51 protein-coding genes, 1 rRNA gene and 2 riboswitches (1 of these 54 running past the window's edge) are annotated in these 47,755 nt (G+C 32.4%); of the genes, 42 read left to right on the forward strand and 10 right to left on the reverse strand.

Annotated elements, in window-relative coordinates; all coding sequences use genetic code 11:
* Positions 1 to 833 carry the 5' portion of a nicotinate phosphoribosyltransferase gene (locus ACCQ40_RS02895; RefSeq protein WP_410032547.1) on the reverse strand. 613 nt of this gene lie to the left of the window's left edge, so 833 of the gene's 1,446 nt are visible here — the first part of the coding sequence; the start codon lies at positions 831 to 833; the stop codon falls past the left edge of the window.
* A 185-nt stretch (positions 834 to 1,018) separates the two neighbouring features.
* On the opposite strand from ACCQ40_RS02895, the gene ACCQ40_RS02900 reads away from it, so the two are divergent.
* The 3 genes from ACCQ40_RS02900 to ACCQ40_RS02910 all read left to right on the forward strand — a co-directional run bounded on the left by ACCQ40_RS02900 (position 1,019) and on the right by ACCQ40_RS02910 (position 4,083).
* On the forward strand, positions 1,019 to 1,669 hold the full coding sequence (locus tag ACCQ40_RS02900; RefSeq protein WP_394019139.1) for an HAD family hydrolase: 651 nt from the start codon (positions 1,019 to 1,021) through the stop codon (positions 1,667 to 1,669).
* A gap of 115 nt (positions 1,670 to 1,784) precedes the next feature.
* Positions 1,785 to 2,486 (forward strand): ABC transporter ATP-binding protein, encoded by a 702-nt coding sequence (locus ACCQ40_RS02905; RefSeq protein WP_410032548.1) that lies wholly within the window; start codon positions 1,785 to 1,787, stop codon positions 2,484 to 2,486.
* Position 2,487: 1 nt separating this feature from the next.
* Complete coding sequence (locus ACCQ40_RS02910) at positions 2,488 to 4,083, forward strand: hypothetical protein (protein WP_410032550.1); 1,596 nt, start codon at positions 2,488 to 2,490, stop codon at positions 4,081 to 4,083.
* Between the two features lie 47 nt (positions 4,084 to 4,130).
* On the opposite strand, the gene ACCQ40_RS02915 is transcribed toward ACCQ40_RS02910, so the two are convergent.
* Entirely contained in the window at positions 4,131 to 4,481 is a 351-nt protein-coding gene (locus ACCQ40_RS02915) for an SdpI family protein (RefSeq protein WP_394010987.1), read from the reverse strand.
* A 102-nt stretch (positions 4,482 to 4,583) separates the two neighbouring features.
* Between ACCQ40_RS02915 and ACCQ40_RS02920 the strand changes: the two genes are divergently transcribed.
* The 5 genes from ACCQ40_RS02920 (at position 4,584) to ACCQ40_RS02940 (ending at position 8,970) form a co-directional block, all read left to right on the forward strand.
* Positions 4,584 to 5,744 (forward strand): glycosyltransferase, encoded by a 1,161-nt coding sequence (locus tag ACCQ40_RS02920; protein WP_394019133.1) that lies wholly within the window; start codon positions 4,584 to 4,586, stop codon positions 5,742 to 5,744.
* Positions 5,713 to 6,714 carry an LTA glycolipid anchor biosynthesis glycosyltransferase, IagA/BgsA family gene (locus ACCQ40_RS02925; RefSeq protein ID WP_410032552.1) on the forward strand — a complete coding sequence of 334 codons (1,002 nt, stop codon included), beginning with the start codon at positions 5,713 to 5,715 and terminating at the stop codon, positions 6,712 to 6,714. Before ACCQ40_RS02920 ends, ACCQ40_RS02925 begins: the two co-directional genes overlap by 32 nt.
* Positions 6,711 to 7,403, forward strand: coding sequence for a hypothetical protein (locus ACCQ40_RS02930; protein ID WP_410032553.1), 693 nt, complete (start codon positions 6,711 to 6,713; stop codon positions 7,401 to 7,403). Before ACCQ40_RS02925 ends, ACCQ40_RS02930 begins: the two co-directional genes overlap by 4 nt.
* A 156-nt stretch (positions 7,404 to 7,559) precedes the next feature.
* Positions 7,560 to 7,916 carry a DUF2089 domain-containing protein gene (locus tag ACCQ40_RS02935; RefSeq protein WP_306490166.1) on the forward strand — a complete coding sequence of 119 codons (357 nt, stop codon included), beginning with the start codon at positions 7,560 to 7,562 and terminating at the stop codon, positions 7,914 to 7,916.
* On the forward strand, positions 7,909 to 8,970 hold the full coding sequence (locus tag ACCQ40_RS02940) for a DUF4097 family beta strand repeat-containing protein (RefSeq protein ID WP_410032554.1): 1,062 nt from the start codon (positions 7,909 to 7,911) through the stop codon (positions 8,968 to 8,970). Before ACCQ40_RS02935 ends, ACCQ40_RS02940 begins: the two co-directional genes overlap by 8 nt.
* A 48-nt stretch (positions 8,971 to 9,018) precedes the next feature.
* On the opposite strand, the gene ACCQ40_RS02945 is transcribed toward ACCQ40_RS02940, so the two are convergent.
* Both ACCQ40_RS02945 and ACCQ40_RS02950 read right to left on the reverse strand, forming a co-directional pair.
* A complete protein-coding gene (locus ACCQ40_RS02945) occupies positions 9,019 to 9,531 on the reverse strand; it encodes an ECF transporter S component (protein ID WP_394010992.1) in 513 nt (170 codons plus the stop codon).
* Entirely contained in the window at positions 9,528 to 9,944 is a 417-nt protein-coding gene (locus tag ACCQ40_RS02950; protein ID WP_394019123.1) for a DUF1893 domain-containing protein, read from the reverse strand. Before ACCQ40_RS02950 ends, ACCQ40_RS02945 begins: the two co-directional genes overlap by 4 nt.
* 497 nt (positions 9,945 to 10,441) lie before the next feature.
* Here ACCQ40_RS02950 and ACCQ40_RS02955 point away from each other — a divergent pair, with 497 nt between their 5' ends.
* The 22 genes from ACCQ40_RS02955 (at position 10,442) to ACCQ40_RS03060 (ending at position 28,585) form a co-directional block, all read left to right on the forward strand.
* The gene (locus ACCQ40_RS02955; protein WP_410032555.1) at positions 10,442 to 11,560 is read left to right on the forward strand and encodes an EpsG family protein; all 1,119 of its coding nucleotides are present in this window, start codon (positions 10,442 to 10,444) and stop codon (positions 11,558 to 11,560) included.
* 8 nt (positions 11,561 to 11,568) lie between these two features.
* Positions 11,569 to 12,588 carry a YveK family protein gene (locus ACCQ40_RS02960; protein WP_410032556.1) on the forward strand — a complete coding sequence of 340 codons (1,020 nt, stop codon included), beginning with the start codon at positions 11,569 to 11,571 and terminating at the stop codon, positions 12,586 to 12,588.
* A 359-nt stretch (positions 12,589 to 12,947) separates the two neighbouring features.
* Positions 12,948 to 13,035: riboswitch (TPP riboswitch) on the forward strand.
* 27 nt (positions 13,036 to 13,062) lie between these two features.
* Positions 13,063 to 13,623 (forward strand): energy-coupled thiamine transporter ThiT, encoded by a 561-nt coding sequence (gene thiT / locus ACCQ40_RS02965; protein WP_410032557.1) that lies wholly within the window; start codon positions 13,063 to 13,065, stop codon positions 13,621 to 13,623.
* Between the two features lie 139 nt (positions 13,624 to 13,762).
* Entirely contained in the window at positions 13,763 to 14,128 is a 366-nt protein-coding gene (locus ACCQ40_RS02970; RefSeq protein ID WP_394010998.1) for a GntR family transcriptional regulator, read from the forward strand.
* A complete protein-coding gene (locus tag ACCQ40_RS02975) occupies positions 14,121 to 14,804 on the forward strand; it encodes an ABC transporter ATP-binding protein (RefSeq protein WP_410032558.1) in 684 nt (227 codons plus the stop codon). Before ACCQ40_RS02970 ends, ACCQ40_RS02975 begins: the two co-directional genes overlap by 8 nt.
* Entirely contained in the window at positions 14,804 to 15,592 is a 789-nt protein-coding gene (locus ACCQ40_RS02980) for a hypothetical protein (RefSeq protein ID WP_410032559.1), read from the forward strand. The genes ACCQ40_RS02975 and ACCQ40_RS02980 overlap by 1 nt, the downstream gene beginning before the upstream one ends.
* 98 nt (positions 15,593 to 15,690) lie before the next feature.
* Positions 15,691 to 16,596, forward strand: a complete 906-nt coding sequence (locus ACCQ40_RS02985) for a diacylglycerol/lipid kinase family protein (RefSeq protein ID WP_394011002.1) — start codon at positions 15,691 to 15,693, stop codon at positions 16,594 to 16,596.
* A 79-nt stretch (positions 16,597 to 16,675) separates the two neighbouring features.
* Entirely contained in the window at positions 16,676 to 17,155 is a 480-nt protein-coding gene (locus ACCQ40_RS02990) for a CarD family transcriptional regulator (RefSeq protein WP_394011003.1), read from the forward strand.
* A gap of 17 nt (positions 17,156 to 17,172) precedes the next feature.
* Positions 17,173 to 18,273: a PIN/TRAM domain-containing protein gene (locus ACCQ40_RS02995; RefSeq protein WP_394011004.1), complete on the forward strand. Its 1,101-nt coding sequence runs from the start codon at positions 17,173 to 17,175 to the stop codon at positions 18,271 to 18,273.
* Positions 18,274 to 19,014 carry a 2-C-methyl-D-erythritol 4-phosphate cytidylyltransferase gene (ispD, locus tag ACCQ40_RS03000; RefSeq protein ID WP_394011005.1) on the forward strand — a complete coding sequence of 247 codons (741 nt, stop codon included), beginning with the start codon at positions 18,274 to 18,276 and terminating at the stop codon, positions 19,012 to 19,014.
* Positions 18,992 to 19,465 (forward strand): 2-C-methyl-D-erythritol 2,4-cyclodiphosphate synthase, encoded by a 474-nt coding sequence (gene ispF, locus ACCQ40_RS03005; RefSeq protein ID WP_410032561.1) that lies wholly within the window; start codon positions 18,992 to 18,994, stop codon positions 19,463 to 19,465. The genes ispD and ispF overlap by 23 nt, the downstream gene beginning before the upstream one ends.
* Positions 19,465 to 20,634 (forward strand): methionine adenosyltransferase, encoded by a 1,170-nt coding sequence (metK, locus tag ACCQ40_RS03010; protein ID WP_394011007.1) that lies wholly within the window; start codon positions 19,465 to 19,467, stop codon positions 20,632 to 20,634. The genes ispF and metK overlap by 1 nt, the downstream gene beginning before the upstream one ends.
* An 8-nt stretch (positions 20,635 to 20,642) precedes the next feature.
* Positions 20,643 to 21,692, forward strand: a complete 1,050-nt coding sequence (gene mreB, locus ACCQ40_RS03015; protein WP_394011008.1) for a rod shape-determining protein — start codon at positions 20,643 to 20,645, stop codon at positions 21,690 to 21,692.
* Entirely contained in the window at positions 21,692 to 22,381 is a 690-nt protein-coding gene (gene gpmA / locus ACCQ40_RS03020) for a 2,3-diphosphoglycerate-dependent phosphoglycerate mutase (RefSeq protein ID WP_394011009.1), read from the forward strand. The genes mreB and gpmA overlap by 1 nt, the downstream gene beginning before the upstream one ends.
* A 153-nt stretch (positions 22,382 to 22,534) precedes the next feature.
* Positions 22,535 to 23,197, forward strand: a complete 663-nt coding sequence (locus tag ACCQ40_RS03025; protein ID WP_394011010.1) for a winged helix-turn-helix domain-containing protein — start codon at positions 22,535 to 22,537, stop codon at positions 23,195 to 23,197.
* Between the two features lie 230 nt (positions 23,198 to 23,427).
* A riboswitch (FMN riboswitch) is annotated at positions 23,428 to 23,547 on the forward strand.
* A 61-nt stretch (positions 23,548 to 23,608) separates the two neighbouring features.
* The gene (locus ACCQ40_RS03030; protein ID WP_394011011.1) at positions 23,609 to 24,205 is read left to right on the forward strand and encodes an ECF transporter S component; all 597 of its coding nucleotides are present in this window, start codon (positions 23,609 to 23,611) and stop codon (positions 24,203 to 24,205) included.
* Positions 24,206 to 24,278: 73 nt separating this feature from the next.
* A complete protein-coding gene (gene tsaE / locus ACCQ40_RS03035; protein ID WP_394011012.1) occupies positions 24,279 to 24,725 on the forward strand; it encodes a tRNA (adenosine(37)-N6)-threonylcarbamoyltransferase complex ATPase subunit type 1 TsaE in 447 nt (148 codons plus the stop codon).
* On the forward strand, positions 24,706 to 25,377 hold the full coding sequence (gene tsaB / locus ACCQ40_RS03040; protein ID WP_394011014.1) for a tRNA (adenosine(37)-N6)-threonylcarbamoyltransferase complex dimerization subunit type 1 TsaB: 672 nt from the start codon (positions 24,706 to 24,708) through the stop codon (positions 25,375 to 25,377). The genes tsaE and tsaB overlap by 20 nt, the downstream gene beginning before the upstream one ends.
* A 1-nt stretch (position 25,378) precedes the next feature.
* Positions 25,379 to 25,813: a ribosomal protein S18-alanine N-acetyltransferase gene (gene rimI, locus ACCQ40_RS03045; RefSeq protein ID WP_394011016.1), complete on the forward strand. Its 435-nt coding sequence runs from the start codon at positions 25,379 to 25,381 to the stop codon at positions 25,811 to 25,813.
* Positions 25,813 to 26,823 (forward strand): tRNA (adenosine(37)-N6)-threonylcarbamoyltransferase complex transferase subunit TsaD, encoded by a 1,011-nt coding sequence (tsaD, locus tag ACCQ40_RS03050; RefSeq protein WP_410032562.1) that lies wholly within the window; start codon positions 25,813 to 25,815, stop codon positions 26,821 to 26,823. The genes rimI and tsaD overlap by 1 nt, the downstream gene beginning before the upstream one ends.
* Before the next feature lie 15 nt (positions 26,824 to 26,838).
* Positions 26,839 to 27,192: a hypothetical protein gene (locus tag ACCQ40_RS03055; RefSeq protein ID WP_410032563.1), complete on the forward strand. Its 354-nt coding sequence runs from the start codon at positions 26,839 to 26,841 to the stop codon at positions 27,190 to 27,192.
* Positions 27,182 to 28,585, forward strand: a complete 1,404-nt coding sequence (locus tag ACCQ40_RS03060) for a S41 family peptidase (RefSeq protein ID WP_410032564.1) — start codon at positions 27,182 to 27,184, stop codon at positions 28,583 to 28,585. Before ACCQ40_RS03055 ends, ACCQ40_RS03060 begins: the two co-directional genes overlap by 11 nt.
* A 91-nt stretch (positions 28,586 to 28,676) precedes the next feature.
* Here the strand turns inward: ACCQ40_RS03060 and ACCQ40_RS03065 are convergent, their stop codons facing one another.
* The 6 genes from ACCQ40_RS03065 to ACCQ40_RS03090 form a co-directional block, all read right to left on the reverse strand.
* Entirely contained in the window at positions 28,677 to 28,961 is a 285-nt protein-coding gene (locus ACCQ40_RS03065; protein WP_394011020.1) for a hypothetical protein, read from the reverse strand.
* Positions 28,962 to 29,252: 291 nt separating this feature from the next.
* Positions 29,253 to 30,677: a hypothetical protein gene (locus tag ACCQ40_RS03070; protein WP_410032565.1), complete on the reverse strand. Its 1,425-nt coding sequence runs from the start codon at positions 30,675 to 30,677 to the stop codon at positions 29,253 to 29,255.
* Positions 30,678 to 30,774: 97 nt separating this feature from the next.
* Positions 30,775 to 31,035 carry a kinase to dihydroxyacetone kinase gene (locus ACCQ40_RS03075; protein WP_410032566.1) on the reverse strand — a complete coding sequence of 87 codons (261 nt, stop codon included), beginning with the start codon at positions 31,033 to 31,035 and terminating at the stop codon, positions 30,775 to 30,777.
* Positions 31,036 to 31,043: 8 nt separating this feature from the next.
* On the reverse strand, positions 31,044 to 32,165 hold the full coding sequence (locus ACCQ40_RS03080) for a toxic anion resistance protein (RefSeq protein ID WP_410032567.1): 1,122 nt from the start codon (positions 32,163 to 32,165) through the stop codon (positions 31,044 to 31,046).
* Positions 32,162 to 33,259, reverse strand: coding sequence for a 5-bromo-4-chloroindolyl phosphate hydrolysis family protein (locus tag ACCQ40_RS03085; protein ID WP_410032568.1), 1,098 nt, complete (start codon positions 33,257 to 33,259; stop codon positions 32,162 to 32,164). Before ACCQ40_RS03085 ends, ACCQ40_RS03080 begins: the two co-directional genes overlap by 4 nt.
* Positions 33,260 to 33,332: 73 nt before the next feature.
* Positions 33,333 to 36,182, reverse strand: a complete 2,850-nt coding sequence (locus tag ACCQ40_RS03090; RefSeq protein ID WP_410032569.1) for an insulinase family protein — start codon at positions 36,180 to 36,182, stop codon at positions 33,333 to 33,335.
* An 86-nt stretch (positions 36,183 to 36,268) separates the two neighbouring features.
* On the opposite strand from ACCQ40_RS03090, the gene ACCQ40_RS03095 reads away from it, so the two are divergent.
* The 12 genes from ACCQ40_RS03095 to ACCQ40_RS03150 form a co-directional block, all read left to right on the forward strand.
* Positions 36,269 to 36,829 carry a hypothetical protein gene (locus ACCQ40_RS03095; RefSeq protein ID WP_394019073.1) on the forward strand — a complete coding sequence of 187 codons (561 nt, stop codon included), beginning with the start codon at positions 36,269 to 36,271 and terminating at the stop codon, positions 36,827 to 36,829.
* A gap of 15 nt (positions 36,830 to 36,844) precedes the next feature.
* The gene (locus tag ACCQ40_RS03100; protein ID WP_410032570.1) at positions 36,845 to 37,837 is read left to right on the forward strand and encodes a Gfo/Idh/MocA family protein; all 993 of its coding nucleotides are present in this window, start codon (positions 36,845 to 36,847) and stop codon (positions 37,835 to 37,837) included.
* A 76-nt stretch (positions 37,838 to 37,913) separates the two neighbouring features.
* Positions 37,914 to 38,930 (forward strand): PTS sugar transporter subunit IIB, encoded by a 1,017-nt coding sequence (locus ACCQ40_RS03105; protein ID WP_394019069.1) that lies wholly within the window; start codon positions 37,914 to 37,916, stop codon positions 38,928 to 38,930.
* An 8-nt stretch (positions 38,931 to 38,938) separates the two neighbouring features.
* Positions 38,939 to 39,754, forward strand: a complete 816-nt coding sequence (locus tag ACCQ40_RS03110) for a PTS mannose/fructose/sorbose transporter subunit IIC (protein ID WP_394019067.1) — start codon at positions 38,939 to 38,941, stop codon at positions 39,752 to 39,754.
* An 11-nt stretch (positions 39,755 to 39,765) separates the two neighbouring features.
* A complete protein-coding gene (locus tag ACCQ40_RS03115; protein ID WP_410032571.1) occupies positions 39,766 to 40,812 on the forward strand; it encodes a PTS system mannose/fructose/sorbose family transporter subunit IID in 1,047 nt (348 codons plus the stop codon).
* Complete coding sequence (locus ACCQ40_RS03120) at positions 40,812 to 41,168, forward strand: DUF956 family protein (RefSeq protein ID WP_410032572.1); 357 nt, start codon at positions 40,812 to 40,814, stop codon at positions 41,166 to 41,168. Before ACCQ40_RS03115 ends, ACCQ40_RS03120 begins: the two co-directional genes overlap by 1 nt.
* 180 nt (positions 41,169 to 41,348) lie before the next feature.
* Entirely contained in the window at positions 41,349 to 43,406 is a 2,058-nt protein-coding gene (fusA, locus tag ACCQ40_RS03125) for an elongation factor G (protein ID WP_410032573.1), read from the forward strand.
* A 17-nt stretch (positions 43,407 to 43,423) separates the two neighbouring features.
* Positions 43,424 to 45,418, forward strand: a complete 1,995-nt coding sequence (locus tag ACCQ40_RS03130; protein WP_410032574.1) for an alpha-amylase family glycosyl hydrolase — start codon at positions 43,424 to 43,426, stop codon at positions 45,416 to 45,418.
* Complete coding sequence (locus tag ACCQ40_RS03135) at positions 45,415 to 45,897, forward strand: SGNH/GDSL hydrolase family protein (RefSeq protein ID WP_410032575.1); 483 nt, start codon at positions 45,415 to 45,417, stop codon at positions 45,895 to 45,897. The genes ACCQ40_RS03130 and ACCQ40_RS03135 overlap by 4 nt, the downstream gene beginning before the upstream one ends.
* A gap of 91 nt (positions 45,898 to 45,988) precedes the next feature.
* The gene (locus ACCQ40_RS03140) at positions 45,989 to 46,840 is read left to right on the forward strand and encodes a mechanosensitive ion channel family protein (RefSeq protein ID WP_410032576.1); all 852 of its coding nucleotides are present in this window, start codon (positions 45,989 to 45,991) and stop codon (positions 46,838 to 46,840) included.
* Positions 46,827 to 47,054: a DUF951 domain-containing protein gene (locus tag ACCQ40_RS03145; protein ID WP_410032577.1), complete on the forward strand. Its 228-nt coding sequence runs from the start codon at positions 46,827 to 46,829 to the stop codon at positions 47,052 to 47,054. The genes ACCQ40_RS03140 and ACCQ40_RS03145 overlap by 14 nt, the downstream gene beginning before the upstream one ends.
* Before the next feature lie 568 nt (positions 47,055 to 47,622).
* A 16S ribosomal RNA gene (locus tag ACCQ40_RS03150) occupies positions 47,623 to 47,755 on the forward strand; the annotation flags it as partial.

The raw sequence follows: 47,755 nt of genomic DNA on the forward strand, positions 1-47,755 counted from the left end.
AGGATTTTTCTTACTTCTTTTGATAAGTAGGCAAGGTCTCCAGAGTCTATTCTTACGCCACCAGTAATTCCTTTTGGCTCTAAAACTTCCTTAAATACTCTCATAGCATTTGGTAATCCGCTATTAATAGTATCGTAGGTATCGATTAAAAGTGTGCAGTTTTCTGGATATGTTTCTGCATAAATTTTAAAGGCTTCATACTCACTATCAAAAGCTTGAATCCAAGCGTGAGCCATAGTACCAGATGGTTTAAAGCCGTAAGTTTGTGCAGAAAGTGTATTACTTGATACTGGAGCACCAGCTATAAATGCTGCTCTAGCACCTGTTAAAGATGCATCTGCTCCTTGGGCACGGCGGGCACCAAATTCCATTACTAGCCTATCGCCAGCTGCTTTTACAATTCTACTTGTCTTTGTAGCGATCAATGAGTTAAAGTTCATTGATAAAAGTAAGTAAGTTTCTATAATAGAACATTGAATAATAGGAGCTCTTACAGTGATAATTGGCTCATTTGGAAACATAACTGATCCTTCAGGAAAGGCCCACACGTCTCCCGTAAATTTAAAGTCGCGTAAATATTCTAAAAAGTCCTCAGAAAAATTTCCCACTTCTTTTAAATAAGTTATATCTTCATCTGTAAAGTGGAGATTTTCTATAAAGTCAATAACATCATTAAGTCCAGCAAAGATAGAATATCCGCCTTCATCTGGATTTGACCTATAAAACGCATCAAAAACTGCTATAGTGTCTTTCATACCATGGTTAAAATAGGCATTTGCCATGGTAAATTCGTAAAAATCACTGAGCATAGATAAATTTCTAATATTACTCATAAAACCCTCTTTTCAATTTCTTTTCTTACTCCATTGTATATACAATGGGACAAAATTGCAATCATTTGCAAAATATTCTTACCTATAATTATGCCCGTTTTTAGGTATTTTATGCAAATTTATATTAAATTTTTATTTTAGGGTAAAGGTTAAGTAAGAGAATAAGTATAAGAAAGGCAGGTAAAATGTATATATTTGATATAGATGGTACGCTTTTAAATACTATCGATTCCATAAGTTTTCACCTTAATGAAACTTTAAAAAAGTATGAGCTGGGAGCCATTCCTAGAGAAAAAGTACTAGAGTTTGTAGGTAATGGTCCTAGGGTTTTGATAGGTAAAACTTTGGATTATGTAGGCTTCAGTGGAGATGAGATTTTAAAAGAAGAAATTTATAATAGGTACAATGAAGCCTATGATAATGATCCCCTCTATCTAACTAAGCCCTTTGAAGGAATCAAAAAAGCCCTAGATACTTTAAAAGAAAATGGAGAAATTATAGCAGCCTTTTCCAACAAACCTGATGAAACTAGCAACAGAGTTTTAAAATCAATTTTTGGAGAAAAATATTTTGATTATATCTTAGGATACAGAGAAGACTATAAAAGAAAGCCATCACCAGAAGGCATTATGATAATTGCAAATCATTTTGATGTTCCTTTTTCAGATATTTTATACTTTGGGGATAGCGAAGTAGATATGAAATGCGGGAGAAATGCAAGTATTTTTACAGTCGGTTGCTCTTGGGGTTTTAGGAAAAGAGAAGTACTAGAAAAAGAAAATCCTGATGTGATTATTGATAGTCCTAGGGAGATAACAAGCATAAAAAGAATATAGTTTAAAGGAACTTATTATTTATATTTTATATAATATTAAAAAATATCAATTACGCTAGTTAATCTTAACCTTCTTTGATATCCTTATGGGGAAATATAAAGGCGAGGAGTAAAAGATGCAACTAGTTATAGAAAATTTATCAAAAAAGTTTGAAGAAAAGAGTGTCTTAACTGACTTAGACGCCACTTTTGACCAAGGGATTATCTATGCTCTTTTGGGAAGAAATGGTGCAGGAAAGACTACTCTTTTTTCTTTAATTGCAAAAGAACTTAAAAAAGATAGCGGGGAAGTTTATTTACTAGAAAATGGTGAAAAAATAAACCTTGAAAGTAAGGATGTATTTTTCATGCTAGCTGAGCCTGAGCTACCAAGATTTCTAACAGCCAGAGAATTTATAAAATTTTTTATAGATGTAAATAAGGAAAGAATAGTAGACCTCCATGACCCTGACTATTATTTTGACCTAGTAAAATTTGATGAAGAAGATAAGGACAGGTTAATCCAAGGATACTCTACAGGTATGAGAAATAAAATTCAGATGATGATGTTTCTTATCTTAAAACCAAGGGTAATTTTAATGGATGAACCGTTAAATTCTCTTGATGTAGTAGTGCAAAAAGAAATGAAAGATCTAATAAAATCTATAAAATATGACCACATTATAATTTTTTCAACTCACATTTTGGACTTAGCAAAAGACATATCAGATGAGATAGTTTTATTACATAAGGGTCAGATAGAAGAAGTGGATAGGGAAATTAAAAATAATCCAGACTTTGAAGATAAGATTATAACTCTTTTACAAACGGAGGCCTAGGATGGATTATTATAAGAAATATAGGATTATAGAAAATACTAGGCTTGCTAGTGATATCAATTACATCATCCATTTTTTTCATAAATTACCTTTACTTGGTAAATATACGGGAGATAAGTATAAAGGTTATGGCTTTAAAAAATTTGTTTTTGCCCTAGGACCTATATTTAGTATTATTGGACAAATTTTCAAAAGTATATTTTCATTTTTTATAGCTTTAGTTTGGACAGGTGCCTTTTTATGGCTAGTGCAAATGACCTGGAAATTTCCAGAAAATATGTTCACAGAGTTTTTTGAATTGGGAAGATCAAATTTAGCATTTTTAAGTTTTTATTTGAGTATTTCAATGCTAGCAAATGATGTCGTTGGTAATAAGGCAGAAATCCACAAGCTAAATAGGCAGTACAGGATGCTAGCTAAGGAAAGCGGACTTATTCATGCAGTATTTAATCCTCTTAGGATAGGGGTTGGAAGGGCTGTTGCCTTTACAATATTTTTTGGATCTAAAAATAGTTTTTTAATAAGCCTTAGCCTTGCCTTTGTAAGAATTATTTCAAATGCCATAACACTCAAATTTTCACAAAATAAAGAAAAAATATATGCAGATAAGTGGTGGGTAAATTTAGGCCTATTTATCATACTTTTTGCTATACTTATGAGATTTAAAAGTTTTGATACAAATGTTTTATTGATATTTTTTGTACTTAGTCTTAGCATTTCTATTTTTGCTATCAAATACCTTTTAAATTTTGATGACTATGGCAAGTTATTAGAAGTGGCTAGAACAGAAGATTTAGATAGAAATTTGGATTTTGAACAAATTGCCAATGATAGTTTAGCTCTAAAGGATAGTGATGTAGATACTAGTGCAGCTAAAAATGCCCATGGCTATAATCTTTTAAATAAACTATTTTTTGCAAGGCATAAGAGGTTACTTATAAAACCTATTTATAAAAAGGATGGCATTTTATTTGCTCTTGTCTTAGTAGCTTTACTTACAGTTAAATTTGTTTATAAAGATTTTGATAGTAACTTTGGCGTAAATAACATTATCATATATACCTTGCCAATATTTGCTAGCATCTTATTTAATAATTCTAATGTTAATAGAGCCTTTTTCCTAAACTGTGATAGACCCTTACTTCAATATAGCTTTTATAAGGAAAAAGAAGCAGTATCTACTATGTATAAGCTAAGGTATAAGTCCTTGCTTAAAATAAATATTTTTGGACTTTTAGTAGGACTTATTTACCTAGGCTTAGCATATTTATTATTTGAAAGTTTTGACCTTAAAATGTTAGCTGTGGGTGGGATATTTATTTTTGTAACTTATTTATTTTATGTAGCCTACAACATAGCTATATACTATCTATTTCAACCCTTTAACCACGAAGCGGCCATGGTTGGTTATATATACCAGTTTTGGGTTTCATTATTAGGTTATTTAAATATTTTTATCCCTCTAATTATGGCAAAGGTAGATAAGGATCCGCTCTTTATCCTTGAAATAATAAGTATAATCTTATTTGTTTTAGTAATAATATTTCATATTCTAGTAAAAGTTCTAGGTAAAAACACTTTTAAAATAAAAAAATAAGACGGCAAATTTGCTGTCTTATTTTTTACACTCTGTGATTTTTGTAATCATTCATCTTTAAGATTAAACTTTTTGCGCATTCTTAACTTTACTATAAAAAATAAAAGTAAAAGGAAAAGTATGGCTAATATAATTATTAATCCTGTCATATAAGATCTTTTTAGTTCTAGGTATAGGCAGATTGGATAAATAATTGCAAATAAAATAATACCTAGAATAATTGAAAGGTTGCCGGCAAATTTGTTGCCATATTCCCAAGTTTCCTTATTGTAACAAACTTCCCATAAGTGAAAGCCTACCCTCATTTCTGGGTAGCCACTATGAAAGTGCTTAAAAAATATGCCGATATAAATGCTAAATATAAAAAGCATAATGTCAGTTGCTATTAGGGGTCCCATATTTCACCTCGTTTTCTTATTTAACTATACTAAGATATCGAGATTATTAAAGATAAATTGTAAAAATGATTTTTAGCTAATATAGTAATAGCAGAGGAATTTATGAAAATACTTATAACAAGTGACTGGTATTATCCTGTTGTAAATGGGGTGGTGCGTTCAGTCCTAAATTTAAAAGAATATTTAGAAAGCCAGGGCCATGAGGTAAGAGTTCTTACACTTTCAAACACTATTTCTAGTTATCAAACCGAGGGAGTGTATTACATAGGATCTCTATCTGCAAAGAAAATCTATCCGCAAGCTCGTATAACAAATATTTTGGCAAAGACCCACCTTAGAAATATTAGAAAATGGGAGCCGGATATTATCCATAGCCAGTGCGAATTTTCTACCTTTGTTATGGCAAAAACTTTATCAAAAATTTTAAATATCCCCCTAGTCCATACCTACCACACTGTGTATGAAGATTACACCCATTATTTTATAAGAAATAAGAGTGCTGGAGTTAAAATTGTAGCTACCTTTAGCAAAAACTTTTCTGATATGTGCGATTATATAATTGCTCCAACAGAAAAAACTGCTGATATCTTGGAGTCTTATAAGATAAAAAGAGAAAAAATTGCAGTTATTCCAACAGGAGTTCATATAGCAGACTTATATAATGAGGATTTACGAACTGAGCTAGACCTGCCTAAGGATAAAAAGATATTACTGTACTTAGGTCGTTTGGGAGAGGAGAAAAATATCGAAGAGATTATTGACTTCCACCATAGGCTAGCAGATAGCAATATAGAATTATTTATAGTTGGGGGCGGCCCATATTATGATAAACTGGTTTCATATAATGAAAAAGAAAAAGCAAAGGCAAACTTTGTAGGCATGGTAGATCCAAGTGAGGTAAATAAATATTACCAGGCAGCAGACATTTTTACCACATCATCAACATCAGAAACCCAAGGGCTTACTTATTATGAAGCACTTTCAAATGGTTTAGTGGCTGTTTGTCGCGATGATAACTCGCTAGATGGAGTTTTAGAAAATGGCTTTAACGGTTTTAGATTTAATAATTTTGAGGAATTTAAGACCTATATTTATAAAATATTAGACAATCCAGAGTATCAAAAAGAATTAGAAGAAAATGCTAGAGAATATGCCCTAGAAAACTTTTCTGTGGAAAGTTTTGGATCTAAGTGCGAAAATCTCTATAGCAAAGCAATAAATGAGTATGCCTATGAAAGTCCTTTTATATACAAAAGATTATGAAACAGTTAAAGAAAGTGGAGTAGGTAAGGCCATTGATCACCAAATCAAGGCCTTATCTCTTGTGGGTTGCGATTTTACCCTAGATGAGAGAGAAGATTTTGATATTGTTCATATCAATACAGTTTTTCCAAAATCAGTCGCCTTTGCTGATAAGGCAAAAAGAGCGGGCAAAAAAGTTGTCTACCACGGACACTCCACCAAAGAAGACTTTAAAAATTCCTTTGCTTTTTCAAATCAATTAGCACCGGCCTTTAAAAAATGGTTAGAGCATTGCTATAACAAGGGAGATTTAATTCTAACACCGACAGAATATTCTAAAAAAATCCTAGAAACCTATAAGCTAAAACCAGAAATAGAAGTAGTTTCAAATGGGATTGACCTAGATTTTTGGCAAGAAAAACCAAATGATAGGGCAAATTTTTATGAAAAGTATGGCCTAGATAAAAATAAAAAATCAATTATTTCTGTAGGCCTGCCTATAAAAAGAAAGGGCATAGATAACTTTGTTTACCTAGCAGAAAAAATGCCTGAGTACGAATTTGTCTGGTTTGGAAAGTTAAATCCTGCAGTAATGCCTGCCGATATAAGAAAATTAATTGACAAGGCTCCTAAAAATTTACATTTTCCAGGATATATATCAAGCGAAGGAGTAAGGGAAGCCTATAGCGGGTCAGATTTATATGTTTTTTTAACCCGTGAGGAAACTGAAGGCATTGTTCTTTTAGAAGCCCTAGCTACTAAGGCAGATATTTTAATTAGAGATATAGAAATTTTTGAAGATGGCTATGTAGATGGAGTAAATATTTATAAGGGTAAGACAAATGAAAATTTTGAAAGAAAAATAAAGGGCATATTAGAAGATGATTTGCCTTCTCTAAAAGAAGAAGGCTACAAAAAAGCTAATGAAAAATCTATAGTAAACACCGGTAAGCGCCTAGTAGAATGTTATGAAAAGGTAATGAAACTATGAGATCAATATTAAAATTTTTGGGATTAACTATAATTACCATCCTAATACCAGCTTTGTTTATGGGACTTGCTACCATACTCGGTTTTAAGGACATAGGAGTATTAATTGCACAAATGCTAGTAATTTTGGTCTTTGTATTTATCTTTACCAATCTTTTAAAATACCAAAGAAAATATGAGGTGGAAACTGAAAAGCTTTTGGCTAATATTAATGATGTAGAAAAATTAAGAACTCTAAGAGAAAATCGCAGGACCTACAAATCAAAGGCAGCCATTACAAGTAAAATTTTAAGAAAAAATTACAGTGATGATGAAGCAAGGACTCTATTAAAATATGCCACCACCAATGAAGATATGGACCATTATTATGCGGCTATTATTGATCAGGCAGATAAAAATGATAGGGAAATACTAAGAAAGAAACGAGATGATTTTGAAAAACGCTATGGTAAAAAGCAATTGATTTTTCCAGATTTTAACGAAAATTTAAAAACTGCTTTAAAATGGATGGCCTTTTTCTTTATATCAGCCTTTTTATATAATTTCCTACCACCAAGATTGATAAAAAATGATGCAACCATGGCAGCGTTTTTACTATTGGGTATGTTATTTTTAGCAGTAGTGATGGTAAATACCATTCTTTGGATAGTCCGTACTTTAAAATCTTATTGGGCCAAGGACTACTTATAAGACTTGTTTATGCAAGTCTTTTTTATTTGCTGAAAATAAAATTAGCATAAAATGAAATTGATAAATTGATAAAAACAATAAAAAATATTAAATTTATTAAAATTGACTTTACAAATATTAAATACATAGTATACTATTATCAAAAGGAGGCTAGCAATGATTAATAAATGTCCAAACTGTGGTGACGAGATGATCATCACTTCATATAGATGCAATAATTGTTATACAGAAGTAAGTGGTGAGTTTGAAATAGATAACTTTGCCAGATTAGATAAAGAAGATAAAGAATTTATAGAATTATTTTTACAAAAAAGAGGTTCTATCAAGGATGTAGGTGAAGAAATAGGCATTTCCTACCCAACTGTTAGAAATAGAATAGATAAATTAGTAGCAAAACTAGGTGGTAAAATTGATAAAAAAGAAAGCCGTCTAGATATCCTTAATATGCTTGATAACGGCGAAATCACAGCTGACCAAGCCCGTGAATTATTGGAGGAATTAAAAGATGAATGATGAAAAACAATTTATTTTAGAAATGCTTAAAGAAGGCAAAATAACTGTTGAAGAAGCAAATGACTTATTAAATGCTATTGGCAATAAAAAAAGCCGCAATGAAAATGACTTTATGGCAAAAATCAACCAATCCATTGAAAGTGTCATCAAAAAAACAACAGATGCCTTTGAATCAATTTCTAATATAGACTTAGATAATATAGATATTAACCAATACAATATCAAAGGACAAGTCAATACTCACAAAGAAATGAGAATTGATGATGAAATAAATGCAATAAATATTAATATACCAAGTGGTAAAGTTTTAATTGAAAGAGCAAATGACTCTGCAATCACCCTAAACCAAGATATTTGGTCTAAAAAAAGCGAATTAAATGACTATATCAATATTGAAGTAAACGAAGATAGTTTAAATATTTCTGTTAATGAAACTTACCAAAATATAGAAGCAACATCAATTATAAGACTTGCCCTAGGCAAAAATTTATACAAAAGTTTAAATATCAACTTAGTAAATGGAAACATTGAAATAGAAGATGTAGACTTTAGCGAAAATACAATCGACTCTGTAAATGCAAAAATAAATGTAATCAATTCCCAAGGTAATATCGATATCCAAAATACAAATGGAAAAGTAGATATTAAAAATACCCATGGTGATTTAGTAGTAGATAATGTAAATGGATCAGTATATCTTGCAAATATCAGTGGAGATAGGGCAGAAATTGATGCAGTAAGCGGTAATATCAGGGTAGATGGCCTAGATACTAAAAATCTAGATGCAGATACTCATTCTGGAAATATTAGAATTTATAACATCAAAGATGCAGAAAAAATCAATCTTAACACAGGTTTTGGAAATATAGTAATCGATAGCGAATCCTATAATGGAAATATCAAAGCAGAAGTTTTAAGCCAAGGGCTAAACTTAAGCGATAAATTTAAAAACAAAATGCAAAAAGAAAAAGGATATGAAGTTTCTACTAGCCTAGATAATGAAAATATAGAAATCTTTGCAGCAGCTGACTTTGGTAGAATTAACCTTAGATAAAAATTTCTAAATAAAAAAGCACCCTAGGGTGCTTTTTGTTTTTATAAATTAACTATTTTTAACCTCTGTTGGCATCCATTTATATAATAGTGGTACCAAAACAAGGATCATTATTATACCAGGGATACCCTTTACAAAGGAAGATCCTATATAGGTTAGGATATTTATTTTTTCCATATTAAACATGTTAAACACTATATACGCTGCTATACCCGCTACAATCCTACCTATAACCATAGCTCCTATCAATGGAACAAAAACATTTTTTGGATATTTTTCGTATAAGAGTCCAGCAAAAAATCCATAAGCGGCAAGCTCAAATACCATTATTGGCACCATAGGAACCATTGGAGGCATGCCTGTTAAAAGGCTAGATAAGATTGGTGTTAAAATTCCTATTATCAAACCTGAAATAGGTCCTAGGGTAAGTGCTCCTAAAAAAATTGGCACATGCATTGGTAAAAGGACTTGACCAGGTAGGCCTAAAAAGTGAAATATCATTGGAAATAATATTCCTAGTGCCAAAAAGGCAGCAGTATATACTAATTTTTTTGTATTCATTTATTAAATTTCTCCTTAATTTTTGCTAACAACTCATCAGCGTTGGTACTAGCTAGGGCAAGTTCTTCCATAGGGCACCTACCTGTATTATCCCTATTTCTTATTTCTTTTACTTTAGTTTTATAAGTATATTTGATATTTGTATCATCAAGAATACTAATAGCATTTTCTGATATAAGATCAGTATAAAGTTCTTTTATACCAGCTTCTATAAGTAAAAGAGCGGCAGCCTTGCCTATAACTTTATCTGCAACACTTGCCTCGTTTAGGAGGCTTTTGTCATTATTATACAAATCTAATATAGGAATCAAGCCATTTTTATTAGATGTATTAACTACTTTATTTTCCTTAACTACAACAATAGAATAACTATTTTCTAAAAGTGTAGTTTTTGCTAAATCTAAATTATTCATATAATAATTTTAACATAAGAACAAGTTAAGTTAAAGCTTAGTAAGATTTTGATAAAAATTTTTAAATAAAAAAGCACCCTAAGGTGCTTATAAGTTATACATAAATAAACAGCCAACTGGGTAGGTTGACTGTTAAGCTCTCACGGATGGTTTGCATAGTTTATGCTAAGAAGAGTTTTTGTGAGAGAAGTACAAAGGTTTGAGGGTTAGGTCCTTTGTACCGGTAGGTAAACAGTTGATGCAAATTTATATTATTAAGGAAGAGTACGCATATTGCGATGAAAATTAATCTGTCAGCTAAAACTGTTTCCTTGCTTTATATATTAGTGCATAATTGTTTAGATATTATAAGGGAATTGTAAAATTGATGTTAAATTTAGTGAATTTTAATAAATTATTTTAATTATTTATAAAAACTTTCCTAAATATTTTCCTAAATTTAATTATACAAATTTTAAATATCTGCTATAATAAACCTAGAAAAATAAGGGGAAGATATGGGTTTTGCTTTATTTACACTTAGCCAAATAAGTTTATTTTTAATTAACAACTTCATAAAATTTAAGGATGATAAGAAGAAAAATCTAGCTGCAGGGCTTATGTTTTTTATTATGTTTGCCTTTGCTGCTTTTCGTGGATCTGGAGATGCCGACTACTATAACTACCTGTGGTTTGCTAAGGACATAGGAACTGATTTTACAAAAGTTTTAAACTTTTCATATCCGGTAGAATTTGCCTTTAGATTATTTTCTTATCTTATAAATATTTTTGGCCTATCAAGGCAGTGGATAATTGTTCTTATGAATGCCCTATCCATTATCCCTGTAGCCTACATAAGTATTAAAAAAAGTAAAAATCCTTTTTTATCTGCTATTATATTTTTGCCAATCTTTATTCAATTTGATATGCAAACTGCAAGGACGGCAACGGCAGTGGGATTAGGCCTTGTAGCAATAGCTAGTTTTAGTGAAAAAAAGTTTTTTAAAAGCCTATTATTTTTTATATTTGCCATGACCTTTCATAGGGCAAGCGTGATACTTTTACCATTTTTATTTTTTATGGTCTTTGATATGGGTAGGATTTTTAAAATTTTAACTGCAGGAGCTGCCCTCATTGCATCAGTTTTTTCAAGTTTGATGTTTAAAATCCTTGCTCAAATATTATCAGCTATAGGACTAGGTCGTATGGCAACTAAGGTTTTAAATTACACCTTTACTGGTCAATTTGCAGGAGCTATGAAATTTTATGATCCTAGGATAATATTTGCCCTAGCCTTATTCATAACTAGCCTTATGTACTTTAAAAAGAAAGAATTTAATAAATTTTCGATAGAAGAAGTCAGCATCAAGGCTATATGGTTTAGCCTAGTAGTACTTTTAGTTTTTAGATCATCAACTGCAATAGCCTTTAGGTTTTCAACATTTTTTACAATTTTGGAAATTATTTACATACCTTTGGTATTAGATAAGATAAAAAATATTGATAAACTCGGTGGTTTTTTAATAGGTTTATCGGTTGTAGTTTTTCTAGTGCCCTACGCCATATTTTTAATGGCCAAGGCCCCAAGCTATGACTTTTTCTTTACAAATTTAAATGCCATTCACTCATTACAATAGGAGAAATTATGTTAACAACACAACAAATTAGACAAGCAATAAAAAGAAATAAGTGGTTAATAATCTTGCCAGCCCTTTTAATTGGTTTTCTAGCTTTTTTTACTCAAAATGTTTTGCCGGGTAACTATGAAGCTGAAACTGCATTAATTGTAACTAGCAATGATGATGAGCCCATTACCTACAACAAATTAATATTAAATGAAAAACTAGCCAATATTTACTCCCAATTTTTAGAATCTGAAGACTTGTTTGAAACTGTAAGTGAAAAAATAGATCCAGATTGGGATAGCAAAGAAGTTTCTAAAAACTTTGCCTATGAGGTAAATCCTCAGGGCGGAGTAATCAGCTTAACTTACAAAGATTCTAATGAAGATCGTGCTGGAGATACTTTAAAATTAATTGCAGAAGAGTTTAGAGCCTATGCTAGGAACTATTTACACATGGAAAATATCGACTATCTACAAAATGTAGTTGTAAATGAGGCTTCTAAAGTGCGTGGAATTATTTTTGCAGTTATTGGATTAATTGTAGGAGCACTACTAGGAATACTATTTACTATCTTAAAAGAACTTTTATCAGATAGGATTCAAGATGCAAATGATATACGTGAATTAGGTTATGAAGTCTTAGCTGATTTAAGCGATGAAAAAGCAGCTGAGCTTAGCAAAGTAAAAAGAAAAATAAAAACAAATTCACCAAATGCAGTCGTTGGCCTAAGTAATTTAGGAAAAAATAAGGCACAAGATAATATTTCAAATGATTTAGCGAAACTATTAGAAGGAGCAGAGCTAAAGGTAGAAGATGAAAAAATAATTGGGCAAGAGTTAGTAAGTTTAAAAGCGGCTTATCCATACATTTTAATCAATGAAACAAGTTTATCTAAATCTAAAGCCATAGACTTAGCAGACTATGAGGATTATAAAATTATTTTGGTAGGTAAAAATTCATTTAAAATAGATTTGAAAAATGAAATCAATGAACTAGAAAGACTAGGAATAAAAGTTTTAGGGGTGATTTATTATAGATAAATTTTTAATAATAATTTGCCTTTTAACTTTAACTTCTTGCAATAAAGAAGAATCTTATAAAGCTCAAAATATAGAAATATATCAAAATCAAAAGCAAAGTCAAGCTGATGATAGTCCGCAAATAGGTGGCCTCTACGAGTTAAAATCGGATGCAGAAATTTATGCAGATACTAATCAAGAAAGTGCATTTGATACTCTAGAAGCCTCTTCTATTGTAAAGATATTGGGAGAAAGCGAAAACGGTTTTGTAAGAGTTGATTATAATGGAGATACTTTCTACATTAAAACTCATTATTTAAAAGAAATATAGGGCATGTAGCCCTTTTTTCTTTGCAAAATTTTATTTATGTAATATAATAAATATGCACTAGGGGTGCCTTATGGCTGAGAATATACCCTTAACCTGGCCAAGGTAATGCTTGCGGAGGAAAGTGTCTAAACCTCTTTGAGTATGTGCAATAGGAGGTATTTTTTATGCAAAATAATCAGACAAGATCAACTTGGACAACCAAGATGCTTGTGGAAGGCGCATTAGCAATCGCCCTATCATTTGTTCTAGCAAGACTTAGACTTTTTCAAATGCCACAAGGTGGGGAAATCACACCTGGACAAATGATTCCACTAATTATATTTTCACTTAGATATGGAGCTGGTAAAGGATTTTTAATCGGTGCAGTATACGGCATCATCGATATGATGTTTGGGGGATATGTAATCCATCCAATCCAAGCAATCCTTGATTATCCAATGCCATATGGATTAATTGGTCTATCAGGACTTTACTCAGAGGAATTTAAAAGAACCCACCAATTTGGACCAATCTTAAAAGGAACGCTTATTGCAATTATTGCAAGATTTATCACTCACGTATTATCAGGTGTAGTATTCTTCTCATCATATGCTCCAGAAGGACAAGGAGCGCTAGAATATTCATTAGTTTATAATGCATCATACCTAGCAGTAGAATACGCAATTGCCTTAGTAATACTATTCTTATTAAAGAATTTCTTAACACGAGATTTACCAAAAATGTAAGTGAAATAAAAATTAGCAACCCTAATGGGTTGCTTTTTTTTATGACTAAAATTAATTATCACTTGCAAAATAAAATATAGCTGATATAATATTATTGTACTAAGATAGTAATACAATAATACAGATTACGGAGGAGCAGATGGAATTTGATGCATCAAGACCTATTTATCTGCAACTTCTAGATGAATTTAAGGTAAAAATATCAACTGGCGAATGGGAGCCTGGAGCAAAAATAGATTCTGTAAGAAACTTAGCTAGCCTTTATGAAGTAAATCCAAATACTGTTCAAAAAGCTCTAGTGGAGCTAGAAAGAGCAGGACTTACAGAAACTAGGAGGACTGCAGGCAGATTTGTAACAGATGATAGAAACTTAATTTCAAATCTAGAAGACAATTCATTTTATAAAATCGCAGATGATTTTATAAGTAGAGCAGAAAACTTAAATTTAGAAAAAGAAGAAGCAATTAACCAATTAAAAATATATTGGGAGGAGAAAAATGATTGATATAAAAAATCTAACTATGGTTTATAACGGCAAGGCAGCCTTGGATAATATAAATTTAAATATAGAAGATGGGCAAATAGTAGGACTCGTTGGAGAAAACGGATCTGGTAAGACAACCTTACTTAGAATCCTTGCAGGCATTGAAAGAAATTATATGGGCTCAGTAAAAATAAATGGAAAAAAGCCAGGTGGACGCACAAATAGTACAGTTTCCTACCAGCCAGACCACTTGCCTTTAGATAAAAGAACAAAAATAGATAATGTAGTAGCCCTATATGAGAAATTCTATGAAGATTTTAATAGCAAGAAATTTTATGATTTACTAGAAAGTTTTGGTATTTCATCAGATTTGAAACTAAATGAATGTTCAAAGGGGATGCGTGAGAAAATACAAATTGCCCTAACCCTTAGCAGAAAATCAAAAGTTTATCTTTTAGATGAGCCAATTAGTGGGGTAGATCCAAAGTCAAGAAAAATGGTGATAAATACAATTATAGAAAATTTTGACTATGATGGCATACTTTTAATCTCAACTCATTTAATAGCTGAAATTGAAAAAGTGCTTGATAGGGCAATATTTGTAAAAAATGGACAAATTATCGTAGATGAAACCGTTGATGATATTAGATTAAACCACCAAATGGGTGTGGAAGATTACTTTACGGAGGTTATGTAATGGGAAAATTATTTGTACAAATTTTTAAGGAAGATTTTAAATCTATGGTATTGTGGCTATTTTTACCCCTTGCCTCAGCTTTAATATTTATGCAGCTCTTATCAGCGTTTCCAGGTGGACCAATATTATCAATTGCCATGGGCTTTTCAATGACCCTACTTATAATAGGACCATTTTTATCTCTCGCTATAGCAGCTAAGAATGACAACGAAAGATTTTATGGCAACCGTGCTGGATTTTACTCAGCCCTTCCTTTATCAACTAATGCTATAACTGGAGCAAGAATAATTAATTATATCCTCCTAGGAATTGTAATAGTTTTATCAGGAATGATAAACTTTATAATATTAAACCTTGCTAGCGCACCGGGCTTAAGTTTATCTGAAATTTTTACAAGCTTATCTAATTTGGTAGAACAAATAGGTGGGGCTAAATTTGCTATGGCTCTCCTAAGCTTATTTAGTTTTGGAGTATATATTGTAAGTGCAATAATGCTTGCAAATACTTTTGGATCATCTAATGTCTTTGGTAAAAAATCAAAATTTGGACCTATAATTGTATTCTTAATTATATTTTTTGGACTTGGTATGATAGGAGCGAAATTTCAATCAACAGCCCTTGCTGATTACCTTTACCAAAGTTTTGATGTTGGAAGTGCAGAAGTAGAAGTAGCTTATAGTTCAACAGCTAGACTAATGCTTATACCATTTATTATAAATATACTCATAAGCCTAGGTTTTTATGGACTAACATACTATTTCCACGATAAAAAATTATCAGTAGACTAGTAATTAAGGTAAAAGAGGCAGTTATACTGTCTCTTTTTTATTTACAAAAATTCTATAAAGTGTATATTTTTCTTAACTAAAGAAATAAAGGAGACGCCATGAAAGATGCACTTTTTATCTATAATCCAAATAGTGGTCAAAAAATAATAAATGAATATCTGCCTTGGATAGTTGATTACCTTAGCGAAAGAGGATATCTGACAAGTATATATGCAACCCAAAGAGCGAAAGATGCATCATATATTGTAAGAAAACTGGGCCATCGTTTTGATGAAATTTTTGTAAGTGGTGGGGATGGAACTTTAGATGAAGTAATAGCTGCAGTTTGCAAATCAAAAATTGATCCTCTTATAGGCTATATACCAACAGGGTCTACGAATGATTTTTCAAGGTCTTTAAATATTCCCCAAGATGTAGAAAAAGCTACCAAGGTTGCTACTCGTGGTTACCAAAAACATATAGATATAGGAAAACTTGATGATAAGTATTTTGTCTATGTAGCAGCTTTTGGGACTATAGCAGAAGTTTCTTACAGCACAGGTCAAGATGTAAAAAATATTTTTGGACGTTCTGCTTACATTTTTGAAGGTTTAAAGCAAACTTTACCTCTAGTTAACATCCCAACATATAAAATGGAAGTGGAGGTAGATGGAGAAACCATTGCTGGAGAATTTATTCACTTTATGGTTACAAATTCTGTTTCTGTAGGTGGTTTTGTAGGGATAACTGGAGAAAATGTTGGTCTTTCTGATGGTATATTTGAGTTAACCATGGTAAAACGCCCTCAATCCTTAGCGGATATAAACAAAATAATTTTTGGTCTTACAAATAGGAAAGAAAATGATATGCTCATTTTGCGCCAAGGCAACGAATTTAGAGTAAAAACCGATCAAAAAGTAGCCTGGGCCCTTGATGGAGAATATGGTGGTTCGACGACTCTTGCCAATATAAGAGTTTTAAGAGAAAAAATAAAAATGCGAACTGGTTTGAGGGATAAAATTTAAAAATTAAAGTGAGATTTTAACAATATTTACTAAAAGGCTCAAATTTGATATAATAATAATGAGAACCTAGGAGGTAAAAATGTTTAAAATCGGCGATAAAATCGTATATCCCAACCATGGGGCGGGTATTATAGATTCTATTGAAAAAAAGGAATTTTTAGGTAAAGAAAAAGATTACTACATACTAAAAATGCCAATTGGTTCTATGGATATTTCCATTCCAATGTCAAATATTGACAAGATGAATATAAGAGATGTCATCAGCAAGGAAGAAGGAGATGAAGTTATTGAAATTCTTGACCAAGATCCTACTGAGATGTCAAACAACTGGAATGTGAGATATAGAGAAAATCAAGAAATTATTAAAACAGGCGATATATTCGAAATTGCAAAGATGGTAAGAAATCTTTCTATTTTGGATAAAGAAAAAGGTTTATCAACCACAGAAAAGAAATTGTTAAACAGAGCAAGAAGAATCATGGCTAGTGAGCTAGTTATGGCAGGTTCTCTCAATAAAGACGAAGCTGAGCAAATGATAGATGAGTCTATAGGACTCTAAAAAATCAAGGAGTGTTGATGAAAAGAATTTTTGAAATTCTTATAACACTAATTGGGGTAGTACTTGGCATAGTAATTTTAAATGTAGTCAATGCCGCAAGTTCCTTTGTTGAAACTAGCGGCATTATATTTATAATTGCTAATGCTGTTGCAGGCCTTATTGGTGGTATAATTTTTTATTTAATTTTTGCATCCTTTAAAGATAGGTTTATGGATAGCATTACCAATCTTGAGGGGCAAATGACGTCTATACCGGCTAGTAATCTAATTGTTGGAACAGTTGGTATTATACTTGGTATTTTAATTGCAACTTTAATTTCAAGACCTTTAACCAGTCTACAATTACCTTATGTAGGCAATTCAATTTTTGTGCTATTATCTATTTTATTATATCTTGGTTTAGGTTTTTTAGGTTGGAGAGTGGCAACTAAAAACAGTGATGATTTTGTAAATTTATTTAAGCCTAATAAAGAAAATAAAGACTTAAAATCTACTTTTAAACTTGATAGGAGCAAAAATCCTGCAAGTCCCAAAATTCTTGATACATCAGTAATTATTGATGGTAGAATAGTAGATATTATAGAAACTGATTTTATAGAAGGTGAGCTAATCATTTCAGAATTTGTGTTAGAGGAGCTCCAACATATAGCAGATAGTCCAGATGATCTAAAACGCGAACGAGGACGTCGTGGACTTGATATAGTAAGTGAGATTAAAAAATCTGATAAGATAAATTTAAAAATTACAGATCAAGATTATCCAAATATTAAAGAAGTAGATAGCAAATTGTTAAAACTTGCCCTAGATATGGGCGGTAAAGTTTTTACAAATGATTATAACCTAAACAAGGTTGCAGATGTTCAAGGCATTCCAGTTTTAAATATAAACGACCTTGCCAATGCCCTAAAACCTGTGGTAATTCCAGGAGAGCATATGAGAATAGATGTAATAAAAGAAGGTAAGGGCAAAAACCAGGGTGTAGGATATCTTGACGATGGTACAATGGTAGTAGTAGAAGATGGGGATAAATTTATCGACCAAACAATAAATGCTGTTGTAACCAGTGTTTTACAAACTTCTGCAGGACGTATGATATTTGTAAGAAGCGAAGAGGAATAAATGTTTGATGGCAAATTTTTATCAGCTATAATCACATCCGCAGGCTCAGGCAGGCGTATGAATAGCGATATTAACAAACCGTTTTTAAATATCGATGATAAAAAGATTATAGAGCGTACTTTAGAAACAGTAACGGGCATAGAAGAATTTGATGAGATTATCTTAGTAATTAGAAAAGAAGATGAAGATATAATCAAATCAATACTTAAAAATGATATTTTTTCTAATAAGGTCAGATATGTCTTTGGAAGTAGTACTAGAGAGCTATCGACATTTGAAGGGCTAAAAGCCTTAAATAAAAAATCACAATTGGTCTTAACCCACGATGGGGTAAGACCTTTTGCAAGTAGAGAGCTTTTTTATAAGACTTTAGAAGAGCTAAAAAACTACAAGGCGGTAATAACTGCTACAAAAACAAAAGACACTGTAAAAATTTTGGATGATAATATGCTTGTAGATTTTACACCAAATAGGGCCTTTGTCTATAATGTGCAAACACCTCAAGCTTTTGATAAAAAAACTATCTTTACTATGTATGAAAAATATATAGATAGTGAGTTTAAGATAACTGATGATAGTCAGCTATTTGAGTTTTTTGATAGAGAAACTCCTGTAAAAGTAGTTGAAGGAGAGTATTCAAATATAAAAATTACAACCAATGAGGATATTCTCTTTGCCAGAGCTTATATAAAAAGCAGAAAAGAAAATGAGGAAATTAATGAAAATAGGCATAGGCTATGATGTTCATAGGCTAGTAGAAAATAGAGATTTAATCCTAGGTGGGATTAAGTTTGACTATGAAAAAGGACTTTTAGGTCATTCAGATGCAGATGTTTTAACCCATGCGATTATGGACTCAATTTTAGGAGCTTTGGCTCTTGCTGATATTGGAAAATTATTTCCTGATACAGATCCAAAGTATAAGGGCATTTCTTCTATAAAACTGCTTAACCATGTGGTAGGTCTTATGGAAGAAAATGGCTATAAGATAGGCAATCTTGATACAGTTATCATCTGTGAGATGCCAAAAATAAATCCAAGAAGAGATGAAATTAAAAATTTATTAGCAGAGCATTTAAAAACTAGTCCAGCAAATGTTTCAATCAAGGCATCAACCAGCGAAGGTCTTGGTTTTACTGGAGAGGGTTTAGGAATAGAAGCTCGTGCTGTTGTAATATTAGAGGAGAAATAATGCGTAAATTTATAACAAGTGAGTCAGTAACAGAAGGCCACCCAGATAAGGTTTGTGATAGAATTTCTGATTCTATTTTAGATGAATGTTTAAAACAAGATAAAAACTCCAGAGTAGCTTGTGAGACAGTAACTTCAACAGGTTTAGTCTTAGTTGTTGGAGAAATTTCTACAACTGCCTATGCTCCAGTTGAGCAAATTGTTCGCCAAACTATCAAAGAAATTGGCTATGATGATCCAAATATTGGTTTTGATTATTCAAATGTAGCTGTTCTTACATCTCTTATTGAACAATCATCAGATATCGCCCAAGGGGTAAACAGTGCCCAAGAATTCAAATCAACAAATGATAAATACGACCAAATAGGTGCAGGAGACCAAGGAATTATTTTTGGTTATGCAGATAATGAAACTGAAGAATATTTACCAGTTTCTATAAACTATGCCCACAAGCTTGCTCAAAGACTTACAGATGTTCGTAAAAATAAAGTGCTTGATTATCTACGACCAGATGGTAAAACTCAAGTAACTGTAGAATACGATGATGATAAACTAGTACGTATTGATAATATCGTAATTTCTGCCCAACACACAGAAGATGTGTCACTTGAAAAAATTAGAGAAGATATTATAAACGAAGTTATTAATAAAGTAATAGACCCATCATTAATTGATGAAAATACAAGAATTTATGTAAATCCAACTGGTAAATTTGTAATAGGTGGACCAAAAGGTGATAGTGGTCTTACTGGTAGAAAAATAATTGTAGATACATACGGTGGTTATTCAAAATCAGGTGGTGGAGCATTTTCGGGTAAAGACCCTACAAAAGTAGATAGATCAGCAGCTTATATGGCAAGATATGCAGCTAAAAATATGGTTGCAGCAGGACTTGCTGATAGACTTGAGATAGGTATTTCCTATGCAATCGGTGTAGCTCACCCACTTTCCATATATGTAGATAGCTTTGGTACAGGAAAATATGATGATGAAAGACTTTTAGAAATTGTTGAAGAAAACTTTGACTTTAGACCACAAGCTATAATTGATAACCTAGACTTACTAAGACCAATTTATAAAAATACATCAAGCTATGGTCATTTTGGTAGAACAAATCCAGATTTTACTTGGGAAGCGCTTGATAAGGTAGATAAGCTTAAAAAATATTAGGAGAAAAAATGGCAAGGATTAGAAGAAGTGTAGCTATAGACCTTGGTACAGCCAAAGTCTTAGTTTTTGTAAATAACAAGGGAGTAGTCCTTAGTGAGCCATCAGTAATTGCCGTTGATGTCTTAAAAGATGAAATACTTGCTGTTGGAGATGAAGCAAAAAAATTAGTAGGTAGAACTCCAGGAAATGTAAAAGCTGTTATGCCTCTAAAAGATGGGGTCATAGCAGATTTCCCATCTACAGAGCGCATGCTAAAATATTTTTTAAATAAGTCTATAAATAAAGCTTTATTAAAACCAGATTTACTAATTTGTGTACCTAGCAGGGCGACCCAAGTAGAAAAAAGAGCAGTTTTACAGGCTAGCGAAAATGCTGGAGCTCACAGAACATATTTAATCGAAGAGCCATTAGCAGCAGCCATTGGCGCTGGAGTTGATATAACAGATGCTGGCGGAGAATTAATAATTGATATTGGTGGTGGAACTACTGATATTGCAGTGATTTCTATGGGACAAATCATAGCAAGCTCATCAGTACCAGTTGCAGGTCTTACTTTTGATACAGCAATAAAAGACTATATTAGAAAAAGATATGGTTTACTTATTGGGGATAATAAGGCTGAAGAGATTAAAATTGCAGCCGGAAATACAGAGTTTGATGGATCTATAGAAGTTACAGGACGTGAAGTGGCCACTGGTCTTCCACAAAAAGTTTTCGTACCTGTGGGTGAAATAGAGCTTGCAATCAAACCATATGTTGATTTGATAGTAGATGGGGTAAAAAAAGTATTAGAGGTAACCCCTCCAGAGCTTGCTGCAGATATTTTCGAAAAACAAATTATTTTAACAGGTGGTGGGGCCTACACTCTAGGTCTAAGACAGAGACTGTCAGAAAAATTTCAAATAGAAGTAAATATAGCAGAAAATGCAGAGCAGTGCGTAATAATAGGCACAGGTCGAGCACTAACTTGGCTTGATGAATTAGATCAAAGCGCAGACGACTCTGTAAAAGCTAAACAGAAAGAGTTAGAAAATAATGAAAAACTAAGGAGAAGATAATGACAAAAACTTTAGTAATGGTTAGACACGGTCAAAGTGAATGGAACCTTGCAAACAAATTCACAGGCTGGGTAGATGTTGACCTATCAGAAAAAGGTGAACAAGAAGCAATCGAAGCTGGTAAAAAAATTAAAGAAGCAGGTATAGTTTTTGACCATGCTCATACATCAATTTTAAAAAGAGCTATCAAAACTTGTAACTATGCTCTAGAATATTCTGAACAATTATTTGTACCAGTAGAAAAATCATGGAGACTTAATGAACGTCACTATGGAGCTTTACAAGGACTAAATAAAGCTGAAACAGCAGAAAAATATGGAGATGAGCAAGTACACATTTGGAGAAGATCTTATGATACACTTCCTCCAACATTATCAGAAGAAGCTCAAAAAGAACAATTAAATATGAGACAGTTTAAAAATCTGCCAAAAGATGTAATTCCAACAGCAGAAAACTTAAAAATTACTTTAGAAAGAGCTTTACCATATTTCTTTGATAATATCGCTCCACAATTACTAAAAGATGAGACAGTTTTAGTTGCAGCTCATGGTAACAGCCTAAGAGCTTTAGCTAAACACATAGAAGGCATTTCTGATGAAGACATCATGGATTTAGAAATCCCAACAGGTCAACCATTAGTTTACGAACTAGATGATGATTTAAAAATGATTAAAAAATATTATTTATAGAATGATTTTAAGAGTTTACCCATAGGTAAGCTCTTTTTTATTAGTAAAATCCAATTGATTTTTCACTTTATATATCAAAAATATAAATTTATATAAAAAAATCTTTACTTTTGATTGGGAAAAGGTTATAATATAGGAATAAAAGGAGTAGAAATGAAAATAGCATCAGTTGAATATGAAAACGGCGTTTCATCTCTATTAAATTCTCAGTTTGATAAAAACGAAGTAGTTATACATAAATTTGAACAAATGGAAGACCTTATAGGTTTAGACCTTGGTGAATATGATTTAATCTTGGTTGATATGACTTATAATAAGTGTCTACAGGTGATTCAATACATAAAACAAACAACAACTACCCCAGTTATTTATCTTACAGAAAGAAATGCAGATAATCCTTACGAACAAGAGTTAGATGACAAGGACTTTGTAATCCACTCTAATACTCGTGAGGAGTTTATTAATTCTGTTTTTGAGAAGGTAGAAGAGATTAATGATACAAATATCGTACGCCTAGGTTTTTGTACTATGGAAGAAGATAATGGGATATTTAGGATAGGCAACAATATCCTAGACCTTACAAAATTTGAAATAAGTATCTGTTCAGTTTTAATTTCAAATATGGGGCAGATTTTAAGTAAGGATGATATAGTTAAGGCAATGAGTAAAAAAGGCCTAAAAACAACAGAAAGATCTGTAAGAGAGCATATTAGAAAAATTCGTCTGGAATTTAAAAAGGCAGATTTAAACCCAATAGAAACTATAAACCGCAAGGGCTATAAGTGGGTGCTAGATAGTTGTAAACCTCAAAAGTGATTTTGTGAAATTGTTTTCAAAAATGTTTGATATTATATTTTCGTTGTGATATAATCTTGTCAAGAACTAAATAATTTGTAAGTCCATACGGTGGAGATGATGGGTCCTGAACATTTCTAGGAAATATTATTTTTTGTATATAGAAAACGGGTCCTCTATACGCCGGGTAGGATTCCTCGGGCGTGCCGCCCTGCGGCCATTCCATGGAGGGTCCTCCATTAGCCGGACGGGCTTATTTTCGGGGTAAGGTGAAATTCCTAAACCGGCAGTTATAGTCTGCGAGCCATTTTTTGGTTGATTTGGTGCAATTCCAAAACCGACAGTTATAGTCTGGATGGGAGAAGTATATATTTGTATTTTTTCATGCCCCACTATCAGGGCATTTTTTATTGCCCATTTTAGGAGGTTATTATGATTCAAAGAAGAAGTAAATCATTTAGTTTAGACAGATTGGTAAAAGTTGCTATCCTTGCTAGTATTTCTTATTTATTAATGTTTGTGCAAATGCCTATTCCAATAGCTCCACCATTTATGAAAGTGGACTTAGCTGATGTACCAGCTTTAATTGGTGGTTTTGCCATGGGACCTTGGTATGGAGTTTTAATCCAGCTTATTAAAAATGTTCTTAACCTATCAAAAACTATGACAGGGGGAGTTGGAGAGCTATCAAATTTTGTTGTAGGATCTACCTTTGTTTTGGTATCATCTTTAATTTATAGAAATAAGAAAACTCGCAAAAATTCAGTTTTGGCCTTAGTTTTAGGTATTGTTGCAATGAGTGCAGTTGCTACTTTATCAAATGCTTTTGTAGTTTTCCCTATCTATGGTAAGATTATGAATATTGAACTTGAAGCATTTGCAGCTATGATTCCAGGAAATAATTTGGTTTCAAACTATATAACTATGATGTTATTTTCAATTGCACCTTTTAACCTTATAAAAGGAGCAATAGAAGCTATCATAACTCAGCTACTATACAAACGTATATCACCAATATTAAAATTTTAAATAAAACTTATCCCTAGCTTGTCTAGGGATTTTTTTGTTATAAATAGTATAATACTTAAGATAAAGAGGATTTATGATTATAAGTAATTTAAACGAAATGAGGGATTTTGCAAATAGATTTGCAGCCCTTTTAAAAGACAATGACGTAATAAATTTAATAGGAGATATGGGGGCTGGAAAAACCACCCTAACAAATTTTATTGCTGAGTATTTTGGGATAAGCGATAGTTCATCACCAACTTTTGCAATTGTAAATATCTATGAGGGAGATAAGACTATCTACCACCTAGACTTATATAGGCTAGAAGATCCGGATGAGCTTTTAGAACTTGATTATGAAACATATTTTTATCCAGAAAATGCTATCACATTTTTAGAATGGGCAGAAAATGGAGCTGGATTTTTACCTAAAGATATGATAAATGTTGAGATATCAAAAATAGATGCAAATACTCGTGAGATAAATATCCTAGCTGATACAAAAAGGGGGCAAGAGATAAATGAATATTTTAGCAATTGACACCTCAACTATGATTTCTACTGTGACTATTGCAAGTAATAACGAAATTATCGGAGATTTTAATGTAAACCAGCAGAGAACCCATAGCGAATCCTTAGTCCCTATGATAGAAAATTTACTAGAACTTTTAGGTATGAATATCAAAGATATAGATGCTTTTGTAATATCTAAGGGACCAGGATCATTTACAGGTCTTAGAATAGGCATGACTGTTGCTAAAACTCTAGCTCAGGTAAATAATAAAAAGCTAATAGCTATCTCAACCTTAGAAGCCTTGGCTAACAACTCATCAAGCAATTATTTAAAAGCACCGATGATGGATGCCAGGGGCAATAGGGTTTATGCTGCAGTTTATGACAAAGATGATAAAGAAATCATCAAAGAAGACCTTTATGAAATAGAAGATTTTGTTAAGCTTGTGGATGCTTTAGATCAAGAAGTGGAGCTAATAGGAGAAATAAGTGGTAAATATTGCGAATATTTTAAAAATGCCCACACCCTACCTATAAATTTTAATAATTGTATAGGTAAGTCTCTTATAAGACTAGGACTTATCCATATAAATGATAATTCAAATCTTTTTGAAATTAGTCCAAATTATCTAAGAAAATCCCAAGCGGAAAGAGAATACGAGAAAAAGAATAAGGTATAAGATGATTAGAAAAATGGAAATTAGGGATGCAGATGAGGTTTATAATATAGAAAACCAAGCCTTTTTTGAGCCTTGGTCAAAGAAAAATCTTATCAAAGACTTAGAATCCAACACATTTTTAAATCATTACGTAGCAGAAAAAGATGGAAAGATAGTAGGTTTTTATATTTCTAGTCAAGTTTTAGATGAGGTAGAAATATTTACCATAGCAGTAGATTGTGATTATAAAAATATGGGCATTGCTACAAGCCTGCTTAACCACCTAGTAGCAACAAGTATAGCAAATAATATGAAAGAAATATGGCTAGAAGTTTCTACAAAAAATCTAGCTGCTATAAACTTATATAAAAAATTTGGTTTTGAAATAATGGGCATCAGAAAAAACTATTACCAAAAAGTTGGAGAAGATGCCTACAATATGAAAAAGGAATTGTAATGACAGATTTTTATACTATGGGAATTGAGACCAGCTGTGATGATAGCTGTGTGGCAATTCTAAAAAATGATAGAGAACTTTTAGTAAATTTAATATCATCTCAAATTGATATCCACACACTTTTTGGGGGGGTGGTGCCAGAAATTGCTAGTAGAAAACATCTAGAAGCTATAAATCCTTTGATAGAAAAAGCCCTAGATGATGCAAATCTTAGTTATGATGATATAGATTTAATTTCAGTTACCAAGGGACCAGGACTTATGGGTTCACTTTTGGTCGGAATATCTGCTGCAAAAGCACTTTCCCTTGCAACAAATACCCCAATGATTGGCGCAAACCACATGCAAGGTCATATTTGTGCAAATTATATTGCTCATAAAGATTTGGAACCACCCTTTATAACTCTTGTTGTAAGTGGGGGCCATACTTATCTTGTAAAAGTAAATTCATATACAGATTATGAAGTGGTGGGTAAAACTCGTGATGATGCAGCTGGTGAATCTTTTGATAAGGTAGCTCGAAAAATGGGCCTTGGTTATCCAGGTGGACCCAAAATAGATAAACTTGCTAAAGAAGGAAATAAAGATGCTATAGATTTTCCAAGGGTAAGACTTGAAAAAGATTCCTATGATTTTTCCTTTTCTGGCTTAAAAACAGCCGTTTTAAATTATATGAACCAAGAAGAACAAAAAGAGAATGAAATAAATAAAGCAGATCTTGCTGCAAGTTTCCAGGAAGCAGAAGTTGATGTTTTAGTTGAAAAATCTATGAGACTTTTAAAAGAAACTGGCTACGATAAATTTGCCCTAAGTGGGGGAGTTGCAGCTAATAGCAGACTGCAAGAAAGAATGCGCGAGGAATGCGAAAAAGAAAATATTAAATTTTACTATCCACCAATTAAGCTTTGCACAGATAATGCTGCTATGATTGCCATGGCTGGTTACTTAAACTATCAAGCTGGTGAAGTTAGTGATAAATATATGAAAGTTTACCCAAATTTAGAAATATAAGATATAATATAAACTATGAGAAGAAATAGAAGTGGAAACTTAGACTTATTAAAAAAATATAATAAAATGCAAACTATAAGCTCTGTTATTTGGATTCTTTCAGGTATTGGAGTTTTAGCATTTGGGGTTTATTATAAAGAAATCTTTGAGATTGTTTTTGGGATCCTTGCCATACTTTTTGGCATAGCTATGATAAGAATCCGTAATACAAGTCTAAATGCAATTGCTAGAAGGGAAAAGAGTAGGTTAAACTTTCTTATCCTTGCTATTGTCGTGTTTTCACTAGTAAATCCCATAGGAAATATCCCGGTAATTTTTGATTTATATAAGAGAGATTTTGTAATAAGAGGAGGATTTGATGAAAAATAAGAACAAAATTTTTTGTCTAATCCTCGTTTTTATGCTCATAAGTACATCTTGTGCCAAAAGAAGATTAGACCAATTAGAATCTAAACGTACCCACAATATAGTAAGTGATGGGGGTTTTAGCGGTTCAGATGATATTTTCTATCCAGATAATATTGATAAATACGATGTAGAAAGTTATTTAAACTGGTATAAAGATATGCAAACTCCACCAAAGTTACAGCTACCAAGTCCCGAAAATCCTAAAGAGCTAACTAACAAAGAAATGGTAGAAGACTTTAACTATGTATTTAATGAGCTAAAGGCAAATTATCCGTTTTTTAAAGTTTTAAAAAGAGAATACAATATAGATTTTTTAGGATCTTATAATAAATATTTAAAACGTATCGAAAATGCAAAAACTGATCAAGAATTTATCGATGAAATGACTGGTATATTGGGAGAACTAAATAACTACCACGCCCGTATAGCTGATAAAAGCTATGTAGAAAACACCTTAAAATATTATTCTAAAAATTGGAATACACCATCCATTTATTATGAATTTTTAAAGATGAATAAGCAGGTGGTTAGAAATCGCTATGGCATTACTGGAGAGCAAACAGCAGATATTGGCCAAAAAAATCAAAAAAGAGCTATTTCATTTATAAATAAAGATCAAGATTCAAATCTCAGTTTTGAAAGCCCAGCAGAAGGTATTGCCCTTTTAAAAATAAATTCTATGGTGGACCCAGAAAAATTTGATGAAGATGAAGCAGTTTTAAATGAATTTTTAAGAAATAAACATCTTTATAAAGTTCTTATAATAGATATCCGCGAAAACTACGGGGGCAATATGGAATATTGGCAAAAGTTCCTGCTACCAAAAATCTTAATAAGTCCAAAGTCTGTAACCAACCACCTATTTTTCAAAGATTCTCAAAGGGCAAAGTTAATCTTAGCTGATGACACCTTAAATATTGAAAAACTAAAAGACATTGATATATCAGGAGTAAAATTAAGTCACGCAAGTGATTTAAAAGATTTTGACTATTATATAAAAGATACTATAACGATAAATCCAGATGATAGCAAAAAAGAAAATGGTTTTGAAGGAAACATTTATTTAATGGTTGATAAAGCAGTATTTTCTGCTGCTGAAGGCATGGCAAGTTTTATGAAACATTCTGATGCAGCATCATTAATTGGAGAAACAACTGGGGGAGATGGTATCACTCTTGGTGTAATAAATGATGTAATGCCAAATTCAGGACTAGTATTTACCTATACAAATACCCTAGGCTATGCTCCAGATGGATCAATAGATGCAGAAGAACGCACAGTACCAGATATAGAATCAGCTTCATTTAAAAACTCCATAGAAACTATTGAAGAAATAGAGGCTGGTAATTTTTAACAAAAAATTTAATATTATAACTAGGGAAATAAAAAAATATGAGAATTTATCACATTCTCATATTTTTTATTACAAATATTATATTTAAAATTTACTTGTCAGATTTTTTACCCAAATTTGGACTATAAATTACTAGTTTTTTAAATCCAGTATATATTCTATGAAAAGAGTATATAAGTAAAGGTGGCTTAATTAAAAAATACGTAGAATAGTTTATATCCTTAACAAAAGTACTTTCTCCAGTCCTACTTAAAATGAGGTCTATAACATTACTTTCTGTTATTTGATGGGCTATAATAAGCCCTATTGCCCCAAATATAAAGTCTAACCACATTAACTTTAATAGCATTGACTTGCTTTTTTTGTCATCATCCATCATTTACTTCTCCTTTAAAGGTACTATATTTATTTTATGATTTTTTAACTAATCACCTTTGAGATAATTTTACTTCACCTTATTTAGAAATCCATATCAAATATAAGTTACTAAACAGAAAATTCATTTATTTATTTCATGAAATATAAAAATATTTAAGAAATATTAGATAGCTAATTTACACACAAAAAATAGATAGTAATTAGAAAAATTATATAAGAGTAGGGTTGACTTAATTAATTATAAATAAGATTAGCAATTTAAAAGCTAGGCTAATGCCTAGCTTTTAAATTATTTTTTATTTTTTTGATTTTTGTTTAAGAAATAGTAAGCGCCTAGGGCTATTATTAATATCCCTACTATATAGCCTAATCCTCTTATACCTGTTTTTACAATGCTAGCTGCATTGGTATTTTCTCGTGGCGCTACTGTTTGGTTGGCTTCTGTTTCGTTAAATTCTTCTTTATCATCTTCAGTATCTTCGTCTGTATCTGTATCTTCATCATTTAATTCTGGAGACTTGGTTTCATTGTCGATAGTTACTGTTTTTGGTACTTCTTTTTCTTCACTTGGATTTTCTGAGTTTGTACTTGTTTCGCTACTAGTATTTTGTGTTTGATTATCAGTTTGACTAGTATCACTGCTAGCTTCATTTAAGGCTTTTTCTGTAAAAGGATATAACCATGAGTCAGATCCTAGGTCAGATGTATAGTTCGCAGATGCGTCTAGCTCTTGGTTTGATAATTTACCATCTTTATTGGTATCTATAGCATCGATTTCTCTTTTTTGAGCATCTGATAATTCTTTGTATTTGCTACTTGTTTTATCATTTTTTAAGAAAGCTGATTCGCTTTGGCTAGCTGCATTTCCAGTTGTTTGGCTAGGATTTTCTATAGTTTGGCTTTCTTCTTCTAATTTATCTTCTGATGAACTAGTGTTGCCGGCAATAAAGTTTTGGTTGGAAAACTCTGTTTCATCTTCACTAGCTAAAGTTTCTGGTATTTCAAAATTTTCCTTATCTGGGCTAGCTAAAAACTCTTTTAAAAGCTCATTAGCTTGTGGGTTTTCCTTATTTTCGCTAACTACTTTTAAAAGCTTATCGTATTTTTCTTGCTGCTTTTCATCAGCTAGATAATAGTCTTTTGAATTCTGTATAGCCTTTATAGCCTGGTTTATATCTTCGATATTGTCAGAATCCTCATCTAAGAAAAGTTTTCCTTCTTCTATAAAAGCAGTTGTAGCTTCTCCTATATTCTGTGTTTCTTGGTCGGTTAAGGCTAATTGATTATCAGCTTGTTTTTGGTTGATTAATAATTGTAGATAATCGCTTTGAGCTTTGACTTTTTCTAGGTCATCGCTGTTTAAAATTTTTTCGCTATCTTTGATAACTTCTGCAAAGTTTTGCTTATCAAGTTTTTTAATTAGTTCGATATTTGCCTTTAATTCATAGCGAAGTTTATATTCTTCACCAAAGGTCTTTACTATATTTTCTAAATCCTGGTCTAGGTTAGGATTTTCATTTAAATTATTATTTTTTTCTTCTAATAAATTTTGGTAGGCTGCTAGTTCTCCTTTAGATGCTTTATCAAAATTTTCTAGAGTACTTATTTTTTCTATTTTTATAGCACTTTCGCTTGCAAAGGAATTTGTAGCTGGTGCAATTAGTCCAATAGCAAGGGATAGGGCTAGTACTTTACTGTATTTTTTAATTTTCATAATAAACTCTTTCTTTGTGTACTTCTTTCCTATATTATATTAAAAAATAAGTATTTTTCAATCAAAAAAGCTAGAACCATGGGTTCTAGCTTTTCTTTTAACCTTTTAGGCCTTCTGCTTGTCTTAGCATATTTTCTACAACTATGTCATGGATTTCTCCAAGACTTGCTGCATATTCCAAGATTTCCCAAGGTCTATTTGTATGAAAGTGGATTTTGATTAGCTCCTCATCACCTACTGCAAGTAGGCTATCGCCTTCAAAGTTTTCTGTAATGTGGTCAAATATTTCATCTTCATCTAAATCTTCACCTGCTATTAGCATTTGTGTATCAAATTTAAAATCTCCTATGTCTACCATAGTTCCTCCTAATTACTGTTTCCTTGTGTTAAATTTCTTTTAAGTTCATCTTCTAGCCTAGCAATTTCTGCTTGGGCTAAAGTCCTATTTTTCTTACCCTCAATTTGTATATTTCTAACTTCTTCTATTGTAGAAATAAGTTGGTCGTTGGTGTGTTTTATTGTATCTAGGTCTATAATACCACGTTCTGTAGCTTTTGCAGTTTCTATAGTATTTTGTTTTAGGGTATCTGCATTTTTTCTTAAAAGCTCATTAGTTAAATCAGTTACTCTTTGTTGGGTGGCAATGGCTTGGTTAGTATGGTTCATTCCTAAGGCTAAAACCATTTGGTTTTTCCATAGGGGAATGGTATTTACAATGGTAGTTTGGATTTTTTCTGCCATTATTGAGTTTGAAGATTGGACCATCCTAATTTGTGGAGCCATTTGAATAGAAACCATACGGGTTAGGTCTAGGTCGTGGAGCTTTTTTTCAAAACGGTTGGCCTGAGCCTTTAAATCATTTACTTTTTGGGCGTCTAGGGGTAAATTTGATTCTTTAGCTTGTGACTCTAGAGCTGGGATTTCACTTGCATAAGTCTCTTGCAGTTTTCTATTCCCAGCCTCTATATACATGGTGATTTCTTTGTAGTACTCTTCATTTAAATCATACATTTGATCAAGCATGGAGATATCTTTCATAAGTGTTATCTGATGATTTTCCAAAGTCTTTGCTACCTCATCTATATTTTTTTCTGCTGATTGGTAGCGCACTTTTAAATCATCAACCTTATTTACTTGTTTTTTTAAAAATCCTAGGGGACCGGAAGCTTCTTCACGCTCCATATCACGTATGTCCATGACCACAGAATCAAGCAAGCCACCGATTTCTCCAAGGTCCTTATTTCGGACGGTATCTAAAGTTTTTTCTGAAAAGTTTGAAATCTTTTTTTGAGCTCCAGACCCGTATTGGAGAATTATATTTGTATCATCAAGATTAATTTTTTTAGAAAAATCATCTATCATTTTTTCTTCTTCTGGAGAAAATTTTACATTATTTTCTACCAAATCAGGAGTTTCATTGGTTATATTATCTAATTTGCTGTCATTTTCTTCACTAGCACCATCTAGGGTTAATTCTATATCACTCATTCTTTACTCCAATCATCTTCTGTGTAACCTTCTTGGTTTAAAAGTAAATTTATTGTATCAATATCGGTTTTTATATCCATGGCCCTATCTGATAAAAGCTCTACTTTGATTTTATCAAAGGCTTCTCCAATAGTAGTGATTGATTCGTTGATTTGATTCATAGAATTTAGTATTTTACTATCATCTGTACGCATCATTTCAAAATCATAATAGGTTTCTACAAGCTTTGCGGTAGTTGGCAAATAGTAGTCGCCAAATTTATTTAGGGCGTAGGATTTTTCTGGATATTTTTCTACTATATTTAGTATATCTGTAGCATTTTTTAAAAGTTTATCTACATTTGACTTAAAGTTTGCATCATTTATTTTTGCTTGACTTGTCTTTATTTCGTTTATAGCAACTTTGCCTCGGTCAAGAATCTCTCTAGCTCTTTCTAGGCTTAAGTCTTCTACCAAAACTTCATCTTCACTTTCAGTTTTTACCCTAGCTTCAGGAATTTCTTTTTTCTTTTCTTTATAAAGTCTAAAGGTAGGAATATCTAGGATAAATAGTGAATCATCTTCTACTATACGGGCTTGGTGAAAGTATCCGCGTTTCATCATTTTTGTAAGATCTAATACAGTTTTTTCTTCTGTTTGGGCAACGGCACTTGCTAAATCTCTTACAGAAATTACTGTATTATTGCCAAGCTCTCTTAAAAACCTTACATAGTTTTGGCTAAGCCTATAATATTCTTTGGATGCTTTCCAAGAGATATAAGGAAAAGACAAAGTTAGCGCAATTAAAAATAAGCTTATAACAGCTCCTTCAATACCACCAAAAGTAAAGAAGTTAAGTACAGATGCTATTGTAGAAGGTATTAGGATAAGACCTGCTAAAATAGATGCGGCTTGCCAACCTTTTGCTTTGGAAAGCTCTGGTGGTTTTTGCTCGCACACTTCTTTATTTCTAGTTTGAGGTAAGTTTTGGTCTTTATCTTTGCCTTCAGTAAATTTTTTTAAGGTATTATTAACAGAATTTTTAATCGATTCTCCAATTCCATAAAAGTCTATATCACCAAAGTTAAAATCGAAATTGTTTTTATTATCACTCATAAGTACTCCTTATCTTAATGCTATCATACCCTAAATATCAATAAATTTAAAATTAAGTTTAATTTATATTAATTTACTTATCTAAATCAATTATCTTATCAAAGTAGTCTTTAACTTCTGTTAGGCTATCACGGTTACCAAAGGCAACTAGGTTATCTTTTTGCATAGATTTTTCAAATAAGTCCTTGTAGGCCTTTATATCAGAGAGTCTTGCAGTTTTTATTTGGGATAATATTTCTTCTGGATTAGTTGGATTTTCTTTTTTGTATCTGCCATAGTCTTCTTCAGCCAGACTTGATGGAGATTTTGGTCTTAGAATAGATCCCATAGAAGAAATTTGTTGGTTTTCAAAGTCTCTTTCGGTTAGGTCAATATTTTCTGTAAGTCCTCCAATTTTATTAAAGTTTTCCACAGTTTTTAAAATATTTGGGTCACGGTAGGAGTAGGTTGAAAGTAGACCTGATCTATTGGAGGTAATTCCTGCTCCATAAGCCCCACCCTTGGCACGTATTAATTCGTAAAGGTACGGATTTGATAAGATAGAGGTAGCAACTATAAGTTTACCGTCAAAATCTTCTCCAAATTCTTTTATATTAGCTGTTTTTGAAAGATAGTTTACATTTGCATTTGATAAAATAGCTTCCTTATAAAATTGAGGGGTAAATGCTATATCTACCTCTTCTTTTTTAACAGCTAAGTTTACAAATTGTTCATTTATTATTTCTTTCATTTCCTTAAAATCAGCAGGGGAGGCGGTAATATTTACTTCTAAACTGTTGGTAAATATTTTTTTGTAAATAGTATTTATTTTTTCTACGAAACCGTCAAAATCATTCTTAACTTCCTCTATAACTTCCTTTAAAAATAGATATGAACCTATACCGTTTAATTGATCTTTAATCATAGTTGCCTTATCGATATGACTATTTGCTCTGTTCATAGCAAGTATATGGCCTTGGTCATACATGCCTGATTCAAAGTAAGATTTTTTCATTCTTAATAATTCCAAAATTCTTTTTTTATCATCAAATTTGGAGTTAAACATAAAATCAGCCATTAGAGTAAGGCCCTTTTGGCCAGTTTCTATAGTAGATGTAAAGGAAACTTTTTCAAGTCTTGCTATTTTTTCATCATTTACATTTATAAAGCTATTAGAAAAGTTTGGGCTAGTTAGATATTGGAAAAGCACATCATCTATTTCTGTGTATGGCATAGATTCTGTATCAACAGAACCCATAAAGTCATTTATCAGAGTTAAGTATTTTAGTTCTTCTAAATTCAAATGCTTGATATCAAAATATAAGGAAGTATAGATAAGTCCTGCAGTATCTATATCGTGGTAGATGTAGGTAAATTTATCTTCTATAACTTCTCGAGGAGTTTTTTCTACCTCAACTGGTACATCTTCTATATTTAATACAGGAATGGTTGCCTTTTCTTCTTCGCTATCTGCCTTATTTTGGTGAATTTCTAAATTTTTCAAGTTCTCTTTTATAGTAGCCAAATCTTTATCGGTCATTTTTTCGTTTAGATTTGCTATATAATTATCTAGGTTTTTTTGCTTATCAGCTATATAAGTACTACTTGGTCTTGCAAAGTAGATTAGTTTTGTTGAATTTTCTATGAAATTTTCTTTGATGAAATTTTCATAATAATCTGTATTAATTAAATCCCTTAGCTCATCTAGGTAGTCAACTATTTTAAAGGTTTCAAAAATTGGCTCATCAAATTGCCACATTAAAAAATAGGTTAAGCCACGCATAACAGAGATAAGCTGTTCTCTTTGGCCGTATTCAAAAATGGAAAATGCAGCTTTTAAACTTTCTTTATTAATGCCTTGGCTAGCTTCTTTAAAACCATCTTCGATTATTTCTACATATCTCTCAAGCTTTTTCGCATCTGCTTTTTGAGCTTGTAAAATTATAGAATTTCTAACTCCATAGCCAACTCTTGCAGTAAAGTCATCGGGGTCAATTTCTTTATTGATTTGGTTTTTTATTTTTGATGAATCCATATGAAAGAGGGCACTTATTAAGATTAAAAGGGTTAGATAATATTTTGTATCTTGATTTTCCTTAGTTAAAAATCCATACACTAAATAATCACTAGCTTCTTCTTCTGTTAAGGCAGGGTAGCTAGCTTCTATAACTTCCTTATAATAATTATCAGAAACTTTTATATCAAAATTTAAATCTTTGTAGTCATAATTTGATAAGTATTCCTTATCTAAATGCTCTAGGTAAAAGTCTATATCTAGGTCTCCATAAAAATAGATATAGGCATTTGATGGGTGGTAGTGGTTGTCATAAAAATCTAGAAATTCATCATAAGAGATTTTATAAATATCAGCTGGGTCTCCACCAGATTCGTATTCATAAGGGCTGTTTTTATATAGATAAGAAACAAAGTCATCATAAACTATTTCATCAGGATCTGTAAGAGCGCCCTTCATTTCGTTATAAACTACCCCAGAAATACCATCAATTTTGTCATTATCCATTTCATAATGCCAGCCTTCTTGGTCAAGGATTTCTCTTTTGTGGCGGACACTAGGGTTAAAAACAGCGTCCAGATATACATCAGTTAGATTATAAAAATCTTTATCATTTTCACTAGATACTGGATAAACAGTTTTATCTGGGTAGGTCATAGCATTTAAAAAAGTTTGAAGTGAGCTGCTTGCCATATCCATAAATGGCTCACGAGTCTTATATTTTCTTGATCCATTTAAAACTGAATGCTCCATAATGTGGGCCATACCCTTGGAGTTTGTTGGTGGTGTTTTAAATCCTATCCCAAAGGTTTTGTTTTTATCATCATTTGCTACATATACAACTTGGGCCTTTGTTTTATCGTGTTCATACAGATAAACATCGACACCCATTTTTTTATAAGTTTGTTTTTCTTTTAATGTGTAAGTCATAATTCCTCCGTTTTGATAACTATACTACAAGAAAATTTTATCGATATTGGGTAAAATTTATAGTGATAATTTTTTAAGGAGGATTTATGAAAAAAATAAAGACCCAGGAGCTTACTTTAATGGCAATAGCTATTGCTCTAATGGTTATCCTTGGTAGTATTTTATATTTTATAGGTAGGGCTTTGCCTATTCCAGGAGGCAGACTTTTAGCAATGGCTCCAGCCTATAGTTTTATTTTTACAGCAGTTATCTTAAGGACAAAAAGAATTGGGGTTATCTCCTTAATTTCATTTGTATTTGGATTTTTCTTACTAAAATTTTCTATCTTTGGCGTGTTAGCTATATGGGCTAGTGCATTTTTAGCTGATATATTAACCTTTATTCTAATTAGAAAGTATAAATCATATAAGGATATTTATTTAACCGTTCCATTAAATAGCTTTTTTCAAATATGGACCTCATATATTGTAGTAATGTATTTTGTACCTGATTCAAAATTTACTCAAGCGGCACTTTTGCCAACCCTTGGAGTATCTATTTTGATTTACTTTATTAGTATGTACTCATCCAAATATTTTATAAAACTTATGGGACAGAGATCTCTTTTGGGAGATAAGTTTGAAGATAAGCACTTAAAAGCAAATTAGGAAAGTAGGTAAATAATGAAACTTGGAATCCTTGGTTCTGGCAAAATTGTAAAAGAGGTTTTGCCAGTTCTTAATCAAATTGAAAATATAGATGTAGAAGCAATAGCAGCTCGTAACGAAGAAAAGCTACAAAAGATATCTAAAGAATTTAATATAGAAAAATATTATCTAGGTATAGAAGACTTACTAGCTGATCCAAATATTGATACAGTATATGTAGCCTTACCAAATCAGCTGCACTTTGATGCTATGAATAAGGCCATAGAGGCTGGTAAGGATATTATTTGTGAGAAACCTTTTACTTCAAATGCGTATGAAACAGAGCAAATCATAGAAAAAGCTAAAGAAGCTGATGTAATGATAATAGAAGCTATCAGCCACAGATTTATTCCAAATGCCTTAGAAGTTAAGAAAAGAATAAGTGATTTGGGAGATATAAAGATAGTTTCCTTTAACTACTCCCAGTATTCTTCTAGATATGATAAATTTATGGCAGGCAAAATTGAGCCAGTATTTTCTCTAGAAGCTTCCGGTGGAGCTTTAATAGATTTAAATTTATATAATATAGCCTTTGCGGTAGATACCTTTGGTCTGCCAAAGGATGTAAAATATTTTGCAAATATTGATAAAGATATCGATACATCTGGCATAGTTATTTTAGACTATGAAGATTTTAAAATCTCTTGTATAGGATCAAAAGACTCTGCAGCTCCAATGATAAATACTATCCAAGGAACAAAAGCGACTATAGAAATTCCTGATGCTTTAAATAGTTTTGGCAAATTTAACATGGATGTTGTCGGAGCAGATAAAAAAGATTCCTTCCAATTTAATGAAGAAGATAGGTCTAGGTTATATTATGAATTTGTAGCCATAGAAGAGATTTTAAGAAAACGTGATAGAAAAAGAGCGGATGAATTATTAGAGTTAACAAGAAATTATATGGATGTTATAACCAAGGCAAGATTTGATGCAAATATTTTTTACCCGGCTGATAAAATACGTTAAATTTATGATATAATAAATTAGTAAAATCATTTTCATATGAATTTATATATATTTTATTTTTGTGAAAGGAGAGAAGATGGTAGGGATAATACTTGCAAGTCACGGCCATTTTGCCGAAGGTATTAAAGAATCTGCTCAAATGATTTTTGGTGAACAAGAAAAATTTGAAACAGCTATTCTTTTACCAAGCATGGGACCAGATGACTTAAGAAGTGAACTTGAAGCTTGTATAAAAAAAGTGGATAGTGAACAAATTTTATTTCTAGTTGATCTTTGGGGAGGAACTCCCTTTAATCAAACCTCAAACTTACTTGAAGGCCATGAAGAAAACTGGGCTATTGTTGCAGGCATGAACCTTCCTATGGTTATAGAAGCTTTATCAGAAAGATTTACAAGCGAATCTTCCCATGATATCGCCAAAGCAATAGTAGGATCTGCCAGAGAGGGTGTAAAAATAAAGCCTGAGGACTTAAATGAAGTGACAGAAAAAGTTGCTAGCTCAGAAGGTGATGATAAACAAGCCCTAGTTGATGCAAAGAAAGCTTCCGATGGATCCATTCCAGAAGGAACTGTAATTGGAGATGGAGAAATCGATATAGTTCTTGCTCGTATAGATACTAGACTTTTACACGGTCAAGTGGCAACTAGCTGGACTAAAGCTACAAAACCTGACCGCATCATAGTAGTATCTGATGCAGTAAGTAAGGATGAGCTTCGTAAGTCAATGGTAATGGAGGCAGAACCACCAGGAGTAAAAGCTCACGTAGTACCAATTTGGAAAATGAAAGAGATTTTAGATGACCCAAGATTTGGGGCAACACGTGCTATGCTTTTATTTGAAAAACCAGAAGATGTACTAGAATTAATAGAACTAGGTGGCAAGATTGATCATGTAAATATAGGATCAATGGCCTATTCAGAAGGAAAAGTAAACTTAACAACTGCTGTTTCCATGGGTAAATCTGATGTAGAAACCCTAGAAAAACTTAAGGCAAATGGCATTACTTTTGATGTAAGAAAAGTACCTTCTGATAAAAAAGAAAATCTTGATAATATGCTTAAAAAAGCAAAAACAGAATTGAATATGAATTAGGAGAAGAAATGACTGCTATTAATATTATTTTAATCTTTATAGTAGCCTTCCTAGCAGGTTGTGAAGGAGTTCTTGACCAATTCCAATTTCACCAACCATTAGTTGCCTGCACTTTAATCGGTCTTGTAACTGGACACTTAAAAGAAGGTATCATGCTAGGTGGTGCGCTACAAATGTTGGCCCTAGGTTGGTCAAACGTTGGAGCAGCTATAGCTCCAGATGCAGCTTTAGCATCTGTTGCTTCAGCAATTATTATGGCTCTTGCCCTAAATGGGGGAACTACTAATGCCGCAGAAGCTAGAAGTACAGCTATTACTCTAGCAATCCCACTATCAGTAGCTGGTTTATTTTTAACAATGCTTGCAAGAACTATAGCAATTCCTATGGTTCACGCTATGGACTCTGCTGCTGAAACTGCAAACTTTAGAAAAATAGAAAGAATCCACTGGACTGGTGTAGCTATGCAAGGACTTAGAATTGCAATTCCAGCACTTATTTTATGCTTTATTCCAGCAAAAGTAGTTACTGATGCCCTAAATGCTATGCCTGAGTGGTTAAAAGGTGGTATGCAAGTAGGTGGGGGAATGGTTGCAGCTGTAGGTTATGCCATGGTTTTAAATATGATGAGTACCAAAGAAACTTGGCCATTTTTTGCCCTAGGTTTTGTATTAGCTGCTCTTAATGAAATAACTCTAATAGGACTTGGGGTTATAGGTATGGCCCTTGCTCTTATTTACATGAAACTTAAAGGTATTGCCCAAAGCAGTGGAGGATCTGGTTCTAATTCTGGTGACCCACTTGGTGATATTATAAATGATTATTAAGGAGGGATCTTATGACTGATAATAAAAAAGAAAAAGATATAGAAGTTTTTGAAGCAGACTCTGACAAAAAAGTTATAGAAGATCCTGCTATTAAAAAAGAAGAACAAACACAAACAGAAGAAATAAAAGCTGTAAGTGATGACCATGATAGGATAGAGCTTCCTCAAAATGTAAGAAGAAAAGTCTGCAATAGACACCAATTTTTACAAGGAACTTGGAACTTTGAAAGAATGCAAAATGGTGGTTGGGCTTACTCTATGATTCCAGCTATTAAAACTTTATACCATGACGAAGCTAGCCAAGCAGCAGCATTAAAACGTCACTTAGAGTTTTATAACACTCACCCTTATGTTTCTGCTCCAGTTATGGGTGTTACCCTTGCTATGGAAGAAGAAAGAGCAAATGGTACAGCCATCGATGATGCAGCTATCAACGGGGTAAAAGTTGGTATGATGGGACCACTTGCAGGTGTTGGTGACCCAGTATTCTGGTTTACAATTAGACCTATTTTAGGGGCTCTTGGTGCATCCCTAGCTTTAAGTGGTAACCCACTAGGACCTATATTATTTTTCGTAGCTTGGAATATAATTAGGTATTTATTCTTATGGAAGAGTCAAGAAGCAGGCTACAAAGCAGGAAATGAAATTACCAAAGACTTATCAGGCGGACTTTTAGGTAGAGTAACCCTAACAGCTTCAATCCTTGGTATGTTTGTAATAGGTGCCCTTGTACAAAGATGGGTAAGTGTAGACTTCCCTGTAGAAATTACAAGAGTAGCCCAAGATAGCAAAACATTTATTGATTGGGCAAACCTACCAGGTGGATCAGAAGGTATAAAACACGCCTTAGAAATGTATGAAACTTATGGGGCAAATGCCTTTAGTCCAGAAAAAGTTACAACCTTACAAGATAACATAGATATGCTAATCCCAGGTTTAGTACCATTATTATTAACACTTGGTATATCTAAACTTCTTAAAAAAGATGTTTCACCAATTGCAATCATTATTGCCCTATTTATCATTGGTATCGTTGCTAGATACTTTAATATAATGTAATGGTTAGCTCACAAAATAAAAGAGTTGACTTAACTATAAAAGCAAAACATCTCCAGGGCTTTACCAGCTCTGGTGATGTGATGATTGGTGATGAAGCTTTCGAATATTATAACGAAAGAAATCCTAGGGATTATATTCAAATTCCATGGTCAGAAGTAGAGCTTATTACTGCAGAAGTTATTTTTAAAAGAAAAATCCCGAGATTTGCTATCCACACCAAGCAAAATGGAGATTTTATTTTTACAACTGTAGATAATAAAAAGACTCTACGAGCTATAAATAAATATATACCAGGCGATAAGCTTAGAAAATCATTATCTTTTGTAGATTATATTAAGCGTGCCTTTAAAAAATAGAGTGCCAAAAAGGTGCTCTTTTTTTATTTTAAAATGGGTATATATTTTAACAAAGCTTAATTGGAAAACATTTTCTAAAATATGGAAAAAGAAATTAATCTGCTATATAATTAATATATAAGCATTTAAAAAACATATTTTTATAGAAAAATATAAATGTTTTCATAAAGGAGAAATAAGATGAAAAATTATACTACATCCAAAATAAGAAACTTAGCTTTAGTCGGTCACTCAGCAAGTGGTAAAACAAGCCTTGCTGAAGCACTTTTATATAAAACTGGTGCTATTGACAAGAAAGGAAAAGTTGAAGAAGGATCTACAGTTTCAGACTATGAGGCCCAAGAGAAAAAAAGAGGAATCTCAATCCAAACTTCAATTATTCCTGTAGAATTTGAAGACTACAAGATAAACTTTATAGATTCTCCTGGATTTTTTGATTTTGAAGGTGAGGTTTTACAAGCACTTAGAGCAAGTGAGGCTGCACTTTTTGTAATAGATGGAGAAAATGGCATAGAAGTTGGTACAGAAAAATATTGGAAGTATACCCAAGAGATAAACCTGCCATCTATTATTTTTGTAAATAAACTTGATAAGGAAAATGCTCACTTTAACAAGGTTGTATCAGACCTACATATTGAGTTTGGTAAAAAAGTTACACCACTTACCCTTATGCTTGGAGAAGGGGATGAGTTTGAAGGGATCATCGATGTTCTAGATAAAAAAGCCTACACTTATGAAAATGGCGAGAAAAAAGAGGTTGAAATTCCAGAAATACGCCTAGCAGAAGTAGATGCAGTATATGAAGAAATCATAGAAGCTGTAGCAGAAACTGATGATTCCCTAATGGAAAAATTCTTTGAAGGAGAAGAATTTTCTGAAAGTGAATTTAGGAAGGGTCTTACAGAAGCTATCCTAGAAGGAACTGTAGTTCCACTAATTGCAGGATCTAGCGAAAAAGAAATAGGCCTTACCCAGCTTTTAGAAGTAATTACGAGATATATGCCTTCAATCGATGATGAGGTTGCAAATATTGGTTTTAGAGTAAAAGATGGTTATGAAGCCTTTGAACCAAAAGAAGATGCACCATTCTCTGCAGTGGTATTTAAAACTCTAGCTGACCCATTTGTGGGAAAAATTTCCATGTTTAAAGTTTTATCAGGCTCAGTTTCAAAAGATGATAAAATTTTAGATGTTGCAAAAAATAAAGAAGTAAAAGCATCCAACTTATTTTACCTAAGAGGTAAAGAACAAATTAAAACTGACAAGGTTGTAGCAGGAGACATAAGTGCTTTTACAAAACTAGATGAGCTTTCAACAGGGGACACCCTTGCAACGGCTTCTAATAAAATAGAATATAAGCAAATTAAATATCCAAAACCAGTTTTATTCTATGCTATAAATGCAGTTAGCAAAAACGATGAGGATAAGATTTCTGAAGCGTTACAAAGATTAATTGAAGAAGACCCAACCTTTAAAGATGAAAGAAATACAGAAACCCACCAGCAAATATTATCTGGTCTTGGCAATGTCCAGCTAGAAGTAATTATGGATAAACTTCGTGACAACTACGGAGTAAATACAGAAGTTGTAGATTACAAAATTCCTTATAGGGAAACTATAAAAGGTAATTCTGATGTCCAAGGTAAGCATAAAAAACAATCTGGTGGTGCTGGCCAATATGGAGATGTATTTATCAGATTTGAGCCTACTGATGAAGATTTTATATTTGATGAAGAAGTATTTGGTGGTGCAGTTCCTAAAAACTACTTCCCAGCAGTAGAAAAAGGGCTAGAAGAATCTCTATTAGAAGGGCCATTAGCTGGATTTAAAGTAACAGGTATTAAGGCAACTTTATATGATGGATCTTACCACCCAGTTGATAGTAACGAACAAGCCTTCAAATCCGCTGCAAGAATCGCCTTTAAAAAGGGTATAGAAGAAGCAGACCCAATACTTTTAGAACCAGTTATGAAACTTGAAATTAGAGTTCCAGAAACACACATGGGTGATATCATGGGGGATATGAATAAGCGTCGCGGCAGAATATTAGGTATGGATCCACAAGCAGATGGTAGCCAAATAATTATTGCCGAAGCACCACTTGCAGAAGTTTTAACCTATGCTATTGATTTAAGAAGCCAAACCTCAGCAAGAGGATCATTCTCCATGGATTTTGAAAGATATGAAGAAGTACCAAAAGAGATTACACAAAAAGTTATAGAAGCACATAAAGAATAAGTTATTAGGAGGAGCGTATGGCAAAGTGGGAGATATTAAACATTGACCCTTGGATAAAGGATTATGAAGATGATATAAATCTAAGAATGAGCGAGTATGAAAAAGCAAAAAAAAGACTCATAGGAGATAACCAAACCCTCTCTGACTTTGCCAATGCCCACCATTATTATGGCTTTCATAAAACTAAAACGGGCTGGATTTATAGAGAATGGGCGCCAAATGCAGATGGCCTTTACCTAATCGGTGACTTTAACGAATGGGATAGGCATGCCCACCCTATGAAAAAAATAAATGATGAAGACTGGGAAATATCTATAAAAGGTATTAAAACTATCCCACACGGGTCCCGCTTAAAAGTTTTAGTAGATGCCAATGGCAAGATTTCTGATAGGATTCCTCTTTTTGCCAAAAGAGTAGAAAGAGATGAGAATGGAGACTTTGCTGCTATTATGTACAATCCTCGCTCTAAATTTAAATGGAGTGATGATGATTTTAAAATAAAAAATGATGATTTATTAATATATGAAGCTCACATAGGCATGGCAGGAGAAGAGGGCAAGGTTTCTACTTATAAAGAATTTGAAAAAAATATTTTGCCAAGGATAAAAAAAGCAGGATATAATACTGTTCAACTAATGGCTATAGCTGAGCATCCATACTATGGGTCCTTTGGCTATCAAGTAAGCAATTTTTATGCACCTAGTTCCTGGTATGGAGAGATTAACGATTTAAAATCACTTGTAAATACTGCTCACGAAATGGGATTAAATGTGATTATGGACTTAGTCCATTCCCATGCGGTGAAAAATACAATCGAGGGTATCAACGAATTTGACGGTACAGACTATCAATTTTTCCACACAGGAAACAAGGGAGAACATCCAGATTGGGATAGTAAATTATTTGACTATGCCAAACCTGGAGTAGCCCATTTCTTACTTTCAAATGTAAAATATTGGCTAGAAGAATTTCACTTTGATGGCTTTAGATTTGATGGGGTTACATCAATGATTTATAAAAACCACGGTCGTGGAGTAAGTTTTGACAACTATGATAAATATTTTTCTATGAATACAGATATAGAAGCGATAAATTATTTGCAAATGGCCAACGAATTAGCCCGTGAAGTAAAAGAGGATGTAATTACCATTGCAGAAGATATGTCCGCTATGCCAGGTATGTGCCTGCCAATATCTCAAGGTGGGATTGGTTTTGATTACAGACTTGCTATGGGTATGCCAGATTTTTGGGAAAGAACTTTAAAAAAACGCGATGAAGATTGGGATTTATCAAATATGTGGTATGAATTATCCACCCATCGCCCAGAAGAAAAGCGCATTGCCTATGTAGAAAGCCACGACCAAGCCTTGGTTGGATCAAAAACTACAATATTTACTTTAGCTGATCAAGAAATGTATTGGCACATGAATAAGGATGATGATCATTATATAGTAGAAAGAGCTATTGAACTTCACAAAATGATAAGGTGGATTACTATTTCTATGGGCTCAGATGGTTATTTAAATTTTATGGGCAATGAATTTGGCCATCCAGAGTGGATAGATTTCCCAAGAGAAGGAAACGGATATTCTTTCGATTATGCCAAACGTCAATGGTCTTTATTAGAAAATGACAATTTAAAATACCAATACCTAGCAAAATTTGATAAAAAAATGCTAGATTTTACCAAAGATAATAACCAGTTAGGCAATAGAATTTTTAGGTTGTGGATAGACAATGATAGAAAAGTAATAGCCTATAGAAATAAAGATGTAGTTTATATCTTTAACTTCCATCCTACAAATTCCTACGATTCATTTGCTGTGCCAATTCATGACACAGGCAAATTTAAAGTTTCTATGGATACTGACCAAGTGAAATTTGGCGGTAAGGGCCGAATATCCCACGACTATATCTACCATACAGAAAGATTAGCTGGCACAGATTATGATGGTATTAAAATTTACATCCCAGCAAGAACAGCTCTAGCCCTACAAAGGATTGAAGAATGAAAATACTTTGCTTAGGAGATTCTTATACAGAAGGATATTTGGTAGATAAAAATTATACGGATTATCTAAAAGATAAAGGTCATGAAATTATAAATTTAGGGATAAATGGAGATAGAACTAGCGGTATGCTAGAAAGATTTAAGCCTATTGCTTGTGATATTCAAATCACCTTTGGTGGAACCAACGATACCTTTGACAGAGTAAGTCCTGAAGAAATTTTTGCCAATATAAAAGATATTTTAGATAAATCATTGGCTGATAAAAATATAGTAATTATCCCACCGCTTATGGAAGCGGATGAATCTTATCCTAGGTATAAGGAAATAAATCAAACTATAAATGACTATGGTAGATTGGCCAAATCATCAGATATAACAGTGATAGATGCTAGGAAAATAAAGCCTTCTTATATAGATGGCTTTCATATGAGAGAAGACTTCCATAAAGACCTAGCAAATGAAATATTAAAAGTCCTTTAAAGTGCAAGAATTAATTTTCTTGTGCTTTTTTATGGAAAAAATCAAAATCCCTTATAAAATATATAGTATATATAGAAAACAAGGAGGAATAATGCCAGACATTAATGTAAACCAAATAACAAAGACTAATATCTTAAAAGATATTATAATTATATTAATAATTTTGGTTCTAAGTAAAATCTTACTAGAAGCCATGTCTCATTTTATAAACAAGGCTTTTTCTAATAAAATGGATGAAGATGGCTACAGAAAAGTAAGAATTGAAACCCTAAGTAAAAATCTATACACAGTTATTCGCTTTATAATAGGTTTTATAATTGCAATGATAGTAATGGACATGCTAGGAATAAATACTAGGTCTATTATTGCAACAGCAGGAATAGGTGGGGTAGCTATTGCTTTTGGTGCTCAAACTCTTGTAAAAGATATAGTTACCGGGGTAATCATCGTAGTAGATGACACTTTTAGAGTAGGAGACTGGATAATAGCAGGTGGAGTAGAAGGAACGGTAGAAACATTAGGTATGCGCCATACAAAGATAAGAGATTATGACGGATCTCTACACACTATTCCAAACTCACAAATAACCACTGTCCAAAACCTAAACAGTGGACCAATGAGATTTGATTGCAATATATATCTATCTTATGATGTGCCTTATGAGGAAGTTTTAGATATTGTAGATTCAGTAGCAAAAAAATTAAAAGCAGATGATAAGCTTAGCAAATACCTTATAGAAGATGTAAGTTTATTTGGAATTATGGAAATACGAGAATCATCCTATATAGCAAGAACAACGGCAGTAGCGGTGCCAGGCCACCAATGGGAACTAGGTAGAAAAGAAAGAAAACTAATAATAGATGAAATCTACCATAGAGATTTAAACCCAAGTATCCAAGTGGTAGCAATAGCAAATGGAAAGGACTCAAATGAAGAAATATAAGCAAGGAGATATCATAACCTTAAAAAAAGGTCATCCATGTGGAGAAAATAAATGGGAAATAGAACGTATGGGAGCAGACATGAAGATAAAGTGCCTAGGATGCGATAAATCTATTTGGTTAAAACGCATAGACTTTGATAAAAAGATTAGAAAAATAGAAGATAAGAACGGCAAGATGGTTTCAATAGTAAACTATAATCCAGAAGAGGATTAATTTTTTTAAAAAAAGTATTGACATAAAATTTATGTTCTGTATAATAGAAAAAGTCGACACCGAAAAGCTTTCGAGAAAGACTTAAAAATAATTTAAAAAAAACTCTTGACAAGCAATCAAAAAGGTGATAGACTATATAAAGTCGATACAGTTAATTTGTAAATGTTCAGTAAACTTTTTGTAAAAAACTTATAAAAAGTGTTGACAAGATAAAAATTAAATGGTAGACTAATAAAGTCGTTACAAACAAACGACAATATGAACCGGATGTTAAATATAACATCTAAAATGAAATTTAATATCAATGATTATGTAAAATAAAAAAACATAATCAACCTATCAATAAATAACAATAAGTTATTGACAACTTTAACCAAGTTGATTTCTTTAAGGATGATTAAAATAAATCACGCATTGATTTTAAGATCAGTGTAAATGAAATAGAGTCAGAAGCAGGCCTGTCCGGCCAATAGAGGACCCTCCACGGAGTGGTCGCAGGACAGAGTCCGAGAAAGACTTTTATGAATTAAACTTTAATCTACTATTAATGTTAGTAGTAAAAAATATTTTTCATGAGAGTTTGATCCTGGCTCAGGATTAACGCTGGCGGCGTGCATAACACATGCAAGTCGAACGATGAAACTTAAAAGATTTCTTCGGAATGAACTTAAGTGGATTAGTGGCGGACGGGTGAGTAACGC

It is taken from the genome of Anaerococcus cruorum (genome assembly GCF_046365495.1).
Classification (GTDB): domain Bacteria; phylum Bacillota; class Clostridia; order Tissierellales; family Peptoniphilaceae; genus Anaerococcus; species Anaerococcus cruorum.

What these genes read in the sequence shown, in the direction of transcription:
- ACCQ40_RS02900 (WP_394019139.1), top strand. Translation starts at nt 1,019, where the DNA reads ATGTATATATTTGATATAGATGGTACGCTTTTAAATACTATCGATTCC.
- ACCQ40_RS02905 (WP_410032548.1), top strand. Translation starts at nt 1,785, where the DNA reads ATGCAACTAGTTATAGAAAATTTATCAAAAAAGTTTGAAGAAAAGAGT.
- ACCQ40_RS02910 (WP_410032550.1), top strand. Translation starts at nt 2,488, where the DNA reads ATGGATTATTATAAGAAATATAGGATTATAGAAAATACTAGGCTTGCT.
- ACCQ40_RS02915 (WP_394010987.1), bottom strand. Translation starts at nt 4,481, where the DNA reads ATGGGACCCCTAATAGCAACTGACATTATGCTTTTTATATTTAGCATT.
- ACCQ40_RS02920 (WP_394019133.1), top strand. Translation starts at nt 4,584, where the DNA reads ATGAAAATACTTATAACAAGTGACTGGTATTATCCTGTTGTAAATGGG.
- ACCQ40_RS02925 (WP_410032552.1), top strand. Translation starts at nt 5,713, where the DNA reads ATGAAAGTCCTTTTATATACAAAAGATTATGAAACAGTTAAAGAAAGT.
- ACCQ40_RS02930 (WP_410032553.1), top strand. Translation starts at nt 6,711, where the DNA reads ATGAGATCAATATTAAAATTTTTGGGATTAACTATAATTACCATCCTA.
- ACCQ40_RS02935 (WP_306490166.1), top strand. Translation starts at nt 7,560, where the DNA reads ATGATTAATAAATGTCCAAACTGTGGTGACGAGATGATCATCACTTCA.
- ACCQ40_RS02940 (WP_410032554.1), top strand. Translation starts at nt 7,909, where the DNA reads ATGAATGATGAAAAACAATTTATTTTAGAAATGCTTAAAGAAGGCAAA.
- ACCQ40_RS02945 (WP_394010992.1), bottom strand. Translation starts at nt 9,531, where the DNA reads ATGAATACAAAAAAATTAGTATATACTGCTGCCTTTTTGGCACTAGGA.
- ACCQ40_RS02950 (WP_394019123.1), bottom strand. Translation starts at nt 9,944, where the DNA reads ATGAATAATTTAGATTTAGCAAAAACTACACTTTTAGAAAATAGTTAT.
- ACCQ40_RS02955 (WP_410032555.1), top strand. Translation starts at nt 10,442, where the DNA reads ATGGGTTTTGCTTTATTTACACTTAGCCAAATAAGTTTATTTTTAATT.
- ACCQ40_RS02960 (WP_410032556.1), top strand. Translation starts at nt 11,569, where the DNA reads ATGTTAACAACACAACAAATTAGACAAGCAATAAAAAGAAATAAGTGG.
- thiT (WP_410032557.1), top strand. Translation starts at nt 13,063, where the DNA reads ATGCAAAATAATCAGACAAGATCAACTTGGACAACCAAGATGCTTGTG.
- ACCQ40_RS02970 (WP_394010998.1), top strand. Translation starts at nt 13,763, where the DNA reads ATGGAATTTGATGCATCAAGACCTATTTATCTGCAACTTCTAGATGAA.
- ACCQ40_RS02975 (WP_410032558.1), top strand. Translation starts at nt 14,121, where the DNA reads ATGATTGATATAAAAAATCTAACTATGGTTTATAACGGCAAGGCAGCC.
- ACCQ40_RS02980 (WP_410032559.1), top strand. Translation starts at nt 14,804, where the DNA reads ATGGGAAAATTATTTGTACAAATTTTTAAGGAAGATTTTAAATCTATG.
- ACCQ40_RS02985 (WP_394011002.1), top strand. Translation starts at nt 15,691, where the DNA reads ATGAAAGATGCACTTTTTATCTATAATCCAAATAGTGGTCAAAAAATA.
- ACCQ40_RS02990 (WP_394011003.1), top strand. Translation starts at nt 16,676, where the DNA reads ATGTTTAAAATCGGCGATAAAATCGTATATCCCAACCATGGGGCGGGT.
- ACCQ40_RS02995 (WP_394011004.1), top strand. Translation starts at nt 17,173, where the DNA reads ATGAAAAGAATTTTTGAAATTCTTATAACACTAATTGGGGTAGTACTT.
- ispD (WP_394011005.1), top strand. Translation starts at nt 18,274, where the DNA reads ATGTTTGATGGCAAATTTTTATCAGCTATAATCACATCCGCAGGCTCA.
- ispF (WP_410032561.1), top strand. Translation starts at nt 18,992, where the DNA reads ATGAAAATAGGCATAGGCTATGATGTTCATAGGCTAGTAGAAAATAGA.
- metK (WP_394011007.1), top strand. Translation starts at nt 19,465, where the DNA reads ATGCGTAAATTTATAACAAGTGAGTCAGTAACAGAAGGCCACCCAGAT.
- mreB (WP_394011008.1), top strand. Translation starts at nt 20,643, where the DNA reads ATGGCAAGGATTAGAAGAAGTGTAGCTATAGACCTTGGTACAGCCAAA.
- gpmA (WP_394011009.1), top strand. Translation starts at nt 21,692, where the DNA reads ATGACAAAAACTTTAGTAATGGTTAGACACGGTCAAAGTGAATGGAAC.
- ACCQ40_RS03025 (WP_394011010.1), top strand. Translation starts at nt 22,535, where the DNA reads ATGAAAATAGCATCAGTTGAATATGAAAACGGCGTTTCATCTCTATTA.
- ACCQ40_RS03030 (WP_394011011.1), top strand. Translation starts at nt 23,609, where the DNA reads ATGATTCAAAGAAGAAGTAAATCATTTAGTTTAGACAGATTGGTAAAA.
- tsaE (WP_394011012.1), top strand. Translation starts at nt 24,279, where the DNA reads ATGATTATAAGTAATTTAAACGAAATGAGGGATTTTGCAAATAGATTT.
- tsaB (WP_394011014.1), top strand. Translation starts at nt 24,706, where the DNA reads ATGAATATTTTAGCAATTGACACCTCAACTATGATTTCTACTGTGACT.
- rimI (WP_394011016.1), top strand. Translation starts at nt 25,379, where the DNA reads ATGATTAGAAAAATGGAAATTAGGGATGCAGATGAGGTTTATAATATA.
- tsaD (WP_410032562.1), top strand. Translation starts at nt 25,813, where the DNA reads ATGACAGATTTTTATACTATGGGAATTGAGACCAGCTGTGATGATAGC.
- ACCQ40_RS03055 (WP_410032563.1), top strand. Translation starts at nt 26,839, where the DNA reads ATGAGAAGAAATAGAAGTGGAAACTTAGACTTATTAAAAAAATATAAT.
- ACCQ40_RS03060 (WP_410032564.1), top strand. Translation starts at nt 27,182, where the DNA reads ATGAAAAATAAGAACAAAATTTTTTGTCTAATCCTCGTTTTTATGCTC.
- ACCQ40_RS03065 (WP_394011020.1), bottom strand. Translation starts at nt 28,961, where the DNA reads ATGGATGATGACAAAAAAAGCAAGTCAATGCTATTAAAGTTAATGTGG.
- ACCQ40_RS03070 (WP_410032565.1), bottom strand. Translation starts at nt 30,677, where the DNA reads ATGAAAATTAAAAAATACAGTAAAGTACTAGCCCTATCCCTTGCTATT.
- ACCQ40_RS03075 (WP_410032566.1), bottom strand. Translation starts at nt 31,035, where the DNA reads ATGGTAGACATAGGAGATTTTAAATTTGATACACAAATGCTAATAGCA.
- ACCQ40_RS03080 (WP_410032567.1), bottom strand. Translation starts at nt 32,165, where the DNA reads ATGAGTGATATAGAATTAACCCTAGATGGTGCTAGTGAAGAAAATGAC.
- ACCQ40_RS03085 (WP_410032568.1), bottom strand. Translation starts at nt 33,259, where the DNA reads ATGAGTGATAATAAAAACAATTTCGATTTTAACTTTGGTGATATAGAC.
- ACCQ40_RS03090 (WP_410032569.1), bottom strand. Translation starts at nt 36,182, where the DNA reads ATGACTTACACATTAAAAGAAAAACAAACTTATAAAAAAATGGGTGTC.
- ACCQ40_RS03095 (WP_394019073.1), top strand. Translation starts at nt 36,269, where the DNA reads ATGAAAAAAATAAAGACCCAGGAGCTTACTTTAATGGCAATAGCTATT.
- ACCQ40_RS03100 (WP_410032570.1), top strand. Translation starts at nt 36,845, where the DNA reads ATGAAACTTGGAATCCTTGGTTCTGGCAAAATTGTAAAAGAGGTTTTG.
- ACCQ40_RS03105 (WP_394019069.1), top strand. Translation starts at nt 37,914, where the DNA reads ATGGTAGGGATAATACTTGCAAGTCACGGCCATTTTGCCGAAGGTATT.
- ACCQ40_RS03110 (WP_394019067.1), top strand. Translation starts at nt 38,939, where the DNA reads ATGACTGCTATTAATATTATTTTAATCTTTATAGTAGCCTTCCTAGCA.
- ACCQ40_RS03115 (WP_410032571.1), top strand. Translation starts at nt 39,766, where the DNA reads ATGACTGATAATAAAAAAGAAAAAGATATAGAAGTTTTTGAAGCAGAC.
- ACCQ40_RS03120 (WP_410032572.1), top strand. Translation starts at nt 40,812, where the DNA reads ATGGTTAGCTCACAAAATAAAAGAGTTGACTTAACTATAAAAGCAAAA.
- fusA (WP_410032573.1), top strand. Translation starts at nt 41,349, where the DNA reads ATGAAAAATTATACTACATCCAAAATAAGAAACTTAGCTTTAGTCGGT.
- ACCQ40_RS03130 (WP_410032574.1), top strand. Translation starts at nt 43,424, where the DNA reads ATGGCAAAGTGGGAGATATTAAACATTGACCCTTGGATAAAGGATTAT.
- ACCQ40_RS03135 (WP_410032575.1), top strand. Translation starts at nt 45,415, where the DNA reads ATGAAAATACTTTGCTTAGGAGATTCTTATACAGAAGGATATTTGGTA.
- ACCQ40_RS03140 (WP_410032576.1), top strand. Translation starts at nt 45,989, where the DNA reads ATGCCAGACATTAATGTAAACCAAATAACAAAGACTAATATCTTAAAA.
- ACCQ40_RS03145 (WP_410032577.1), top strand. Translation starts at nt 46,827, where the DNA reads ATGAAGAAATATAAGCAAGGAGATATCATAACCTTAAAAAAAGGTCAT.